The 57671-nt window shown below is 48.6% G+C and carries 47 protein-coding genes and 1 pseudogene (2 of these 48 running past the window's edge); 9 read left to right on the forward strand and 39 right to left on the reverse strand.

Annotation, left to right across the window (positions count from 1 at the left end):
* The 3 genes in view from C2M34_RS16040 to C2M34_RS05640 are tightly spaced (at most 38 nt apart) and all read left to right on the forward strand, a layout consistent with a single transcriptional unit that may run on beyond the window.
* Window positions 1–376, forward strand: partial view of a S8 family peptidase gene (locus C2M34_RS16040; protein ID WP_105258286.1) — the final stretch only. It extends 3359 nt beyond the left edge of the window; only the last 376 of its 3735 coding nucleotides appear in the window; the start codon falls outside the window, past its left edge; it ends in the stop codon at window positions 374–376.
* 38 nt (window positions 377–414) lie between these two features.
* Complete coding sequence (locus C2M34_RS05635) at window positions 415–3900, forward strand: hybrid sensor histidine kinase/response regulator (protein ID WP_105258287.1); 3486 nt, start codon at window positions 415–417, stop codon at window positions 3898–3900.
* The gene (locus C2M34_RS05640; RefSeq protein WP_158681397.1) at window positions 3893–4525 is read left to right on the forward strand and encodes a response regulator transcription factor; all 633 of its coding nucleotides are present in this window, start codon (window positions 3893–3895) and stop codon (window positions 4523–4525) included. The genes C2M34_RS05635 and C2M34_RS05640 overlap by 8 nt, the downstream gene beginning before the upstream one ends.
* A gap of 62 nt (window positions 4526–4587) precedes the next feature.
* On the opposite strand, the gene C2M34_RS05645 is transcribed toward C2M34_RS05640, so the two are convergent.
* Complete coding sequence (locus tag C2M34_RS05645; RefSeq protein ID WP_105258289.1) at window positions 4588–4959, reverse strand: DUF3703 domain-containing protein; 372 nt, start codon at window positions 4957–4959, stop codon at window positions 4588–4590.
* 177 nt (window positions 4960–5136) lie between these two features.
* Window positions 5137–5370, reverse strand: a complete 234-nt coding sequence (locus C2M34_RS05650) for a TIGR02647 family protein (protein WP_105258290.1) — start codon at window positions 5368–5370, stop codon at window positions 5137–5139.
* Between the two features lie 221 nt (window positions 5371–5591).
* Here C2M34_RS05650 and C2M34_RS05655 point away from each other — a divergent pair, with 221 nt between their 5' ends.
* Window positions 5592–7034, forward strand: a complete 1443-nt coding sequence (locus tag C2M34_RS05655) for an amidohydrolase family protein (protein ID WP_105258291.1) — start codon at window positions 5592–5594, stop codon at window positions 7032–7034.
* Window positions 7035–7175: 141 nt separating this feature from the next.
* On the opposite strand, the gene C2M34_RS05660 is transcribed toward C2M34_RS05655, so the two are convergent.
* The 8 genes from C2M34_RS05660 to C2M34_RS05690 all read right to left on the reverse strand — a co-directional run bounded on the left by C2M34_RS05660 (window position 7176) and on the right by C2M34_RS05690 (window position 18311).
* A complete protein-coding gene (locus tag C2M34_RS05660) occupies window positions 7176–8003 on the reverse strand; it encodes a hypothetical protein (protein WP_105258292.1) in 828 nt (275 codons plus the stop codon).
* A 548-nt stretch (window positions 8004–8551) separates the two neighbouring features.
* Window positions 8552–10768 carry a polysaccharide biosynthesis tyrosine autokinase gene (locus C2M34_RS05665; protein ID WP_234398771.1) on the reverse strand — a complete coding sequence of 739 codons (2217 nt, stop codon included), beginning with the start codon at window positions 10766–10768 and terminating at the stop codon, window positions 8552–8554.
* 16 nt (window positions 10769–10784) lie between these two features.
* Window positions 10785–11225, reverse strand: coding sequence for a low molecular weight protein-tyrosine-phosphatase (locus C2M34_RS05670; protein ID WP_105258294.1), 441 nt, complete (start codon window positions 11223–11225; stop codon window positions 10785–10787).
* Between the two features lie 4 nt (window positions 11226–11229).
* Complete coding sequence (locus C2M34_RS05675; RefSeq protein WP_105258295.1) at window positions 11230–12348, reverse strand: polysaccharide export protein; 1119 nt, start codon at window positions 12346–12348, stop codon at window positions 11230–11232.
* Window positions 12349–12970: 622 nt separating this feature from the next.
* Entirely contained in the window at window positions 12971–14578 is a 1608-nt protein-coding gene (locus C2M34_RS05680) for a cation-translocating P-type ATPase (protein WP_199878776.1), read from the reverse strand.
* Window positions 14578–15438, reverse strand: coding sequence for a P-type ATPase (locus C2M34_RS15755; RefSeq protein ID WP_199878777.1), 861 nt, complete (start codon window positions 15436–15438; stop codon window positions 14578–14580). The genes C2M34_RS05680 and C2M34_RS15755 overlap by 1 nt, the downstream gene beginning before the upstream one ends.
* 226 nt (window positions 15439–15664) lie before the next feature.
* Window positions 15665–17485, reverse strand: a complete 1821-nt coding sequence (gene glmS, locus C2M34_RS05685; RefSeq protein WP_105201163.1) for a glutamine--fructose-6-phosphate transaminase (isomerizing) — start codon at window positions 17483–17485, stop codon at window positions 15665–15667.
* A 55-nt stretch (window positions 17486–17540) separates the two neighbouring features.
* Entirely contained in the window at window positions 17541–18311 is a 771-nt protein-coding gene (locus C2M34_RS05690; protein WP_105201164.1) for a DeoR/GlpR family DNA-binding transcription regulator, read from the reverse strand.
* Window positions 18312–18475: 164 nt separating this feature from the next.
* Between C2M34_RS05690 and C2M34_RS05695 the strand changes: the two genes are divergently transcribed.
* Window positions 18476–19378, forward strand: a complete 903-nt coding sequence (locus C2M34_RS05695) for a retroviral-like aspartic protease family protein (protein ID WP_105215157.1) — start codon at window positions 18476–18478, stop codon at window positions 19376–19378.
* Between the two features lie 5 nt (window positions 19379–19383).
* On the opposite strand, the gene C2M34_RS05700 is transcribed toward C2M34_RS05695, so the two are convergent.
* Complete coding sequence (locus C2M34_RS05700) at window positions 19384–19686, reverse strand: DUF6482 family protein (RefSeq protein WP_105201166.1); 303 nt, start codon at window positions 19684–19686, stop codon at window positions 19384–19386.
* 428 nt (window positions 19687–20114) lie between these two features.
* Between C2M34_RS05700 and C2M34_RS05705 the strand changes: the two genes are divergently transcribed.
* A complete protein-coding gene (locus C2M34_RS05705; RefSeq protein ID WP_105215159.1) occupies window positions 20115–21413 on the forward strand; it encodes a LysM peptidoglycan-binding domain-containing protein in 1299 nt (432 codons plus the stop codon).
* A gap of 72 nt (window positions 21414–21485) precedes the next feature.
* Here C2M34_RS05705 and creD read toward each other — a convergent pair whose 3' ends face one another.
* From creD to mioC, 23 genes and pseudogenes are all read right to left on the reverse strand, one after another.
* Complete coding sequence (gene creD, locus C2M34_RS05710; protein ID WP_105201168.1) at window positions 21486–22781, reverse strand: cell envelope integrity protein CreD; 1296 nt, start codon at window positions 22779–22781, stop codon at window positions 21486–21488.
* Between the two features lie 76 nt (window positions 22782–22857).
* Window positions 22858–24336 carry a two-component system sensor histidine kinase CreC gene (gene creC, locus C2M34_RS05715; protein WP_199774424.1) on the reverse strand — a complete coding sequence of 493 codons (1479 nt, stop codon included), beginning with the start codon at window positions 24334–24336 and terminating at the stop codon, window positions 22858–22860.
* Complete coding sequence (locus tag C2M34_RS05720) at window positions 24323–24997, reverse strand: response regulator (protein WP_105258296.1); 675 nt, start codon at window positions 24995–24997, stop codon at window positions 24323–24325. The genes creC and C2M34_RS05720 overlap by 14 nt, the downstream gene beginning before the upstream one ends.
* 106 nt (window positions 24998–25103) lie before the next feature.
* Complete coding sequence (locus tag C2M34_RS05725; RefSeq protein WP_105258297.1) at window positions 25104–26303, reverse strand: ATP-binding protein; 1200 nt, start codon at window positions 26301–26303, stop codon at window positions 25104–25106.
* A 5-nt stretch (window positions 26304–26308) separates the two neighbouring features.
* A complete protein-coding gene (locus tag C2M34_RS05730) occupies window positions 26309–27025 on the reverse strand; it encodes a response regulator transcription factor (protein ID WP_105201171.1) in 717 nt (238 codons plus the stop codon).
* Window positions 27025–27417 (reverse strand): DUF3019 domain-containing protein, encoded by a 393-nt coding sequence (locus C2M34_RS05735; protein ID WP_105201172.1) that lies wholly within the window; start codon window positions 27415–27417, stop codon window positions 27025–27027. Before C2M34_RS05735 ends, C2M34_RS05730 begins: the two co-directional genes overlap by 1 nt.
* Window positions 27417–28241, reverse strand: a complete 825-nt coding sequence (locus C2M34_RS05740) for a MipA/OmpV family protein (protein ID WP_158677978.1) — start codon at window positions 28239–28241, stop codon at window positions 27417–27419. The genes C2M34_RS05735 and C2M34_RS05740 overlap by 1 nt, the downstream gene beginning before the upstream one ends.
* Before the next feature lie 249 nt (window positions 28242–28490).
* A complete protein-coding gene (locus tag C2M34_RS05745) occupies window positions 28491–33512 on the reverse strand; it encodes a S8 family serine peptidase (RefSeq protein ID WP_105258298.1) in 5022 nt (1673 codons plus the stop codon).
* Between the two features lie 199 nt (window positions 33513–33711).
* Window positions 33712–35073 (reverse strand): bifunctional UDP-N-acetylglucosamine diphosphorylase/glucosamine-1-phosphate N-acetyltransferase GlmU, encoded by a 1362-nt coding sequence (gene glmU / locus C2M34_RS05750; RefSeq protein WP_105258299.1) that lies wholly within the window; start codon window positions 35071–35073, stop codon window positions 33712–33714.
* A 234-nt stretch (window positions 35074–35307) separates the two neighbouring features.
* Window positions 35308–35730 carry a F0F1 ATP synthase subunit epsilon gene (locus C2M34_RS05755; protein ID WP_105201175.1) on the reverse strand — a complete coding sequence of 141 codons (423 nt, stop codon included), beginning with the start codon at window positions 35728–35730 and terminating at the stop codon, window positions 35308–35310.
* A 13-nt stretch (window positions 35731–35743) separates the two neighbouring features.
* Window positions 35744–37129 carry a F0F1 ATP synthase subunit beta gene (gene atpD / locus C2M34_RS05760; RefSeq protein ID WP_105201176.1) on the reverse strand — a complete coding sequence of 462 codons (1386 nt, stop codon included), beginning with the start codon at window positions 37127–37129 and terminating at the stop codon, window positions 35744–35746.
* 33 nt (window positions 37130–37162) lie between these two features.
* Complete coding sequence (atpG, locus tag C2M34_RS05765; RefSeq protein WP_105201177.1) at window positions 37163–38023, reverse strand: F0F1 ATP synthase subunit gamma; 861 nt, start codon at window positions 38021–38023, stop codon at window positions 37163–37165.
* A gap of 57 nt (window positions 38024–38080) precedes the next feature.
* Window positions 38081–39622: a F0F1 ATP synthase subunit alpha gene (atpA, locus tag C2M34_RS05770; RefSeq protein WP_105201178.1), complete on the reverse strand. Its 1542-nt coding sequence runs from the start codon at window positions 39620–39622 to the stop codon at window positions 38081–38083.
* A gap of 14 nt (window positions 39623–39636) precedes the next feature.
* Window positions 39637–40170 carry a F0F1 ATP synthase subunit delta gene (gene atpH, locus C2M34_RS05775; protein WP_105201227.1) on the reverse strand — a complete coding sequence of 178 codons (534 nt, stop codon included), beginning with the start codon at window positions 40168–40170 and terminating at the stop codon, window positions 39637–39639.
* Between the two features lie 15 nt (window positions 40171–40185).
* Window positions 40186–40656, reverse strand: a complete 471-nt coding sequence (gene atpF, locus C2M34_RS05780) for a F0F1 ATP synthase subunit B (protein ID WP_105188738.1) — start codon at window positions 40654–40656, stop codon at window positions 40186–40188.
* A 40-nt stretch (window positions 40657–40696) separates the two neighbouring features.
* A complete protein-coding gene (gene atpE, locus C2M34_RS05785) occupies window positions 40697–40945 on the reverse strand; it encodes a F0F1 ATP synthase subunit C (protein WP_105188739.1) in 249 nt (82 codons plus the stop codon).
* Between the two features lie 72 nt (window positions 40946–41017).
* On the reverse strand, window positions 41018–41848 hold the full coding sequence (atpB, locus tag C2M34_RS05790; RefSeq protein ID WP_105188740.1) for a F0F1 ATP synthase subunit A: 831 nt from the start codon (window positions 41846–41848) through the stop codon (window positions 41018–41020).
* Window positions 41849–41863: 15 nt separating this feature from the next.
* Window positions 41864–42244 carry an ATP synthase subunit I gene (locus C2M34_RS05795; protein WP_105258300.1) on the reverse strand — a complete coding sequence of 127 codons (381 nt, stop codon included), beginning with the start codon at window positions 42242–42244 and terminating at the stop codon, window positions 41864–41866.
* Between the two features lie 143 nt (window positions 42245–42387).
* The gene (locus C2M34_RS05800; protein WP_105201183.1) at window positions 42388–43296 is read right to left on the reverse strand and encodes a ParB/RepB/Spo0J family partition protein; all 909 of its coding nucleotides are present in this window, start codon (window positions 43294–43296) and stop codon (window positions 42388–42390) included.
* 20 nt (window positions 43297–43316) lie between these two features.
* Complete coding sequence (locus tag C2M34_RS05805; protein WP_105215167.1) at window positions 43317–44102, reverse strand: ParA family protein; 786 nt, start codon at window positions 44100–44102, stop codon at window positions 43317–43319.
* 15 nt (window positions 44103–44117) lie between these two features.
* Window positions 44118–44738, reverse strand: coding sequence for a 16S rRNA (guanine(527)-N(7))-methyltransferase RsmG (rsmG, locus tag C2M34_RS05810; protein ID WP_105201185.1), 621 nt, complete (start codon window positions 44736–44738; stop codon window positions 44118–44120).
* Between the two features lie 12 nt (window positions 44739–44750).
* Window positions 44751–46640 (reverse strand): tRNA uridine-5-carboxymethylaminomethyl(34) synthesis enzyme MnmG, encoded by a 1890-nt coding sequence (gene mnmG / locus C2M34_RS05815; protein ID WP_105201186.1) that lies wholly within the window; start codon window positions 46638–46640, stop codon window positions 44751–44753.
* 405 nt (window positions 46641–47045) lie between these two features.
* A pseudogene (gene mioC / locus C2M34_RS05820) lies at window positions 47046–47491 on the reverse strand (FMN-binding protein MioC).
* A 573-nt stretch (window positions 47492–48064) separates the two neighbouring features.
* On the opposite strand from mioC, the gene C2M34_RS05825 reads away from it, so the two are divergent.
* Entirely contained in the window at window positions 48065–51226 is a 3162-nt protein-coding gene (locus C2M34_RS05825; protein ID WP_158681398.1) for a hypothetical protein, read from the forward strand.
* Window positions 51227–51259: 33 nt separating this feature from the next.
* On the opposite strand, the gene mnmE is transcribed toward C2M34_RS05825, so the two are convergent.
* The 5 genes from mnmE to rpmH form a co-directional block, all read right to left on the reverse strand.
* The gene (gene mnmE / locus C2M34_RS05830) at window positions 51260–52624 is read right to left on the reverse strand and encodes a tRNA uridine-5-carboxymethylaminomethyl(34) synthesis GTPase MnmE (RefSeq protein WP_105201189.1); all 1365 of its coding nucleotides are present in this window, start codon (window positions 52622–52624) and stop codon (window positions 51260–51262) included.
* A 127-nt stretch (window positions 52625–52751) separates the two neighbouring features.
* Complete coding sequence (yidC, locus tag C2M34_RS05835; RefSeq protein WP_105258302.1) at window positions 52752–54380, reverse strand: membrane protein insertase YidC; 1629 nt, start codon at window positions 54378–54380, stop codon at window positions 52752–52754.
* A 27-nt stretch (window positions 54381–54407) separates the two neighbouring features.
* The gene (gene yidD, locus C2M34_RS05840; protein WP_105201191.1) at window positions 54408–54659 is read right to left on the reverse strand and encodes a membrane protein insertion efficiency factor YidD; all 252 of its coding nucleotides are present in this window, start codon (window positions 54657–54659) and stop codon (window positions 54408–54410) included.
* An 89-nt stretch (window positions 54660–54748) separates the two neighbouring features.
* Window positions 54749–55174 (reverse strand): ribonuclease P protein component, encoded by a 426-nt coding sequence (rnpA, locus tag C2M34_RS05845; RefSeq protein ID WP_105201192.1) that lies wholly within the window; start codon window positions 55172–55174, stop codon window positions 54749–54751.
* Window positions 55175–55180: 6 nt separating this feature from the next.
* The gene (gene rpmH, locus C2M34_RS05850; protein WP_008488847.1) at window positions 55181–55315 is read right to left on the reverse strand and encodes a 50S ribosomal protein L34; all 135 of its coding nucleotides are present in this window, start codon (window positions 55313–55315) and stop codon (window positions 55181–55183) included.
* Window positions 55316–55976: 661 nt separating this feature from the next.
* Between rpmH and dnaA the strand changes: the two genes are divergently transcribed.
* The gene (gene dnaA / locus C2M34_RS05855; RefSeq protein ID WP_442792513.1) at window positions 55977–57311 is read left to right on the forward strand and encodes a chromosomal replication initiator protein DnaA; all 1335 of its coding nucleotides are present in this window, start codon (window positions 55977–55979) and stop codon (window positions 57309–57311) included.
* A 10-nt stretch (window positions 57312–57321) separates the two neighbouring features.
* Window positions 57322–57671, forward strand: the 5' portion of a protein-coding gene (gene dnaN / locus C2M34_RS05860) for a DNA polymerase III subunit beta (protein WP_105258303.1). The gene runs 754 nt beyond the window's last position; the window shows 350 of its 1104 coding nt (coding positions 1–350); the start codon lies at window positions 57322–57324; its stop codon lies off the right edge, out of view.

Below are 57671 nucleotides of genomic sequence, written 5' to 3' on the forward strand. Positions count from 1 at the left end.
CTTGGTGCAGCAAAACCCTAACCATGCGCCGGTAGCGACCGTATCTAACTCGACGCTAAGCGTTAAAGAAGGACAAAGCTTTACCCTGGATGCGACCGCCAGCAGCGACCCAGATGGGGACCAAATTGAAATTGTTTGGCAACAATTACAAGGACCTGCAGCGATGGCAGCGAATACTTCGGGTGCCCAACTTACGCTTGAAACTCCGGACGTAGAGCGGGATACCACTTTGGTGTTTGGAGTCACCGTCAGCGATGGCGAATTCGCGACGACGGCCAGGGTTAATGTTGAGGTAGAGAACAGCTCCTCATCCGGTAGTCTCTTTTGGTTGCTAATTCTCTTGGCGCCAGCCATAGTTAGACGAAAGTTGCTATAAACACATTCGGAGCTCCCCAATGGGGAGCTCATTTGCTTATGTTGTCTCGCTTACTCATCCTACAATGCCTGTTTTGGCTGTGCAGTGTTCAGGCTATCGAACACCTGGCTCCATATGCCACTCGTTGGGATACCACCAAGGGGCTGACGCATAACAGTGTTTACGACATCGAAAGAGATGCATTTGGCCGACTTTGGCTGGCCACCCCCGGCGGGGTGAGCATAGTCGACGGGCTCGGTGTAATCCAACTCAAAAAAAGCGCCCAAAAAGACAAGGGCATACGCTTTAATCCCATTACCCAAATTCATGCCCGCGATGACTTCATCTGGGTGCTGGGCCTGGGGGGGATCGAGTTAATTGACCCCAAAAGCCTCCGGGCACACCCCTTTCCGGACCCCAACAAACTACTGCAGCGTGTCACTAACATGATTTTTGTTAGCGAGACCAAGGCCTATGCCGTGGCCAATCGGCAACTACTCGAAATAGACCTACGCACTTATGAGCTGACGATTATTTCCAGCGCGCTTTACCAAGGCGCGCAGGTAAACTCATTTGCGCACTATGACCAAGCCCATATTTTGCTTATGACATCGAGCGGTCTGGTGCTTTATAACTGGCAAACGGGCAAACACCGACTTTTCAATTTAGAGAACCTGGCCCGTGGCAAAGAAGATATTCGCGCCATTTGGGTCGACTTCAGCAATCAACATGTGTGGCTCAGTATTTTCAACAAGGGCCTGTTTGTCTACGACCAGCAAAACCGCCTTAAAAAGCATCTGCGCGTACAAAATAATACCCTGCCCTCGAATATGATTTCGAATCTGCAGGTCAGGGAGGAAAAAGTGTATGCGGTCACTAAACGTGGCGTGGTCATTATCGACCGATACCGGGCCATTCCCAAGCAGGTGGTCTTACCCACCAGCCTTAATAACAGCTACCGCAACTCGGAAATGGCACTGGCTGCCGGCATCGGCGACAACAACGAACTGTTTATCGGCACCAACAACGGCTTTTATCATGTCTCTCCTACGGCCTATGAATTTCATGCACTGAGCGAGCAAGCACCTGATTTTAAAGGGCCCATCCTCACGCAATTTATCGATCAGGATGAATTAGTCATCCTAACCCAAAGCCAACAACACAGATTTTCTCCAGCGCGTGGCTGGCAGGCTTTGCCGCATAGGCTCGACACCGCAAATCTGCGTTTTATCAGTGATCACACCACCGCGGTGAAAAACTTCCATGATCTTGCCCTGTTTAATGGCTTAGACTATACCTCGCACCCCATTCATGGGCGCCCGGATCCACAAGCGCCCATCACCTATCTAGCCTATCTTAAAGACGCCGATATCTATGTGGTGGTCGATGATAAATACCTGCATCTGGCCCAATTTGATAATGCGGCGCTGCAAGTAATGCGCAGCTTCCCCCTGGAGCTCGCCTCGGTAATCGATACGGCCTATGCCGATGGCAAGCTCTATATCTCCAGTCAGCGTCATGGTGTTATGGAACTGGCGCTTGAGCAACTGGCCCAAAACCAGCCCGCCCGGTTGCACACCATCGACGGTGCTCAGGCCGTGACCAGTCTGTTTTTAGACTCCTCAGCTCGGCTGTGGATCACCACCTTAGACGAAGGAGTCTTTACCCTGGATACGAGGGCAGGGACAAGCAGTATGACGCGCTTGCCACTTCCCAGTGATGGGTTCATTCCCTCTGCCAGTTGCGTGGTTGAGGACAGCCAGCAGCGGATATGGATAAGCTCTCGCCATGGTGTGAGCGTCTATCACAGTCAAGATAAAACGCTGCACAGCTATACTGGCGCGCAAGGGTTAGGGGCTATTCCCATCACCGACTTTTGTGGCCGCCTGAATCGGTTTATCTATTTCGCCAATAACTCAGAGTTGCTGCTGGTCGACCCAGAGCGCTTAGGTAGCCACAGCAAGCCAACCTCAATCACCTTTACCGATTTGTCCATTGACGGCCAATCGACACCGCTTAGCGAGGGGATCCGCATTACCGACCCGAGTGTAATCGAGTTTTCCATGAGTGCCAGCTTGCCCCATGATGAGAGCGGCCAATTACTTTATCGATTAATTGGCCAAAACTCGCACGCATCGCAATGGCTGCCCAGTCGCTCTCGCTATATCACCTTGATCAAACCCAAGCCCGGCCAGTATCGCATCCAGGCCAAGGTGCTCGGCTATGACTCGGTAGAAAAAGCCTTTATCCAATCAAGCTTTGAGGTTAAACCGCCTTTTTACCTGCTGCCCTCCATGATTGCCCTGTATATCGGCCTCGCCTTCGCCCTGGTTGCGCTGGGCTTTGTGGTTAAATTGCGTTTAAAAAATGCCGAACTGGCGCTTTCTCGCCATAAGCATCAGGAGCAAAAGTCGTATGCCAAGCGGCTGGCGCAAGAAGTAGCAGCGAAAACAGAGCTTTATAAAGAACAACAACAACTTGCGGTGAAAGCCAACCTGGATAAGACCCGTTTTATTGCCTCCGCCAGCCATGATTTGCGTGCCCCTTTGAACGCAATTCGCTTAAAGCTGCTCAATACCTTGCCCGCGGACAGCTCCAATAGTGATGCGATAATCAATGAAATTACACTATTAGATCAATTGGTTGATTCTATCGTCAGCATCTCTAAATTTGACGCTAAGATGGTCAAGCCAACAATAAGCGAAGTAAACCTATGCGCCCTGGTTGCAGAGAGTGTGAGTCGCTTTACCCATCTTGCACAAAAAAAGTCACAGCAACTGACCTTCACCACGGCGCATTCCGAGGCCTGGGTGCAAACCGATCCCTTTTTATTGGCACGGGTGATAAATAATCTCGTGGATAACGCCATCAAAAACACCCCGGAAAAAGGCAACATAGAGCTGCGACTAGCAACGCAGGAGCACACCTATACCTTGGCTATCATAGACTCGGGCAAAGGCATCAATGAGGCGATTAAGGACAAGGTTTTCAACAGCTTTTTCCGAGGCACCGAAAGCTATGCGGGCAGCGGCCTGGGGCTGACCATAGTGCAGCAAATCTGTCAGATACTCGCGCTTAATATAGAGCTGGACTCCAGCGCACAGGGGTGTACCTTCACTCTCACTCTGCCTAAAAGCAATAAGCGAGTAACGACACAACAAGCCCCCTCGGTCACCAGAAACGTTTTGATAATTGATGATGAGCCAACCTACGCCAATGAGGTGGCCGCAATGGTCACAAAGCGTGGCTTTGCACCGAGTGTGTTTTTAAGCGCTGGACAAGCGCTGTGTTACCCTGGGCCCAAGCCGGAAATGATTATTTGCGATTATCATCTTGATAACGGGGCCTTGGGGACAGAGGTCGCAAGCCAGATAGCAGCGCGCTTTGCGCTGCATAAAAGCCGCATCATTATCATGTCGGAAGACATCCGCATAAGAGAGCAAATAAGGCTTAACTTTGGTTATCGCTTTTTAAACAAACCAATTAAATACAGCCGCCTGTCATGGCTTATCCAACAGCTGGGAGATGCACAGAACAATGAATAAGATCCTCATCGCCGATGATCATCCGCTTTTTTTAGCCGGCCTAAAAGGTGCGCTCTTAAACCGATTGGAAAATACCTATATCGAGCACGCCGATAGCTACCTGGCTCTGTTTTCAAAGCTACAAGAAGATGATGGCGAACTGGACTTGCTGATCATGGACTTAAACATGCCAGGAGCGACCGGTGCCAGTGGCATCTATTTCCTGCGGCAAACCTATCCAGAGCTACCCATTGTCGTTCTCAGTGCCCATGATAGTCAGGATACTCGCCAGGAATGCTTGCAAGCCGGCGCGTCAGAGTTTTTATCGAAATCGGTGGATATTAACGAGCTAGTTAGCAGCCTTACGCGCATCTTTGCCGGTGAATATCAATTCCCGACAGCTGTCGGCGTCACTCCCTTACCCAGCGTACAGCAACGGCATTATGAGTTACTGGCAAGCCTGACCCCTTCGCAATTCAAGGTCCTGCACCTCATGGCCAATGGCGATGCCAATAAGCAAATTGCATCCACACTCAACATCTCTGAGAAAACGGTCAAGAATCATATTTCTGCCATTTTCGCTAAACTTGGGGTCAGTAATCGCACGCAAGCCAGTAAGATATTTATCGAGCAGGAAGGCCGCTAACATTAGGACATCTGCATTTAAGATCGCAACCGTCCTATTAACGGCGCGTCCACACCAGCAACCTAGCCCTTAGCGCATCGCGACTTGGCCTGCGCTATGGCCTGAGCACACTCGGATGAAAGTGGCATGGGCTTAAACGGGCTTACATTAGCGCCCCCTGTGTTGCCCGTTGGCAGCAAGCCTATGGCGGTTTTGCTTATAGCACCGACAATACGCAGTATCTGCCCGACAACCTCAGAGTAAGCCTTATTTTTCCAGCCCCACACCAGCATCCGCCAATGGATGTAGGTATGCCAATAGGTGGACTCCTGCCCTAACACATGGGCATTTTCTAAGTGCTTAAACTCTTGTGTTCTCTGAGTCGATAACCTGGCTCTGCGCGCCATAACCAACTCACGCAGGACGGCAGAACGGATCGCTTGAGTAAAGTTCATGCTGTGCTCCCATCACTCAATTTTTCAACAGCATAAACCTTAGTGTTAACTCCAAGGCAAGATTTTTTATGAAGTAATATTTTTCAACGACCTTTCAAGGCGGCCGGCATTTACGTCAAGGAAAGGGAAACGAGGCAAGTAAGGCAGCAAGGGCTTGCCGCCTTGGTCATTCTTGAATTAGCAGCTTAGCGCACTGTGCAGGGTGTCGAGGTGATTAACCAAATCCAGGCCCAGGTCGGTCAGGTAGCCGCCGTCCGGGCTATCGGTAATGCCCTTATCAAACAGGCGTCGAGCCGCTTCGCGCATGGCTTCATCGGCATCGCTATGCACCTTAATGCCCTGCATATGACTGGCCCGAGGAAATTTAGCCAGTAACTCCATCTCGTCAACCATGGCTTGATTTATACGCATATTATTTTCCTTTGTTGCTTTTATTATCACGCTTGTATTAATGCTAGACGATGAAAAAAAATTTGCCCTGCGCTATATCATAATTTCGCACTTTCATCTTAGAAACCGCTCTGTTTGTACATTTCCATCACGCACTCATCCGCCAGCGAGCACGTTTTGTCGCATTCAACTGTTGGCAGCCGGTCGCCACTGTTAGGCTCAAGAAAAATGAGGAGATAACCATGACTAAACTTTTCCCGGCACTGTGTGCCTCCTTGCTGGTAAGCGCCTGCAGCAATATTCCCCCGCCCATGCAGGCCGATGTGCTTATTTCGCAAGTGGATGTTATCGATGTGCGCAGCGGCGATATTAACGCCGATCAACAGGTGGCCATCCGCGGCGATAAAATTATCTGGGTAGGCAAAGATGCCGAGCATATTAATGCCACCACCCAGCTCGATGGCACAGACCAGTATATTATGCCGGGCCTGTGGGATATGCATGTGCACTTTGGTGGCGGCGAAAAGCTGATTGCTGAGAACCAAGATTTATTACCTCTGTACCTGGCTTATGGCGTGACCGCGGTGCGTGATGCCGCCGCCGATATCAGCGATTCAGTGCTCACCTGGCGGGCGGCGATAAATAACAATGAACTACTCGGGCCAACCCTGTTTACCTCGGGCCCCAAGCTAGAAGGGAAGAACTCAATCTGGGCCGGCGACCTGGAGGTAGAAACCGAGGCAGAAATGAATGCAGCCCTGGATCAACTTGAGGCCATGGACGTCGACTTTATTAAGATCACCGACAGCGCCCTGACCCCCGAGCTCTACCTGAAGGCCGTGCAGGAAGTAAAAAAACGCGGCCTGCCGATCAGCGGCCATATCCCCTTTGCGCTCTCGGTCACCCATGTGTCTAACGCCGGCCTTGATGGCATTGAACACATGCCTTACCTGCTAAAAGCCGGTGCCCGCAATGAAGCAGAAATTTCCGCCGAGGTGCGCAGCGGCGAACTGAGTTACTGGAGTGCCCTGCCCATTATTCGCGCCAATTTTGATGAGCAAACTGCGCTAAGCAAATACCGTGTCCTGGCCGAAAACGACACCGCGGTCGTGCCTACCCTGATAGGCAGCCAGATTATCGCCTTTATCGACGAAGACGATCACCTGAATGACCCGGAGATCGATTTACTCGGCCCAGGCCTTAAGGCCACTTACAGTTGGCGGGTTGAGCGTGCGGCACAAAAGGCCGCCGCCGATGCCAATGAGATCACCGAGCGCAAAGCCCGCTTTCGCGCCACTCGGGACCTTCTTCCCCTGCTCGACCAAGCCGGAGTGACCATTATGGCCGGTACGGACACGGGTTATCTCAATTCTTATATTTATCCAGGTAAGGCATTGCATGACGAGCTCGCCATTTATGTCGACGGCGGTCTCAGCCCACTGCGCGCCTTGCAAAGCGCGATACTTGCGGGACCAAAGTGGCTGGGTAAAGAGGCGGAATATGGTGCTGTGGAAGCGGGCAAAAAAGCCGATTTGCTGCTGCTTGGCAGCAACCCGCTTGAAGATATCAGTCATACCCGTGATATCCGCACCCTGATCAGCCGTGGCCAGGTCTATAACAGCGCCGCACTGCAAGCCATGCTCGATGCGGCGAAGGCCAAGGTTGCTAAAGCACAAGCTCAATAAGGACTGCGGCGTTTAAACAACAAGCAATAAAAAAAGCCATCAGCTCGAACAGCTGATGGCTTTAACCAATGCCCAAAACATTGTTTGAGCCCAATGACCGCCTGCTAGGCAGGCAGTCATTATCCTTGGCATCTGTTTGCCTTAGTTGTCCACGATATCCACATCAGCCAGGCTACCTTTAACCGCACGTACTTGTTGTACGGTTACCATGTGTTTGCCAACAAAGGCTTTTGCATAAGAACTTCCGGAAATAGTGCCGCCTTCTGCTACCGATACTTCATCAATATCCACTTCCGCACTGGCACGCGTCATAAAGTGCGCTCTAATTTCATAATTTCCTGCATCCATATTCGGCAGAATAAAATTAAAGTGGTGAGACGCTAAGGTATCTTGCATTAAACCAATTTGTTCATCAGTAGTCGTACACTCAAGAGCCGCGTCGATAGTGCCATCGGGAGTATCCACGTAACCTTCATCGCCAGGCATAAGGCCGTTTTCATCCATGCCACCGGTAGAGTCGGTGCAAGTATCAAGCACGCCGCCTAAGGTAGCATTGAGCTCTTGAATACGCTTCGACAACATCACGGCACCGGGCGCAGCATTAACCGAGTCACCACCGCCCACAGGCGTTGCGGTGAGCAGTACCCAAGCGCTGCCATCGGCAATGGCTTTTGCCGCGCCGCCATCTTTACCTTTTAAAGAAGTATCCGTAGTCAGGCCAATTTCCGCAGACACACCCACCAAGAGTTCTTTATCTTGCGGAACCTTAATGGTGGTGATCAAATAGCCATCATTCGTTGCCACTACTTGAGCATCAGCTATCACATCCGGGATTACGGCGACAGATACAAAGTTGACCGGGTTGTCATTCCAAGCAGCCGCAAATTTGGCCGACGCAGCACCGGCAGCATGAGCGGAAAAAGCAGAACTTGCGATGGATACGGCGAGTAGTAGAGTGTTTAATTTCATGTGAACTCCCTGGTTTTTAAACCATAGTTTTTGATTAATAACTGTGAGCCATAAAACTACTATGGGATCTTCAATACCTTGCTACTGCGGTACTCCACATAACCGTTCTGGTTAAAAATGTGGTCTAAACATTTTAGTCAATTTAAAGGGATTGCAAGTAAAAATTCATTCTTAAGGGTGAGAAAAACAAGGAATATAAAAATTTTTTTTGATTTATCGGAAGTTACTTACTATCTTTTCAGATCTTTTTGAGTTCAGAAGCGCCAAATGAGCTTTCAAGCGCCCTCGACCTAAAAAATTAACGCATTGTTATTTATCCGTTTTATTTTTTCCTTTTCAAGGTCACTTATTCAGTTTGTTCAGGCAGCAGAAAAGGAAAAATAAATTTATCGCTCTGCGTAATTTAATTTTAAAACACCACCAATTTTATTAGGTTTACCGATAAATTTACTGCTATTTCATTAGCTCGCGGATTAGCATCATGCATCTGGCGTGCGTGGCCGTAAGCTGTATATAAGCCAGCACGCGCAGATTTCAGCTCACCAGTATCAGGCTGATTCTGATTGATAGGCATAGTTATAATAGCCATAGGCGCTGCCGGCTTTTTTAACCACACCGTTAAATACCACGCCTTTTACATCTATGCCGTTTTGTGCAAAACGATTGACGGTTAACTCAATTTCACGCACCTGGTTTAAACCAAATCGGGTTACCAACAAGGTAGTTCCTGCATGGGCGCTAACGATAGCGGGATCCGTTACCGCTAAGATAGGCGGAGTATCTATGATAACGAAGTCGTAATGCTCATTTACCTGAGCAACAAAATCATCAAAATTCTTATGCATTAAGAGCTCAGAGGGGTTTGGAGGCACCATACCCCGCGCAATAAAATGCAGGCCTTCCACCTCGGTCGCCTGAATTGCTTTATTAAGCTCAATACGGCCACTGAGTAGATCCGATAAACCATTTTCTGACGCCACATTAAAGTGTTTATGCATAAAGCCCTTACGCATATCGGCATCAACAACCAGTACCTTTTTACCACTTTGTGCCAACACTATAGCCAGGTTACCCGAGATAAATGATTTTCCAGCACCGGGACTCGGGCTCGAAATAGCCAACACCTTATTTTTGGCTTCCATCATGGCGAAGTGCAAGCTGGTACGTAGGCTACGAAGACTTTCAATCGTCAGATCTGCAGGATTGTATAAGGCGAGTAAATTACCGGCTTCCGCCTCTTTTTTACCGCGAGACTTGCTCTCTTTATTTAGATTATTCTGAAGATCCGAGTAGGGCACAGACGCATAAACAGGAATACCTAAAGCTTCAATTTCTCCGGCATCTTCTACGCCACGGTTCATCACCTTTTGAATAAATACAATCACTAGGGCAATAAGGCCGCCAAGGAAGGTTGCCAGCACGACCATCAAGGCTTTTTTCGGTTTAACTGGCTTGGTTGTATCAACTGCCGCCTGATCCACAACACGCACATTACCGACCGTACCCGCGCGAATAATATCCAACTCTTGGGTTTTACCCAGGAGCAGCATGTAAATTTCGTTGCTGACCTCAACATCACGACGCAATCGCAATAGTTCCTGCTGGGTTTGCGGCAGATCGCTCACTTTCGCAACCAACTGGTCACGCTGCTCAGAAACCGCCTCAATTTGCCCCAAAACTCCTTGATAAGTTGGATGGGTCTTTTTAAATTTACGCGAAATATCAACGCGCTTAAGCTCCAGCTCTTGCAACTTGGTTTCCAGTTCAACCACTTGATCGAGAAGACCTTGGGTCTCAAGGGAAATATCAATCGACTGATATCTACGTTGATGTTCGTTGTATTTTCTTTCCGCACGCTCAAGTTGCTTTTTGATTTCGGGTAACTGTACCTCTAAAAACTGCAGCGATTTCGCGGCTTCCGCCGAGTTGCGATCGACATTATTGCGCACATAGATGCTACTGATTTTATTCAATACTTTTTCGGCATAGGCAGGAGAGCTGTGTTCAAAGCTCAATTCAATAATGCCCGAGTCTTTGGCTTTCTCAATGGCTCTAATTTGGCTTTGTAGCCCTAAAATGGCACGGTAGCGGTCATTTTTAACCAAGATAAAAGTACTGCCGGGGCGAGCTGTTAGCTTACGTACGCTAAGCTTATAGTAGCCTTGTGTTATATCTTGTCCTACCTGACCAACCAATATCTTTTCGCCAGCCGGATTGTACAACTCATAGCCATTGTCAGTGGTGACAAGTTCAAACGCTTGACCCAAAAAGCCTTTAGGCACATCGAAGCGGAAAACATCTATTGATTCACCACCCCAGGCATATTGGTCAAAACCCATAAAAGGCTCGGCCAGGTCGGTGTCGCTTTGGGGGTTAAAACCACGAAAAAACTTGTCTCCTATCAGCGGCATCAGCTTAGGTTTGGCAACAAGATTAAGATTTAGGCTGTCGACGGCTTCGCCAATTACAGTGCGTGATTTAAGCAGCTCAATCTCGGTAATTGCGCCACTTATGCCTTCAAACATGCCGGCCATATCTTCCAAACCGGGCACACTAGGCTTACTCTGCTCGACTTGTATTAGAGCTGTCGCCTTGTAAATGGGCTTAGAGAACACGGCTGTAGCCACACCGAACACAGTGAAAATAGCGGTAATGAGAATAATGAAGTACTTGCGATCGAGTAGGATTGCAAAGAGTGCGAGCAGGTCAATCTCCTGCTCTTGTTGTCTATCTTGGCCTATACGCTGGTTTTTTAGATTACTCATTGAGTTGTTCATACTTCTACAGATACTTAAGCCAAGCATTTGTTGCTTGATCAATTAGTTGATATACATGTTCAAAGGCCTCACGGCTTTGCTTATATGGGTCTGGAATAGGTTGGTTATTCATCCATTTACCAAGCAAAAAAGCCTTTCCGCGAGCGTGAGGGTAACGCTGGTGCAGATCTCTCAAATGAGACTCTTCCATCACTAAAATCACACTATGGCTGGCGACCAGTTCACCGCAAATTTGCCGGCCCTTATGCGGGGTCATATCAACCCCTTGCTCTGCGGCTACGCTTTGCGCCGTATGATCGGCATCATGCCCCTTCATTGCCGTAAGGCCTGCTGAAGATATATGGATGGCTTTATTTGCTGCCGCTACCTTACGCTTTAGCAAATACTCTGCTTTGGGTGAGCGGCATATATTGCCAGCACACACCATTAAAACTGAATCAAACATAGGCTTAAAAAACGTTATTTCGTACTTCGACTTCTGAATATTGGTTAATTACAGAAATGGTTGGCACAAGCTGGCGAATCAGACGATTCCAACGAGCAACCGGAGCCGTAGTTACGTAGACAATATCTTTAGGCTGTAACTCAAACTGTTCAGCAAGAACATAAGCCAGTGCATTTTGAGCATTGAGTTGATAGACATCGGCGATAATATCGCTGTTATCGTTACGCGCTCGCAACACAAAGACGCCATTTGCATTCGCCGTCTCTTCATTCAGACCGCGGGCCTCACTGATGGCCTCTGCCAAGCTTAAGCCGTAACGGTCAATGGTGATCGAACCGGGCTGCTTTACGTCCCCTAACACATAGGCTTTACGCTCGTCATTACGAGAAATGTGGACAATGTCGCCATGTTTAAGTAAACGGTTTTGCGAGATATCACCATGGGCATAAAAATCATCCAGGGCAATCACTTCTGCTTCGCCGCCCCTGGTGAAAGTAACTGTTTTCCAATCGGCACGAGCGGTTAGGCCGCCAGCGTTGTTAATGGCATCAATAAGCGTTAACGGTACTTCAGTAATAGGGAATACACCGGGCTTATTAACCTCGCCCGTCACATAAGCGCGCTGACTGCGAAATCCAACAACTTTTACGTCGACCTGTGGCTGTTCAATAATATGACTTAAACGTTTTACCAGTTCGTCGTGGACTTCAAGAATTGTTTTATTTTTTACTGGAATTTTTGGTGCATACGCGTAGGTAATGGTGCCATCCGCTTGTACACGGAAACCATCAAATTCAGCTGTACGCTGCACCACAGCAGGAATGGTTAATTCGGGATGATCCCAGACACCAATAGAAAGCACGTCTCCCACACCTAGGCGATACTCGTAATTAGAGGTATCAACACCCGCTAGGCTGGATGGTTTTTTTGGCAGAAGATCACGAGATTGACTGGCGATAACTTTTGAATCAATAACCTGGATATTAACCTTATCCAGATCTTGCTCTAACTGGTTACTTTCTTGCCTCGTAGCCGCACCTTCCATATAACTGCCAGGAATTAGCGTACAACCACAGCCGAAAAGAACAATGGCCGCTACAAGTGAGTTTTTCATCAACACCATCCTTATGTTTACATCCTTATTTAGCAACTCAACAAAATCCCGAAGAGTCTGGAATAATTTATATGTACTTGGAGTTGCGTGCTGATTTGGGTTGAGTGATTGTTTTTGCTGTCAAAAAAGAAGCAACTTACTACAAACAAAACCATTATTAGCAACTAAATTGTCGGCGGTAAATTAAGGTGTATTCTCTGCACCAGCAAAATTAGATACAGAACATAGGTATGTTACTGCAGAAAATTGAGTGCCTTTTGGATACCGCTAAGCAAACAAATAACGAAAAGAAAGAGGCCCAACATAATTTGATACAGAAGCTTTCATTCGTTGTTGGATAATTGGGTAGGGAAACGTGAAATCTAGAGCCAATAAATGCCTGCTCAACACATGAATCCCTTCCCGCATTTATCGCGCCACATTCTAGCAGAAGAAAACTCCGCGATACTAGCCTAGTTTAGGAAAAAAGTAGGGTTACTTTTCCAACCGAAATGTTTGAATTTTAGGCACATTCAGATGGACATCCACTCTAAATATTGGGTTCTTTCTTTTAGCTCGGTAGCAGAGCTACACTGTAACAAAGACCAAGACCCGAGCTATAAAGAGCAGCCTAATTATTCTTGTTTACTTATCAGGCTCCTGTTCTCGACCGGCTTGTCAGCATAAAGGGAATAGCCGCGGCGATAAATCCGCTGGCCATGGCTAGCAGCCAGTCGTCTAAATGCAGGGGTAACAGGTGTAGCAAGTCGGCCAATGCCGGAACTTGAATCAGCAAAACACTGACAAGCATGGTGAAGACCACCAAAACCCGGGACGCCAGGGTGCGCAGCCTACTCAGTGCAATAGTAATACCGGCACTGACGCTGGTCAGCGCAACCAGGGCCATGGCTCTGGCATGCTCCACGTCTTGCATCGCCCCCAGGCTGCGGATATAGGCAAAGGTGATCAACAAGGTAAAAACAACCCCGCTGAAAACAATGACACCCCAGTGTCGCCGTGAGAAAAACCGGGCCGGGCCATTGGCTTGAGCGGGGGCAAGGTGCGAGGTATCGGCACTGTTTTGAAACACCAGCAAGGCCGTGGGATGAATGATCATCTCCAGCCAAACGATATGTATCGGCAGATAAAGAACGGGATATCCAAGAAAAGGGATGACCGCGGCGGTCAAGACCAAGGGAATGTGGACCAGCAGCAGGTATTCAAAACTCAGGCGTAGATTGTTAAACAGCTGGCGCCCCTCGGCGATCGCCTGCACTATGCTACGAAAGTTATCGTCGAGTAAAATAATCGCCGCGGCCTCATGGGCACTGCGGGTACCGCGCTCGCCCATGGCAATGCCGATATCCGCCGACTGAATGGCCGGCACGTCATTTACCCCGTCTCCCGTAACCGCGACTATATCGCCACCTTGCTTAAGCGCCTGCACCAGCGCCAGCTTTTGCGCGGGCACGGCGCGTGCGATAACATCAACCCCATCCAACACTCGGCTATCCTGGTTGGTTAGACTGGTTGCCAATGCTTCTCCTTCTATCACCCTGGGCTTCCCCTGATTCAGGCCTATTTCGCTGGCAATGGCCGTCGCCGTAGCAGGATGATCCCCTGTCACCATAATGACCCGAATTCCCGCTTGCTGGCAGATCTCCACGGCTTCTTTTACACCGTCGCGCAGTGGGTCTTCAAACGCCAGCAGCCCGGCCAACGTAAAACCCTGCTCGGGCTCCTGATCGCAGCGGGCCTGGTCATCCAACTCTTGCCAGGCGCAGGCGATCACCTTGTGCCCTGTTCCCGCCAGCTTTTCGACCTGCTGTTGCCAGCGCTCTAAATCAGTCCCACCAAGATCGCACAGGGCCAATATGGTTTCCGGCGCACCTTTGACCGCGATGAGCTTCGTTGTTTCTTCCCTAATCACCGCCGTCTCGCGCTTGCGAGCTTCGGTAAAGGGAAAGGTATATAATACAGCATGCTCCAGTGGAGCACCTGATACGAGGATAGCCTGATCCATAGGGTCACCGCTGTCCTCTCGGGATGCATAGGCAGCAATCTGCAGCAGCCGTTTATCGTCGATGTCGCCGACCGCGTAGTGATGCGCGAGTTGCAGACGCCCCTCGGTTAAGGTGCCCGTTTTATCCGTACAGATACAAGAAACCCGGCCTATGTTCTCTACCACAACGGCACGCCTCACCAAGGCCTGACGACGCGCCAGCCGATAGACTCCCACCCCGAGAAAGAAGGTGAGCACTACAGGAAACTCTTCCGGCAGCGCCGCTCGGCCAGGGTCAGCCCGCTCAGCAGCGCATCGATGAGGCCATGCCCCTGGTAAAGGCGGGTTCCGGCCAAGAGCACACAAATAACACTGGCAATAATAAGCAGCACCTTAACCAGCTCGGCCACGGCCAGTTGCAAGGGTGTGCGCTGATGACCGCCGTGGAGCACCGACTGAATAATTTCACCGTACAAGGTGCCTTTCCCGGTATGGGTTACCAGCATGCGGCCCGAGCCGGTCAGTACACGGGTACCGGCATATCCCCAATGCGTCGCCGCAACCCGCTCGGTCGCCTTTAGCTTATCCGGCTCTTGCAGTGCCAGCTTGTGTACCGGAAAGGCTTCCCCGGTCAAGGTTGACTCATCGACCTGAAGCTGCTGCACGCCAACGAATACTCCGTCCGCCGGCAGCGAGTCGCCGGGGTCTAAAAGCACCAGGTCACCGGGCACCAGTTCCACGGACTCAATGGTGAGCTCTTTAGCGTGACGCACAACCCGTGCCTGGGAAGCCAGACGACGCCCCAGGCTTTGGGTTGAGGCTTGAGTGCGCCGATGCAGGTAAGCATCCATGCCAAGAAAGGGTATCAGTGCCAGCAACAAAATGCCGGCTTCGGTCAATTCGCCGGTGACAGCAAACAGTCCGCTGGTGATCAGTAAAAACCACAACATAGGATCTTTAATGGTGTCGATAATCAAAGCCCAAAGGCCACCGCTGACCTGCTCGGCAATACGGTTATCGCCATAGCGCATGCGTCGTTGCATTATTTCCGCATCATCGAGCCCAGAGTCGGCTTTTTTCAAGTCATCCAGTCTCTCGGGAGGAATTGTGCGTTGCATAGCGGCGCTCTTGGCTCTGGTTCATAACCCACTAAATATAGGCCGCTTTATAAGAGGGCGACAGGGCAACATAAGCCCGGGTGGATACTGCGCTAATGCGAAGGGATTGCGTAGAAGCAGGGTTTGAAAACAAATTTACGTAGGAAAAGTGCCACCCGGATTCAGGATGAGTCAATTGCATTAAAAAAGGCGCTTCCGCGCCTTTTTATTATCTACCAACCTGTGATTACTCTACGGTAACCGACTTGGCTAGGTTACGAGGCTGGTCGACGTCCGTGCCCTTGATTACGGCGACGTAGTAAGACAGCAGCTGTAATGGGATGGTGTAGACCACAGGAGCAATCACATTTTCAACATGATTGACGTTGATCACACGCATGGTGTCGTCAGACTCAAAGTGTGAATCCTTATCCGCGAACACATAGATGATGCCGCCACGAGCGCGCACTTCTTCCACGTTTGATTTCAGCTTCTCCAACAACTCGTTGTTTGGCGCCACAACGATTATCGGCATATCCGCATCGATTAACGCCAATGGGCCGTGCTTCAATTCACCCGCCGCATAGGCTTCGGCGTGAATGTAAGAGATCTCTTTGAGTTTCAGCGCCCCTTCCATGGCAATGGGGTACTGAGAGCCACGACCAAGGAACAGCGAGTGATGCTTGTCGGCGAATTCTTCCGCCAGGGCTTCGATGTCGTCGGCAAGCAAGAGTGCTTCTTCCAACTTGTTTGGCAGAGTCTTAATGGCGTTAACGATTTCCGCCTGGTTTAGGCCTTTTTCCTGGGCAATCGACGCGGTTAGCATCAATAAGCCAACAAGTTGTGTGGTGAAGGCCTTGGTTGAAGCCACGCCGATCTCGGCGCCGGCCTTGGTCATAAAGGCCAAGTCAGATTCACGCACCAATGACGAGCCAGGCACGTTACAGATAGTCATAGAGCCCATATAGCCCTGCTCTTTGGCCAGGCGCAAGGCGGCCAGGGTATCGGCAGTTTCACCGGATTGAGAAATGGTTACCAGCAGGCTGTTCGGGTGCACAAACGACTCACGATAACGGAACTCGGAAGCAATCTCGACATTACAGCTGACGCCGGCAAACTGCTCCAGCCAGTAACGGGCCACCATGCCCGAGTGGTAAGAGGTACCACAGGCAATGATCTGTACGTGCTGCACGTCTTTAAAGATCTGCGTGGCGCTGTCGCCAAAGGCATCCACGGCTACGCGGTCATCTTGTAAACGGCCTTCCAGGGTGTTGCGCACCGCCATTGGTTGTTCGTAAATTTCTTTAAGCATATAGTGGCGATATTCGCCCTTGCCCGAGGCGTCCTGAGTGATGTTTGATTCCACCACCTCACGCTCCACCGGCTCGCCGTTCAGGTCGAAAATCTCGACGCTGTCACGGGTAATACGCGCCACATCACCTTCTTCCAGGAAGATAAAGCTACGAGTTACAGGTAATAGTGCCAGCTGATCGGAGGCGATAAAGTTCTCGCCCAGACCCAGACCAATTACCAGCGGGCTGCCTGAGCGGGCAACGATGATTTCATTGTCGTTGGCCTTGTCGAATACTACGGTACCGTAGGCGCCTTCAAGCTGCTTAACCGCGGCCTGTACCGCGCTTAACAGGGTGTCGTGTTGCTGGCGTAACTGGTGGATCAGGTGCACCATGACCTCGGTATCGGTTTCCGATAGGAAAGTATAACCATCTCCCTTCAACGCTTCGCGCAGGCTAGAGTGGTTTTCAATGATGCCGTTGTGTACCAAAGCCAGTTCATTGTTCGACAAATGCGGGTGCGCATTGGCTTCGGTTACACCACCGTGGGTGGCCCAACGGGTATGAGCGATACCGGTAGTGCCGGATACACCGGCATCGTTTAAGGCGCTCTCAAGCATGGCAACCTTGCCCACGGCTTTAACGCTGTTTAGAGTATTGCCCTGTAGCAAGGCCACACCGGCCGAGTCATAGCCACGGTATTCAAGGCGCTTTAGGCCTTCAACTAAAATCTTGTTTACTGGGCGCTCTGCAACGGCACCAACTATTCCACACATAAATTCTCCATTTGCACGTATGTGTTGTCTTTTTGCCCTATGTTGTCGGTCGGGCTTATTCGTTTACCTCGGCACAGATCAGCTGCACGCCATGGGCGCTTATTTCCCGGCGCAACTCGGGCGCCAGGTTGCTGTCGGTGATAAGCGTGCTGACCTGTTGCCAAGGCAGTTCTAAATTCGGGATACGGCGACCGATTTTTTCCGACTCCACCAGCACCACCACGTCGCGAGCGGCCTCAGCCATCACCTGGCTTAAACCGATAAGCTCGTTAAAGGTGGTGGTTCCACGGGAAACATCGATACCATCGGCGCCTATAAACAGGGTATCGAAATCGTAAGAGCGCAGTACCTGCTCGGCAACCTGGCCCTGGAAGGACTCGGAATGCGGGTCCCAGGTGCCACCCGTCATCAGCAGGGTGGGCTCATTCTCCAACGCCAGTAGCCGGCTGGCCACATTGATGGCATTGGTCATCACCACCAGGCCGCGTTTAGAAGCCAGCTCGGGGATCATCGCCGCCGTGGTGCGGCCGCTGTCGATAATGATGCGGTGGTGATCTTTAATCAGCTGCGCCGCCGCCTTAGCAATGGCGCGCTTGCGCGCCGAGTCTTGCGACTCGCTGCCGGCGACTATCTCTTTCGGCAGCGCAATGGCGCCACCATAACGGCGCAATAGCAGACCGCTTTGCTCTAACGAGGCCAAGTCCTTTCGAATCGTAACTTCTGAGGTATGTAACTGCTCCGCCAAGGCTTCAACCGACACTTCACCCAGCTCATTAACCTGGTTAAGTATGGTGTGGCGGCGCTGTTGAGTGTTACGTTTGGTCATTTAGCAATAAATAAGTTTCGATTCGAAAGATGCGCATTATAGTCGAAACTTTAAGCAAAGCTCAACCTGTTATTCCCAGCACATCACTAAGGATTGATTTTACATAGATGTAACATTTCTGTATTCTCAAAGCTGCTTTTTATAGCGCACAAGGACGAAAAGCTATGCGTACACTAATTTATATCACTCTGATTTTATGTAACTTCCCTTCACTAGCGGCTATTTCTAAATGGACCAGTTTTAGCCAAAGTAATGGCCATATCACCATTCCTGTTACCGTTGAAGGCATTGAAACTCACGCCATACTCGACACCGGCGCACAAATACATGCCATCAATAGCTCATTTATCTTAAAAAATAAGCTCGATTTAACCGCCGCGGGCAGGATCAGGGTCAAAGGTGTTTACGGCACTGAAGACAAAAAAACATATAACCAAGTCGAATTAAGCCTGTTCGGGTTCGATACCCAAATAGACGGCTTAGTTGCAGCTCAATTGGGTTTTCACACAAATGGCATTCTGCTCGGTGCTGGCTTCTTCGATAAATTCATAGTGCAAATAGACTATCCGAATAGTCGTATGCGTTTAATAACGCGAGACAGCCTGGATCTAGGTGAACTGGAAAACATCGAAATGCGCGCGCAGCGTGGCACTGGAAGACCCATAGTGAAGGTCGCTTTGGGCGAAGAGCGCAGCGCTTGGTTGTTACTCGATACCGGCAGTAACGGCGGCTTAACCATCAAACGCTCTGTAGCCGATAGTCTCGGCTGGTTAGACAATAAAGAGCTCAGCACCGGGATTAGCATGGGGGTCAATACCTTGGCCACCACCAACTCTTTGCGTATCGATGAATTTAAATTTGGCCCATATACGCTGGAAAATGTACTTGTAAGCGTACCGGGTGAAGGACAAAGCGCAAACCTGGAGGAGCAATTCTCAACGACTGGTACCCGCATTAAATCCGCGAAGGTCGAAGGGATCCTCGGTTACGATATTCTCAAACACTTTGTCGTCACCATAGATTACAAATTTGGCCACGCCCATATCGGCCTGCCCGAGGAGCAATAAGCACCTCAGCTCAAACTTCGTAACTCCATATCACAGGTGTGATCATCCAGGTCATCTTGCGGCCCCAGCTCTTCATAAGCTGACTGCATTTTTAACAACGCCTGGGTGGCACCGAGCGCCGATAACGCCCGCTCTGCTTCACGCAGCGAATTAAAAGACTTGGTAACCTCATGATGATCAGCCAAAATATGATAGTTACCCAGGGTATCTATCACCCCTGCCAGATAGTGATTGGCGTCAGCATAACTGAGGATAATAGCGCGATAGTGACTATCCGCGATGGCCGCTTTTAGTAGATTGGCTTGCATGGTGTGGCTCCTAAAATGTGCTCACCTACTTTAAAGGTAGCAGAGGAATAAAAGGAGTTAAAAGCATCTGTTTTAATGCCTGCTCGCTTATGATCAAAAAAGCACCTCTGAGGCTTATAGCGCGGCCTTTTGGCGATATCTGTCGGGGTGCTTACTGGGTGCTCAGAGACGCAGTAAATGTGCGCTCTCAACCCGCCTTTGTGCTATGTTCAAGTACAGAGGGAACCACCTGGAAAATGGGTGGTCTATTTTGAGGGTCTGCTGACTCACAGAACAAAAATAATATTTAGGTGTGGCTCAGTCACTTAAGCCAGCGCTCAGTTTTAGCTCACTTTGTGTTCAGGTTAACAGATTAAGCTCACACCCTTTCGCTCTTACTACCCAAGTGGCGCACATATAACTTTTTATCTTAATAACACTGAATTTTTATGTATCGAATTTTACTTATTTCTTTTTTTCTGGTGTTGGCTGGCTGTCAAACCACGCCGTCAAACGATAACCAGACGCAGCAGGATGTGACTGCTGCGGATAACCAGAACAGTGCCGGCACAAGCACAACCGATAATGCTAGCGCCAAGCAGAGCGAGCAGCAAACCAAAACAGCAAGCACACTGACACCACAGCAGGTTGAGGATGTGTGGCAACGTATTCGCATGCAACTCAGCTTTGCCGACTCAAAGCATCCCGCGGTGCAGCAACGCATCGACTGGTATTTATCGCACCCTAACTATATGGAAGAGATCAGCCGCCGCGCCGAGCCCTATCTGTACCACATAGTTACCGAGGTGGAAAAACGCGAACTGCCCATTGAGCTGGCACTGATGCCGCTGATCGAAAGCGACTTTGATGCCAGTGCTTATTCTCATAAGCATGCCTCGGGTCTGTGGCAGCTCACCCCATCTTTGGCCAAATATTTTGGCGTGAAAATCAGTCCCTGGTATGACGGTCGTCAGGATGTGATCGACAGTACTCAGGCGGCATTGGACTTTATCGAGTATCTGCATAAGCGCTTTGACGGCGACTGGTATCACACCATAGCCGCCTATAACGTCGGCGAAGGCCGTGTGTTAAAGGCCATTGAAAGCAATAAAAAAGCCGGTAAAAGCACCGACTTTTTCGCCCTGAAATTGCCCAAGCAAACTCGCCACTATGTGCCTAAATTGCTGGCGGCGGTGCAACTGCTGAAGCATCAGAAAATGGAGTTTCCGCTGATAGCCAACCAGCCAAGCATTACCACCTTGCCACTGTCAGGTGCCGTGGTGCTGGCCGATAAAACGAAATGGGGCAATCTGGAGCAACTTAACCATGGCGTGATCCGCTTTCCGGCCATCATAGACGCCCCACACATAGTTGTGCCGGTAGAGGACAAGCAGCAATGGCAGACGCTGATCGCCGACCAGCAAAACGGCGATTACAGCCAGTGGCAAAATTACACCATAGCAAAAGGCGATAGCCTGAGCGTTATCGCCAAACGTTATTCGCTCACGGTGCAGCAATTAAAAACCTTTAATAACCTGAAGTCGGATCGCATCCGTATAGGTGACAAGCTGATTTTGCCGGTACTGGCGGATGAGCAAATTGAATACAAGGTGGCCTCCGGCGATAGCCTGTGGAAAATAGCCCGTCGTTATCAGGTGAGCGTGGCCAAGCTCAAGCAGTGGAATAATCTCTCTAAAGACACCCTGCGTATTGGCGAAACCCTAACGCTGTTTTTATCACGCAGCTAATCCCCATATAAATAAGGCCGCTAAAAAGCGGCCTTATTATTTTCTAAACTACATAATGGTCACGACATCACGCTAATCTTCATTATTGCCATACCAGTTAAACTTGCGGGTCAGCATCATGATCAAACTAAGCACCGCAAATACCAGGGTCGCCCCCATCAACAAGGCATAATCCTCCGCCGCCAGCAGGCTAAACAAAACCCCATACAGCAGCGCAATAGCGCCGAAGAATACCGCTCCCTGGCGCGAACTGTGCAGCATACCCGCCACATAAATGCTTAACAGCAAACTCGAGGCCAAGGCCGATACCAGGTAAGCCAGATTAAAGCCAAAATGTTCGCTGAGCGATACCAGCAGCAAATAAAACACGGCTATGGCCAGGCCGACAAAACCGTATTGCACCGGATGAATCGCATCTTTGCGCAGGATCTCCAGTAAAAAGAAACTTGAAAACACCAGCACCAAAACCAAGAGTGCATAGTTAGTGGCGCGATGGCTTTTCAGGTAATGATCGACCCCATCCACCAGGTTTACGCCCAGGCTGCGCTCCCTTAAGTTACTGCAATCGCCCTTGCTGCGCACGCAGTTGCCAAACAGCTCCTGCATATTGGTAGCGAAGAAGTTGGTCTGCCATTTTGCGGTAAATTGTTCACTATCTATGCTGGAAGAGGTTGGTAAGTAGTCACCAACAAAGCTCGGGTGAGGCCAGTCCGCTGTCATGGTGACATGAGTTTCTTCACCCACGGGGGCAATAGCAAAACGCTTCATGCCTTGCAGGTTAAGATTGATCTGCACCGCCACCTTGTCCCGTGCCAGCAGAGTCTGTAAATCCACAGCCGCATGCACGCCATCGGCCAGTTGTTTAATCTGACTGCCGGGCTGAAACACCAGTGACTCACCGGCCATTTGCACAGCGCTGCCAACGCCAATGCCGCGAATATCCTGCACCACCATCACCAGATTCAGCTTGGTAATATTCTTGTCGGCATAGTCCTTGAGTTTGCGCGTGTTAAAGGTGGCGGAAATATCGTTTTGCGAGCGATAAAGGTTGGCTTTATAGATGCCGCGAAACTTCTCATAGGTGCTTAGCTGCGCCTGCCATTTTAACTCGCTCGGCAAGAATACCTGCTTGTGTAGCACGGAATAGCTTTGCCCCTGCTCGTTATGCTTGGTTTCCATATATTCTAAATACAGAAACGGTCCTATTATGCCTTGCTCGCCACTGCTGCTACGGGCGATTTCCTGCTGCACTTCCTGATGGCGCTCGGAGCGCTCCATTATCAGCCCCTTGATCATCATAATTGGCACCAAGATAAGCAGTACAAGGCCGGCGATAATGAGTAATTTGTTACCTAATTTTTGTCTCATTTATTAAACTCCATGTGATGAATAAACCTAGCTTATTCAACAAGGTTGGAGTTTAGGTGCGGCTAATGTGGAGATTTTATGGAGTTGTAAAGATCAAGGTCACGCGCACCCCGTCGGACTCATTGGTAATAAGTAACTTACCTTGGTGCAATTGCATTATCTGCTCAACAAAGGTCAGGCCCAGGCCAGAACTCTTGTGGCCATTATCGCGCGGCAACGAATAAAAGCGCTCACACACCTTGCTAAGAGCATAATCGGGGATAGCCGGGCCCTGATTAAAAACCTGTATCAGGGTGCGATCTGGCTCCGTCTGCACAGACACACTCACCTCACCGCCAACAACAACAAAATCGAGGGCATTTTCCAGTAAATTGTAGAGCGCCTGTTGCACCAAGAAGGCATCACCAAGCAGACTTTGCCCAGGGTCACAATTAACCTGCATCTGCACCCGTTTCTGGGTGATGGTGGCCAGCATGGATTCACATACTCGGTTAATTAAAGGCGCCAATTCAATCGCCCTCTTGCTCTGTAATTGCGGCTGCTTTTCAAGCCGGGCCAGAGCCAGGAGGTTGTCGATCAGCTGCTGCATGCGCTCACTTTCTTTCTCAATATTACTAGCAAAGAGTCGCTGCTTTTGCTCCGTCAGCGGCGTTTGTAACAGCTCGCTGGCTCCTTTTATGGCACTCAGTGGGCTTTTCAGCTCATGTGTCAGGGTTTGCACATATTGTTCCACATAGTTTTTACCATCCAGTTTGGCACGCATGGCCGCCAGCGCCTCACTCAGCTGCCCGTATTCATAGAAGATGCGAAATACCGGTTGCCTGGCCTTTTCGCCACGACCCAGTTTGGCCGCATAATTTGCCAGCTTATCCAGCGCCGTATTGATACGCCAGGCGATCAAGGCACCGAGCAACAAGGCCACCACACTCATCACCACCAGCCAGGTCAGCACCCGATATTTAGCTTTATCGATAAAGGGTTGCACCGAGCGATTGGCCTTGGCCACGGTGACACTGCCAATGATCTCACCATCCCCGCGAATGGGCGCCGCCACATGCATGACGGTAGAGGTCGGATCCTCGCCCTCTTGTATGCTTGAGCGCGCCCCATACTCGCCACGCAGCGTCAGGTAAACATCGTTCCATCGGGAAAAGTCAGCGCCAACATCCCGCTGCCAGGAATCAACCAGGACGATACCGTTAGCATCGGTTATATAAATTCTGTGGTTAATACTGCTTTTATCCACGCCCCAGATCGCCGCGTTCGGGTCACGTTGACCAAAATGGCTTAGAAGCTCGGCAAATTCACTGTTCGATAAGGTGCCCTGCTGCAGGTGGGGAGCCGCCAAGGTTGCCAGCAGGTTGGCCATATCCACCAGAGTTTCTTCACTCACCTGGCGAACCGTGGGTTTAATCTCCCGCATCACGGTCGAGCTGACCACATAGGTAGTCAAGGCCACCACTACAACATACAAGAGAAAAAGCCGCAGACCGAGAGGAATGCGCGGCCATTGAAACAATTTATCGACCCAGGAGCGATCGTTACTTTGGCTCATAAAAGTACCCGAAACCGCGCTTGGTGTGGATCACCTCAGCCAGGTCATGGCTCTTCAACTTGTGTCGAATGGCCTTGATATGGGAGTCGATATTGCGGGCATAATGAGATGCGTTGGCCATATCCGCGGCACACATAAGTTGCTCACGGCTAAATACCTGTCGCGGATGACTATGGAGTTTGTGTAGCAGTTTATACTCCAGCGCTGTTAATTGCAGCGCCTGCGCGCCGACATAAAAGTCATACTGGCGGGCATGCAGATCTGTACTTACCTGCGCCGCTGCGGGTTCTGGAGTGTCGCTCCTGACCATACGTAACTTAATGCGGGCCAGCACCTCGCGGGGACTAAAGGGCTTGGTAACATAGTCATCGGCGCCGATTTCCAGACCCACCACCCTGTCGATTTCATCACTGCGGGCGGTTAAAAAGATAATGGGCACAGTAGAGAAGCTGCGTATCTGTTTACACAGTTCAAAGCCATTACCATCGGGCAGACCCACATCGAGCAACACCAAAGCCACCTGCTCATCTTGTATAACGGCCAACCCCTGCGCGGCGGTAGCACACCAGCTGACCCTCAACCCCGCTTGTTCTATTACATGCACCAAGGTATCGGCTATGGCCGGCTCATCTTCAATCACCACTATCTGTTGGTTCGTCATGCAGGTGTCCATTGGGTCTATTTTTTATTTTCCCCACATATAGTTACAGGACGTTCACCGTTAATCAAGAAAGCAGCGGTGGTAATAAGTGAAAAGATAAACAGGCCTAAAACACTATTCGCACACAGGCTCCATTTAATGCCGTACTTTGCTCCAGTTGCAGATCGGCGTCGTGCCACAGGCACAACTTGCTAACGATAGATAAGCCCAGACCCACGCCGGTTTGCTCGCGCTGGGCAACCTGATGGTTTTTAACAAATGCCTGCAACAGCTTGCCACTGAGTTGCTCATTAAAGCCTGGGCCATCATCGGCCACGCTCAACTCAATACCATGCGGGTGAGCACGCAAACTGATATGAATTTGGGTGTGGGCAAAACGTACGGCGTTGCTCATTAAATTGGTGAGAATACGCAGGAAACTGCGCCTATCCACCTCAATCACATCACAGTGACAATCTATATGTATGTTCAAATCGCTATAGATACGAAATTTATCACAGCCCTGCTCCAACAGCTCCCTGGCATCATGGACGACCGGACGGATCACTGGCTTGCATTGATTCAGTTCGGCATAGGTGAGGAACTCCTCCACCAGCATTTCCAGCTCGGTGATATCTTGCAACACGCTATTGCAGTCAACTGCACCACTGGGCTGGTGGGCGGCCATTTCCAGGGCAAATTTAGCGCGACTAATGGGCGTGAAGAAATCATGAGATACCGCATTGATCAGCTGACGCTGGTAGTCGCTTTGGTTTTGTAACTCTTCGGCCATTTCATCAAAGGCATCGCCGATGCGTTTAATCGCACTTAAACGCCCAAGCCTGGCCTGAGCGGCAAAATTACCGACGGAAATCTTATTGCTGGCCTGACGCAGCCGGGTGAGATCGCGAAACAAGGGCCAACACACCAGCAGCACAGCCACCGCGACACTGGTATAAAACAGCAGGCTGATCAGCGCTTGTTGCTGTTCCCTCTGCGCCCGCGGCAAGGGGCCAAGCACTAAGATGCGCTGCCGGCTGCCGTCCAGGTAATAAAATAGCAACTGATTGTCTTGATCCAGCATAGGCACCACGGCACCGCTGCGCAGTTGCTCGTCTATATGGGGATCAAAGTGAATATCGGTGAGGGTGATTGCGCTGATAAGGTGACTGGCCTGTGGGTTAGGCGCTTGCAGCATGCCCCGAGCCAGGGCAAGCTCGGCGTCACTGGCAATGGCGGTGTCGCCGAGATGGCTGTTAATCAGCCAGGCGCTTATGCCTAAGCACAGCACCAGGGTTGAAAAAAGGTAGCCATAAACCTTGAGCACTTAACTCACTTCCACGCATCCGGAGAAAGAATATAACCCTTACCCCATACCGTGATAATACGACTGGGGTGCTCATCGGCATCCCCTAATTTTTTACGTAATCGGCTCACACGTCCATCTATGGTGCGATTCTGACCATCGTATTGGCGGCCAATGGCGGCCTCGAATAAATGCTCCCGACTCACCACCTGACCGACATTAAAGGCCAACTTCTCCAATAAATCGAATTCGCCGGTGGTGAGCTCGAGGCGGTCGCCATTTAAACTCGCCTGACGTTGATAACGATTGATCACCAGATTACCTATGGTCAGTGTCTGCGACTGGGCGGCATTCTTAGCACAGTATTTAAGTTCATTGCGACGCAGGCAGTGGTTAATACGCGCCAGTAAAATAGAAGGTGAAATAGGCTTAGTCAGGTAGTCCTCGGCACCCAGTTCCAGGGCATGAATATGATCCACATGACTTTGCCGTGCGGTGAGAAAAATAACCGGCACCGAATACTGGCGCTGCAGCTCTTCAAAAACCTTGAAGCCGTCGCTTTCCGGTAAGCCGATATCGAGTAACACTAGATCATAGCGCCGCTTCACCATTTCAAATGCCGCTATATGCGGTGAGCTAATATGGGTCACAGAAAAACCATGAGATATTAGGAAGGTAGAGATAAGCTCGGCCAATTTCAGGTCGTCTTCGACATAAAGAATAGATTTTTGTTGTTCACTCATTAAAAAATACTCCAAGCTACCTTGCGACGCTTTTGATTTAGAAAGTGACGTTGCACGTCGATCATCACCTGTGCAACTCGCTGCTTATCTTGCTTACGCACTAGGTAAATCATCACATCGGACGCTGCTTCCAATGACAATTTATAGTGCTGAGCACGATTGGGGACGTCGCAAATTAGTTTTGGCTCACCGGCTTCCACCTGCAAGCAATAGGTCGTGGTAGGCTCTCCTTGCCAACTTAATAATAGGTTTATCTGGCAACTGGTTTGAGTGGTCACGCAGGTTCCCGGCTTCGCCTTGATATAGTGCTTTTCAAGCGCGCTGGCGTTGCCGCTGTGCATCAGCAAGGTGACCAGGGTTATGAAAAGCTGCATCGCCACACGTTGACTCATCAGAAACTCCAAGCCACCCCGGCGTAGTAAGAAAGCAAATGTTGCTTCGATACTAGCGGACTGTCGGCAATTTCACTGTCTAGCACCTGCCATTTAAGATCGGAAATAAATCGCCAATCTTCGTTAATTTGATATTGGTAGGTTAGCTGCAGGCCTTTATTGAACGCATGCTGTGGCTGATACAACGAAAAACCAGCGGCAATTTCCTGGCGGTGACTGCCATAATAGTATTTGGTTATTTCATTACTCTGGTATTGAAGCTCAGCCGCGGCAACGAGTAAATGCTTATGCCACCGCTGATAACGAGAAAGCACCAGCGCGCCTTCTTGACCATGGTGATAATTGGTCACTTCAGTAAAATAGCTCGCACTAAGACGCCATTGCTGCCAATCAAAGAGGTACTGGGCGCCAGCCAAAAAGGATAACTCCCGATCGGGTATTTTGGTGATATCCCCCACTCTTTTCGATACTTTGGGTTGTTGTGGCTCTTGCTGGGTGCTGGGCGGGCGCGGCGCCCCTGGCCTCACGGTGGACGTCAAAGAAGCAACAACCGAGCTCGCTGCCAGGCTATCAATAAAATACAAACCATCACGATTCATTTTACTGATGAAGGACAGCTGGTGGTTGTCGTTACTCAGGGGTGTCCAAGATAGTTCAAAATTGCTAAAGGCAAAGTCGCCATAAAACACTTCGACTTTAGGGATCACATACAAGGGAATATCATCGGCATCATGAATCGGGTTCTCGATCTCACCATAACCGGCGCTAAGACCAAACTGCCATCCTGATTGAGCGGTGTAGATAGTTTCTTCACTCGCACTCACAGCGCCACTCAATAGCGCAATTATCAGAAATAGCCCCGCCTTATTCACCTTGCTACCGACTCTCATTAATGAAAAACACCGCTTTAATTGAGGTAGCAGCATCGCCCGAGGGGGGGTGTCAGTCAACGCAATTAATGTACACTTTTGTAACAATTTAGAAACTCTATTAATAAGAAAAAAATGTGCTGGTGGGTAAGAAAAAAAGCCAATTGTTTCCAATTGGCTTTTACTTACTAGGGTCTATGAAAGTTAACCGTTACGAGCTCTGCGAAGCAGTGCTAACGGCATGAATAGCAATAACATCCAGGCCATAGAACCACCTGATGATTTTGCTTTCACTGGCTCTTCAGGCGTTACTTGTACTGGATATGTACAGCTACCATCATCAGTGTCAGCCGATGCATCGTAGTTAGTTGCGGCTGGGTCAGTACAACCTAACACTTCAACTGGCTCTGGATATGTACAGCTACCGTCATCAGTATTGGCTAACACATCAAAGTTAGTTGCTGTAGGGTCGGTACAACCTAGCTCTTCGCCATCGGAAACCACCATTAGCATAAAGGTTTGCGAGGCCATATCGGTGCCGTTAACACTGTCTTTAACCGTCACGGTAATTTCGGTTTCACCGTGGAAGTTAGCAGTCGGTGTTAAGGTCACGGCTGAACCAGAGTCATGGCCACTCACTTGCGCGGCTACGTTGTCACCGGTTACCAGGATTTCATTACTCACACCGTTTTTATCTGCGTAGATAACATCGAAGCTGACAGACTCGTTCTCAGCAACAGAAAGGTCTTTTAAGTCTACCAAGGTGATGTTACCCATTACCTCTAGATCTACGCTCAAGCGCTCGGTGTCTGAACCTTCAAGGCCATTGTTCACGTACAATGTATGTACCTGATTAGCTGCTTTTTCAGAAACATAGGCATCAAAGCTCACGCTGAACTTAGAGATTTCTGGACCTGTGTAGTCCATACAAACTACTAAGCCGTCATGTACAAGGTCGTTGATGTTGTCATAAGCGAAACCATCACCAATATTTACATCCATTGGGATGTCACCATTGACTAAGATGCGACCATCGGCAGCTTTAAAGCCGATAGAGCCCTGATTATCAACCAGATTAACGTTGTCGTAGGCAAACATCAGCTCGTACTCACCCGGCTCATAGTTGATGCCCATACGCATAAACATTTCAAAGTCGACACTTTGACCGTCGGTGTAAGTACGCTCAACGTTATCCCACTCCAGTACTAACCACTCACGTGAGTAAGTAAAGGTTGGCGTGATACCCGCATTAGGATCGCCTTCAACACGAGAGCTTGCGTCAATGCGCTCAGGAATAGTGTTATCACCTACCCAGAAAGGCGCGATGATGTAAGGTGGCGGAGGCGGCATGCTCGCTGCACGTGGGAATTCAACGTGGAACGGCGTTGTACGGCCCGTATCACCAAAGGTTACCAGACCTGCTGGGTTTAGCTTGATTGAGTCGAAGTGATACTTGTTAAAGAATGGGAACTTCACATCCATATCGGTTTGCATCAATTCTTTAAATGAGTACTTATATTCGTTTCTGTAATTACCTTCTACACCTTCAAGCGTGCGCCAACCTAGGTCACGCAAGTTCAGATAATCCGGGTACGGTGAGTTACCCGCTAACAGTGAACAGCTCTGATCCGTGATATTAGTTGTAATGATGTAGTTACGGACAACGTCTTTAGTTGTGTCCTGTACACCAACCAATGACAACATGTTATCTGTTACTTCAGGTGTCACAGGTGTAGAAGCCGTAGAAACAATACTGTCGGCAATGATCTGAATGCCTTCAGGGAATTCAGTGGTCAACGCAAAGTTGCGCGCCTGCGTTTCATTGTTAGCAATCACATCAACGGTGAAGTTAACAACATCGCCCGGGCTCGCCTTGTGCTTGTCTGCAGTGAAGGTAACGTCATCATCAATTTGCGTGACAAGTACTGGTACATAACCTAGGTTACCTGCATCTTCAGGGTTTGAACCAAGGTCGAAACCACCAAAGTAGATATCACCGATTTCCATTTCTGGTAGGTTGTACGCAAGATTGACATTGTATTGTTCGTAGCCAGAAATTTGCTGCTCGGCACTAACAACCAAGCCACCCATATCCTGACCTACAACACCGGTTGCTATGGTCACATCACGGCCTTCATCTACTTCACCGTAAGGAACATAGGCTGTGCTCATAAACACAGTGAAATAATCACCCGCATTCGGCTCAACGATGTTACAGAAGTTGTTGATGTTGTAGTTGGTAGACATACAAAGCACTTCGTCCATGCTGGCCATACCATCACCATTGGCGTCCTGACCTGTAAAGAGGATCATACGCTCAGTGATACCAGCGCCAACCACGCTCGCGCTGTACATCTTGCTGCCTTCAGGCACTTGTGTCCACTCGACGTGGTTAATGTTAACCATTTCACCTTCTTCTTCATGAAGATCAAATGGGTCGCCAGCGGTTGGATCTGAGAAGAATTTAAGGGTCTTCGCATCACCTTTAACCATGCCGTAGCTACGTGCTGTGAAGTCTGTTACTTCTGCGGTATTGAATGGACCTACTTCGATAGCAGCAGAAGTACGGTGTGCCTCAACTTTAACGTAGTCAGGAAGACCGCGGTCACCAGTGAAAGTCCATACTGGCAATTCAAGTACAGGTGAAGCACTGTTGTTGGAAACCAGCGTCACTTGGCCTTGGTTACCACTTAGATCTATGTAGCTAGCTGCACTTGAGTGCGGCTTACTGGTGGCGGTAATAACGATTTGCTGCGTTTCACCGGCTTTAATATCAAATTGTGCCGGCTCAGCAGTTAATTCGAAGGCACCAATCCACTCTTCAGTGTGTACCGTCCAACTTGCGTCTTCTGTCGCAGTGAACTCACGCACGAATGTACAGCTTGTTGGACATGTATTATCCACAACATAGGCTGTGTTCAGGTCTTCTGCGTGACCACCCGTTGACGGGTTGGCATCGGCCATATCGGCGATATCTTGATGCAGGGTTAGGCCTGCTTTGTCGGCCAACTCAACACGCATGCGGCCCGCACCCATGTCTTGTAAGCTCGACTTGATACCATCATCTTTATAGTTGCTTAGGAAACGAGCATTGGTTAGATCGTTACCAGCAGTTAGCATCAATGCCGATTGCACCTGAGATACAGACCACTCCGGGTGAGATTGTTGTAGCAAGGCAGCGGCACCGGCAACGTGCGGACTCGCCATTGAGGTACCCGACATGGTTTGCCAATCAGCGGTGCGTGGGTTGTTGGTGAATGGCTGATCATCCGAGCTCGGCGCATAGATATCTACACCCGGTGCTGCGATATCCACCAGCATGGTATCGATACCAAAATAAGATGGGCCACGGCCTGAGAAGTAGGCTACGCGCTCTTTGTCTACCGGCACAATCTCACTCTGGGCACCGGTGACTGTACCCATATGACCTGAGCCTGAGTCCAGCCAATTGAGAAGCTCAGTACTATCGGCATTGGTAATATGAATTGCCGGTAATGGGTGCGGAAGCACTGGAATAGATGCGCTATCCTGGAAGCTAAAGCGGTTGTAAATGATGACACCTTCAGCACCACCCGCTGCAACGTTATTTGCTTTTTCGTACAGCGGACGCGAGCTACGACGACAGGTAACAATCACGTCTTGTGTGCTTTCATCGATATCTACCGTGGCCGGGTCATCCGCTAAATCAAATGTACCAGCAGGGAATGGGATATCACAATCCGCGATGTTGAATGAGTTTGTACCCGGGTTCTCAAAGTTTTCCGCCTTAACAATAAGGCCTGTCACTTCTTCAAATGTTGAAGAGTAACCCTTGATAGCGGCCGGCGCAGCAGTGTCACCGCCGGACATGTTTGCCAACGACTTTGCACCGAAGTCAACAATTGAAGACGGTGAATGAGCAGCAACCGTAGTTACCCAAGGTGATGAGTGGTCGGCTGTGCTTAATTCAGGGCCTGAGTTACCCGCAGCTACGGCAACGAATACACCGGCATTGGCAGCATTGAAGAATGCTTGTTCAATTGGGTCTAGCCAAGGATCTTCTTCAAGACCACCCAGTGACGCATTCAGTACATCAACATTGTCGATGATCGATTGCTCAATAGCCGCCAGAATAGTGGTTGTAGGACAGCCCGCATAGGGGTCGCCCGAACCGCCTGGCCAACATACCTGGTAAGAGATGATATTAGCGTGTGGTGCCATACCAGATACTTCTTCAAAGACCAGATCCGTTGCCACACCCGTTGATTGCGCCGCAGCGTCCGCTAGCTTGAATGGTACATCATAAAGAATATTACCCGCTGCAGTACCCGCTACGTGTGAACCGTGGCTGTTATAGTCTTCACCATAGGCCGGGCGCGACTCTGCAAACACAGGATCACTGTAGGTATTGGTGATTTCAGGGTAAGAATAAATACCAATTAGCTTGTTATTACACTTGTCTGAGAATGCAGCGCTCGCACAGTCACCCAAGAATGTTTCACCTAGTGGATTTTCGTGAACATAGCCATCACCACCCACTTCAGCAAAAGATGGGTGGTCTGAATTGATACCAGTATCAATTACACCCACAACCATGCCTTCACCTTTATTAGAGCCGCCACCAAAAGCATTAGCCCATAGTTGCTTGGCACCTGTTTGTTCAATGGTGTTAAAGGTTGAAAGTTCATACACTTTTGAGCGGGTAATGCGTTTTACACCCGGTACTTTAGCCAAACGCATCGCTTCGTCTTGCGTCATGCTGGTGGTGAAGGCATTAATTGCCACCGAGTAGGAGCGCTCAACATTCACGCTTAAGCCTTGCAAAGCGCTGGCTTGGGTAATGAAGTTTTGACGCTGAGAGCTCAGGTATTTGTTATAACTAGAAAGTTCCTGTGTATTTAGGTTCAGGGGCTGGCCTTGTTGAGTGCGAGCACTGGTTACGACTGATTTTGTTTCAGCCAGACCTTTAATTTGACCATCGTACGCCGACAGTGGCGCATCCTCTAGCTCGACAATATATGTATGCTCACCATGCACACCCTCTTCCGCGCGGAAGATCTTTCCCTGTTTTTTTACAGTTTGAGCAACGTCGCCCGACCAATGCATTTCTTCAATCATAGGTTTTGGCGCGTAGTCTGATGATGGTGCAACCCATTGCTCGGCAGAAGCATTCACGGCACTGGCCGCTGAACTGCCGATATACAAGGCTGAAGCCACCATAAAGGAGACTTTTTTCAAGTTAAACATACTTAACCTTCGGTGTTGTTTATTTTTTGTAATGAAGTTGTAATAACTTCCCCACGCCGATGGTTATGTTTTATTCATATACCTGCAATTTACTGGTAATAAAAAAGACACTTTGATGCACTTTGTGACATTTGTTGCTGGGTGAGATATGAAAAAGCCGCTAACAAAAGCGGCTCTTTTTTATATGATGGAAGGGCTTTTAGCTCTTCTTAACCGGGCGTTGCCAGCCATCCAGGTTGCGCTGTTTTGCGCGAGCTACGGCCAACTGGTTATCACCCACCTTAGCGGTTACTACCGAGCCAGCACCCACGGTGGCGGTGTTGCCGATCTCAACCGGGGCCACTAGCGATGAGTTAGAACCGATAAAGGCGTTGTCGCCGATAATGGTTTGCGACTTGTTCACGCCATCATAGTTACAGGTAATGGTACCGGCGCCGATATTTACCTTCTCGCCGATTTGCGCATCGCCAAGGTAGGTCAAATGGTTTGCCTTTGAACCCTTGCCAAGTCGTGATTTCTTCATCTCCACAAAGTTACCTATGTGCGAGTCTTCCTCCATCACCGCACCCGGGCGCAGGCGTGCAAATGGGCCCAGGGTACATTTGGCGGCCACTGTGGCATCTTCAATCAGGGTATTGGCCTTGATCACCACACCATCACCAATTTTACAGTTTTTCAGCACACAGTTAGGGCCAATGATCACATCGTCGCCCAGCTCTACGTTGCCTTCGAAAATAACGTTTACGTCAATTTGTACGTCCTGGCCCGTGGTGACTGTGCCGCGCACATCGATACGGGCAGGATCGGCCAGGCTGGCGCCGTTAATCATCAGCTCTTCGGCTTGCCATGCTTGATACGCACGTTCTAACTGAGCGAGCTGTACGCGATTATTAGCACCTTCCACTTCCATGGCATGCTCCGGCTGGCTTGAACTGATCTCTACGCCCTCAGCGTGCGCCATGGCGACGATATCCGTAAGATAGTACTCGCCTTGGGCATTGTTATTGGAAAGATTGCCTAACCACTTTTTCAACAGACCGCCGTTACAGGCCATAATACCTGTATTGATTTCTGTGATGGCCAGTTGTTCAGGGGTCGCGTCTTTTTGCTCAACGATACCAACCAGTTTGCCATTTTCACGCAGCATGCGACCATAGCCGGTCGGGTTTTCAAGATCTACGGTTAATACGGCCAAACCACGTTCAGGTGTGGCTGCCAAGAGTTTTTCCAAGGTCGATTTCTTCGTAAGCGGCACATCACCATAAAGAATAAGCACGGTATCATTGTCCGCAATGTGCTCTTTGGCCACCGCGACTGCGTGGCCTGTACCAAGCTGCTCGGCCTGAAGAACCCAGTTCAACTCATTACCGGTCAATTGCTGTTGCAGCATCTCGCCGCCATGGCCATAAACCAGATTCGTGGCTTTAGCGCCAAGGGCTTTGGCATTATCGATAACGTGCTGCACCATAGGCTTACCGGCGATTGGGTGCAATACCTTGGGAAGCTTCGAGCGCATGCGAGTTCCCTTACCCGCGGCCAAAATAACTGTGGTCAAATTCATTCTAATATCCTTTTTTCGCATCCACTGTCACATGATTCAGTGTGGCGCTTTAAATCAGCACGTCCTGTGTCTGGATAGAGCAAAGCTCATACAAGCCTTCACCAACGCCAAAACTGTACCATTGTGTACAAATTGGCAATATTGTAACTGCTTCACTATGAACATTGAACGAACAGGCATAAAAAAACCCACGCTGTTAGCGTGGGTTTTTGCAAACCTTTTCGGTCGATAGCATTAGCTATTGCGCAATTGGCGGATAACACGAAGTTGCGCAAGCGCTTCTTCTAGTTGCACTGCCGCTTTTTGGTAATCCAATTCGCCGCTTTGTGCTTTATCCATTTGCTCTTGCGCTTCGCGTTGAGCTTGCTCAGCTGCTTGCTCGTCCAGCTCTTCAGCTCGAACGGCAATATCAGCCAGCACGGTTACGCTATGAGGTTGAACCTCAAGTGTACCGCCAGCAACATAGATGATTTCTTCACCACCTAGTTGCTTAACCAAACGCACCATACCAGGTTTCAGGGCAGTTAGTAGCGGCGCGTGACCTGGGTAAATACCCAATTCACCTTCACTACCTGTCACTTGAAGTGTCTCTACACGACCGGAAAACAAGTTTCCTTCTGCGCTAACTACATCAAGATGTACGGTCATAGCTGCCATACTCCCCTCCTAATTACATGCTTTTCGCTTTTTCTTGCGCTTCTTCGATTGAGCCAACCATGTAGAACGCTTGCTCTGGCATGTCGTCGAACTCACCGTTTAGAATGCCTTTAAAGCCAGCAATGGTGTCTTTTAGTGAAACGTATTTACCAGGTGAACCTGTGAATACCTCAGCAACGAAGAACGGCTGAGATAGGAAACGCTGGATTTTACGAGCACGTGATACCACTTGCTTATCTTCATCAGACAGCTCGTCCATACCTAGGATGGCGATGATGTCTTTCAGCTCTTTATAACGCTGTAGTACGGTTTGAACGCCACGAGCTGTATCGTAGTGCTCTTGACCGATTACTAGCGGATCAAGCTGACGTGAAGTTGAATCAAGTGGGTCAACAGCAGGGTAGATACCTAGTGCTGCGATATCACGAGAAAGTACAACTGTCGCATCTAAGTGGGCGAAAGTAGTCGCCGGAGATGGGTCAGTCAAGTCATCCGCAGGTACGTATACCGCTTGGATTGAAGTGATTGAACCAGTCTTAGTAGACGCGATACGCTCCTGTAGTACACCCATCTCTTCTGCAAGAGTTGGCTGGTAACCTACCGCTGAAGGCATACGACCTAGTAGTGCTGATACCTCAGTACCGGCAAGCGTGTAACGGTAGATGTTATCTACGAAGAAAAGAACGTCACGACCTTCGTCACGGAACTTCTCTGCCATAGTTAGACCAGTCAAAGCAACACGTAGACGGTTACCCGGTGGCTCGTTCATCTGACCGTATACAAGCGATACTTTATCAAGTACGTTTGAATCGTTCATTTCGTGATAGAAGTCGTTACCCTCACGAGTACGCTCACCAACACCGGCGAATACAGAGTAACCGCTGTGCTCGATCGCGATGTTACGGATAAGTTCCATCATGTTTACGGTTTTACCTACACCAGCACCACCGAATAGACCTACTTTACCACCCTTAGCGAATGGACATACTAGGTCGATTACTTTGATACCAGTCTCAAGTAGTTCTACCGAGCTTGATTGATCTTCGTACGAAGGTGCTTCGCGGTGAATTGACATACGCTCTTCTTCGCCGATTGGGCCAGCTTCGTCAATTGCTTCACCTAGTACGTTCATGATACGACCAAGAGTAGCTTTACCTACTGGAACCTTGATCGCTTCACCTGTGTTTTCTACTGCTGTACCACGACGTAGACCGTCAGTAGTACCAAGTGCGATACCACGTACCACACCGCCACCTAGCTGCTGCTGAACTTCTAGTGTCAGACCTGCTAGGTCGCCGTCTGTAACTTTTAGTGCGTCATATACGGCAGGCACGCTGTCTTGTGGGAACTCGATGTCCACAACGGCGCCGATAATTTGGACGACCTTACCTAAACTCATGTCTATTCCTCTCGTTAATCTTTGCCCGAAGCATTAAACTGCTGCTGATCCGCCAACAATCTCACTGATTTCTTGTGTGATTGCGGCCTGACGAGCCTTGTTATAAACAAGCTGTAACTCATCCATCAGGTCGCCTGCGTTATCTGTTGCGGCTTTCATCGCAACCATACGGGCGGCCTGCTCAGAGGCAGCATTTTCAACCACACCTTGATATACCTGAGATTCTACAAAGCGAACCATTAGTGTTTCCAAAAGTGCTTTTGGATCTGGCTCGTAGATGTAGTCCCAGCGGTGTGCTAGTTCTTCGCTTTCTGTTTTCGGCAAAGGCAACAATTGATCGATTGTTGGTTCTTGCTTCATGGTGTTTACAAACTTGTTGTAAACAACAAACAAGCGGTCTAATTTGCCTTCGTTGTATGCATCAAGCATAACCTTTACAGGACCAATTACGTCCTGCACTGAAGGCGCATCGCCTAGACCTGATTTTTTGGCGAGCAATGAGCCACCAAAACGCTGGAAGAAACCGGCAGCCTTGCTACCTAGTACGGCGAAATCCGCAGATACGCCCTTTTCTTTCCACGCTTTGACTTCTAAAGCTACTTTCTTGAACTCGTTAGAGTTCAAGCCACCACATAAACCACGGTCGGTAGAGATGACGATATAACCAACGCGCTTGACCTCACGCTCTTCCAAATAGGCATGGCGATATTCGAGGCTAGCATTAGCAACATGACCGATCACTTTGCGTAAGTTTTCAGCGTATGGACGGCTTGAAGCCACACGGTCTTGCGCCTTCTTCATTTTAGAAGCGGCAACCATTTCCATAGCGCTAGTGATCTTCTGAGTATTCTTGATACTCCCGATCTTGCTTTTTATCTCTTTTCCGCTGGCCATGACTCTTTCTCCGAATCTGGGTGAGTTTTAAAATTAAAACTCACCGTTCATAACTAATTACCAAGTTTGCGTAGACTTGAACTTCTCTAGAAGTTCTTTCAGCTGCGCTTCGATCTCGGCGTTGTAGTTACCAGTTTCATTGATTTCAGCCATTAGCTCTGCGTATGTGCTGTTTGCATATGAGATAAGAGCTGCTTCGAAATCCATGATTTTCGCGATTTCGATGTCTTTCAGATAGCCCTTTTCAGCAGCAAATAGCGACAGAGACATTTCCGCAACAGACATAGGTGCGTACTGTTTCTGCTTCATTAGCTCTGTTACGCGCTCACCGTGCTCAAGCTGGGCACGAGTTGCATCGTCAAGGTCAGAAGCGAACTGAGAGAACGCCGCTAGTTCACGGTACTGAGCTAGCGCTAGACGGATACCACCACCTAGTTTCTTAACGATTTTAGTTTGCGCTGCACCACCTACACGAGATACCGAGATACCAGCGTTAACGGCCGGACGGATACCTGCGTTGAACAAGTCAGTTTCTAGGAAGATCTGACCGTCGGTGATTGAGATAACGTTTGTAGGTACGAACGCAGAAACGTCACCACCTTGAGTTTCAATGATAGGCAGAGCCGTCAGTGAACCTGTTTTACCTTTCACTTCACCATTGGTGAACTTCTCAACGTAATCAGCGTTTACACGTGATGCACGCTCTAGAAGACGTGAGTGAAGATAGAATACGTCACCTGGGTAAGCTTCACGGCCTGGTGGACGCTTAAGTAGTAGTGAGATCTGACGGTAAGCAACAGCTTGCTTAGAAAGATCATCATATACGATTAGTGCGTCTTCACCGCGGTCGCGGAAGTATTCACCCATAGTACAACCAGCGAATGGCGCTAGGAATTGTAGCGCTGCTGATTCAGAAGCAGATGCAACAACAACAATAGTGTTCTCAAGTGCACCGTGCTCTTCAAGTTTACGTACTACGTTAGCGATAGTAGATGCTTTTTGACCAACCGCTACGTACACACACTTAACGCCTGTGCCTTTTTGGTTGATGATAGCATCGATAGCTAGTGCAGTTTTACCAGTCTGACGGTCGCCGATTACAAGCTCACGCTGACCACGACCAACTGGAATCATCGCATCGATAGACTTATAACCAGTTTGTACTGGCTCATCTACTGATTGACGCTCGATTACGCCTGGTGCGATTTTTTCAACTGGTTCGAAACCGTCGTTATCTAGAGCACCTTTACCATCGATAGGAGCACCTAGTGTGTTAACAACACGACCAAGTAGACCACGACCAACAGGTACTTCAAGGATACGACCAGTAGATTGTACTTTTACGCCTTCTTTAAGGTCTGCGTATGGACCCATTACTACTGCACCTACTGAGTCGCGCTCAAGGTTTAGTGCGATAGCATAACGGTTGCCTGGAAGCTCAATCATCTCACCTTGCATACAGTCAGCTAGACCGTGGATGCGGATGATACCGTCAGTAACAGATACGATAGTACCTTCGTTACGAGCTTCACTTACAACTTCGAACTGCTCAATACGTTTTTTGATCAGATCAGAAATTTCAGTGGAATTAAGTTGCATGCTCTTCTTCCCAATTACGATTGTAGTGTAGTGGCCAAACGGCTAAGTTTGCCGCTGATACTGCCATCGATTACGGTGTCGCCGGCTCTAATTACCAGACCACCAACAACCGAGTTATCAACACTACAATTCAGCTTAACTTTGCGTGCGAAACGTTTTTCAAGTGCCGCGACTAGTTTCTCTTGCTGCGCTGCAGCAAGGTCGGTTGCAGAAACGACGTCAACGTCGATTTCTTTGTCATAATCCGCTTTAAATTCAGCGAATAATTGTGCAACCGCCGGTAGGGCGACTAAACGTCCATTTTCGGCCATTACCTTTACCAGGTTCTGGCCATATTCGTTGAGTTGCTCTGCACAAATCTGAATGATAGTTTCAGCTTGTTTATCAGCAGAGGCGCTGCTCGACAGGAAACGAGCTACTTGTTCATTCTTGGCTACTTCACCAACGAAAAACAACATCTCGTTCCAGGCATCAACCGCGCCTTTATCAACGGCAAATTCAAAAGCCGCTTTAGCGTATGGGCGAGCGATAGTAGTCAGTTCAGACATGCTCATACCCTCCTATTAAAGCTCGGCAACAAGTTTTTCAACTATGTCGCTATGTGCGGCTTCATTGATTTCGCGCTCTAAGATCTTCTCGGCACCGATAACCGCTAGAGAAGCAACCTGCTTACGCAGTTCTTCTTTGGCACGGTTACGCTCGGCTTCGATTTCTGAATGACCTTGAGCAATGATTTTTTCACGCTCTTCGTGACCACGAGATGTCTCTTCGTCAACGATTTGCGTCGCACGCTTTTTAGCTTGCTCGATAATTTCAGCAGCTTCTGCTTTAGCTTCTTTAAGTTGCTCGGTTGCTTTTTTACGAGCAAGTTCAAGATCTTTTTCAGCTTTATCAGAGGCAGCTAAACCATCTTCGATTTTCTTTTGGCGAGCCTCGATTGCACCGTTTAGTGGTGGCCACACGAACTTCATGCAGAACCATACAAAAACGATGAAAGCGATTAATTCACCAATTAGAGTGGCGTTTAAGTTCACGACCGCTCCTCCTTACATTTTGTTCGCAAAATAGTAGAAATTAACCTGCAAATGGAGCTAGAGCGAACAACATGTATAGACCGATACCTACACCGATCATCGCGATAGCATCGATAAGACCAGCTACGATGAACATTTTAACTTGTAGTTGAGGTGCAAGCTCAGGCTGACGAGCAGCTGATTCTAGGAATTTACCACCTAGGTTACCGAAACCGATAGCAGTACCAAGGGCACCAAAACCGATAAGTAGGGCAACAGCGATATATTTAAGGCCGATTACGATTTCCATTATTGTCTCCAATATTTTTGTAAATGATTAAAGTTAAAGTTAAAGTTAAAAAAATCTTTTTTGAGCCGGTTCTTAATGGTTGTCTTCAGACGCCATGCTCAGGTAAACAATTGTCAGCATCATGAAGATGAATGCTTGCAATACGATAACCAGGATGTGGAATACCGCCCATACAAAGTGCAGCGGCAATTGGAACAAACCAAGCGCAGCAATTAGGATGAAGATAAGTTCACCAGCATAAAGGTTACCGAATAGACGTAAGCCCAATGAAACCGGCTTCGCGATTAGAGTTACTGATTCTAAAAGCAAGTTAACCGGAATAAATAGGACTTGAACAACCACGTTTTTAGAACTGAATGGGTGAAGCGTTAGCTCCTTGATAAAGCCCATTAAGCCCTTAACACGAATCGAATAGAAGATGATGAGTGCAAACACCCCGATACCTAGCGCTAGGGTTAGGTTAAGGTCGGTTGTTGGTACCACCTTCATGTATACATCGTGAGAACTTTCTACGGCACCTGAAAGTACGCCGATTTGACCTGCAAGTGCAGGAAGGAAATCAACCGGGATCAAGTCCATTAAGTTCATCAGGAATACCCAGACGAAAATTGTCAGAGCAAGAGGAGCGATTAGTCGACTTCTACCGTGGAAAGTATCTTTCACGTTTTGATCGACGAATTCTACGACCATCTCGATAAAGCACTGAAATTTCCCGGGAACGCCAAGCGTTGCTTTGTTCGCAGCGCGCTTAAAGATCCATAAGAAAATCAGTCCAAGACCGATAGACCATGCGAGGGTATCTACATTCAGCTTCCAAAACCAACCGTCGCCAATGCTGACTTGACCGTTAGTTAAATGGTGCTGGATGTAACCCGTTAAGGTAAGTTCTTCACCTGCAGCCATGTTTTATCCCAAAAGTTAATGATTAAAAAAAATCGGCGCTAACCACTGTGTAAACGTCACCAATATAAAGCAGGAAAAAAATGGCAACGCCATTACCGGATAAAGCTTAAATATCAGTGCGAACAAGAAAATCGTTAGCAAAAATTTTAATCCGTTGCCTCTTTTAAATGAGGCATACACTTGTTTTGCCTTGCTCGCGCCCACATAACGAAACGCATAGATGGCAAATAAAAAGTTAGGAAGTACCGCCACCAGTCCACCAGCCAATGCTGAAACCGCGGCATCTACTTCCCAACCTACTAAAACTATTACTGCAGCTATGATTGCTACGACACCCTGAAGAAGAACGCCTTTTAATGCGGCTCGGCGATATGGGCCAGATAACCTTTGCGTCACTTTCCATTAACCTTAATTACGTTAAGTTTCATTAGGGTGCTAAAACTGGCGAAATTATACTGATTTCTGGCCAATTTGCAACTTGAGCAAGATGAAATTGTGTCAATTTCACCCCCGTGATCACGGGGGCGAGAAGGGGATTATTAAACCTGATTTCGCTGCGGGTCGATACGCTCTAAAATGCCTTCAAGCTCGTCTAAATTAGTGTAAGAAATCACCAACTTACCCTTACCTTTCTGGTTGTAGTTAATTTCAACCTTGGCACCGAGATTATCTTGGAGTTTTTGCTCTAACTGTTTGACGTCTGGGTCTTTTTCTTTTTTAACCGGCTTTTCTGTGGGTTCCAGCAGAGAACGCACCAGTTTTTCCGTTTCGCGCACGGTTAAAGCCTTGGCTACGGCGCTGCGGGCGGCCTCAGATTGCGCTTCACCACTGAGCGCCAACAGGCAACGGGCATGACCCATTTCGATATCGCCATGCTCTAACATGATTTTTACATCATCGTTGAGGTTGTTCAGACGCAGCAGGTTGGTCACCGTGGTACGGGATTTACCCACCGCATCGGCAACCTGTTGATGCGTCAGTGAAAACTCTTCAATTAAACGCTCCAAAGCAATGGCTTCTTCCATGGCATTGAGGTCTTCACGTTGAATGTTTTCAATCAGGGCAATGGCTACAGCGGCTTCGTCGGCAACATCCTTGATTAAACAAGGGACCATGTCGAGCTTAGCCAGTTGTGCAGCACGCCAGCGACGCTCACCGGCAATGATTTCGTACTGCTGTTCGCCTAGTTGGCGCACCACGATTGGTTGAATAATACCTTGGGCACGAATCGAGCTGGCCAGCTCTTCAAGAGCGTCTTCGGCCATATCCTTGCGCGGCTGATACTTGCCGGGACGTAAAAACTCGATCGCCAGCTTTTGCAATTCGCCTTTAACGGCTTGCTCGCTCGGCCCCTCGTTGGCGCTTTGCTCTGAGCCAGGTGCAACGGGTTTTGACGACGTGAGCAGGGCGTCCAGGCCCCTTCCTAATCCACGTTTTTTAGCAGACATTGATTCGCTTACCTCTAGATTTAGGCGACTGCAGATGTTTGTTTTTCTTTGCGGCGCAGCATTTCACCGGCTAAGGCAAGATACGCCTTGGCTCCCGCAGAAGCTCTGTCGTAATACATGGCCGGGGCACCAAAGCTGGGCGCTTCGGCAAGGCGAACATTGCGCGGAACAACGGTCCGATAAACCTTATCGCCAAAATGCTGTTTCAGCTGTTCGGAAACATCGTTGGCAAGGCGGTTGCGCGGATCGTACATGGTTCGCAAAATGCCTTCAATCTGTAATTTGGGGTTAACCAGTTGCGCTAACTGCTCTATGGTGCCCATCAAGGCGGTGATCCCTTCCAAGGCATAATATTCACACTGCATGGGCACCAGCACAGAATCGGCGGCGGCCATGGCGTTGACGGTCAACATGTTCAACGACGGTGGACAGTCGATAAAAATATACTCGTAGTCGGCCAGGATCTTTTCCAGGGCATTGCGCAAGCGCACTTCGCGGGCGAACAATTCCATCAGTTTGACTTCCGCCGCGGTGACATCGCCGTTAGCGGCGATCAGATGATACTCGCCTGAAGTTTGCGTGATCACTACCTCTTCGAAGGGTTTGTCTTCGATCAGCAGATCATAGACGGTAGCAACGTCATCGTATTTATCAACGCCGCTGCCCATGGTGGCATTGCCCTGAGGATCGAGATCGATCAGCAACACCTTGCGTTTGGTCGCAGCCATTGAGGCCGCCAAATTTACGGCCGTGGTGGTTTTACCCACACCACCTTTTTGGTTTGCAATAGCAATGACTTTAGCCACGTTGATCCTCGCCAATTAATCTTTTTTTAGAATTATAAGATGGCGCTCGCCCTCTAATTCAGGAACCCTAAGCTCAATGTTTTGTTCAAAAGAGAAGCCGTCGGGAAGGTGTGCCAATTCCTGCTCAGGGTACTGACCTTTAAGCGCGATAAAGCGTCCGTCCTGATCTATTAAATGCGCGCACCAATGCAGCATATCATCAATAGAGGCAAAGGCGCGAGATAGCACCCCATCTAATTTAACACTTGGCTGATATTCTTCAACTCGACTCTGCACCGGGGTAACATTTTTTAGCCCAAGCTCATGTTTTACCTGCTTTAAGAAGGTAACGCGCTTACCAAGACTGTCAAGTAAGACGAACTCGGTATCGGGCAGGGCGATGGCCAATACCATGCCGGGCAGACCTGGGCCGGTGCCCACATCGATGTAGTGTTGACCTTTCAGATGCTCTGCCACAACCAGGCTATCCATGATGTGCTTGATCAGCATGTCTTTAGGATCGCGAATCGAGGTGAGGTTGTAGGCTTTGTTCCACTTGTCCAGCAAAGCAACATAGGCAAGTAATTGCTGGATTTGTTGCTCACTAAGAGAAATGCTGGCCTTAGCCAGCAATTGTTTAAATTTGTTTTCTAACACGCTTGCCCTTGGTTACGCCGATTTGCGTAACATTCCTTGCTTCTTGAGATAGACCAATAATAACGAAATCGCCGCTGGAGTAATACCAGAAATACGCGATGCCTGGCCGATAGTGTCTGGGCGAGCGTCGGTCAGTTTGGCGACTACTTCGTTCGACAGGCCGGAAACCTGGCTGTAATCGAAGTCTTTTGGCAACAAGGTTTGCTCATGACGCAGCTGCTTGGCTATCTCATCCTGCTGACGGGCGATATAACCGGCGTACTTGGTTTGAATCGCCACCTGCTCAAGAGCAGCTTCGTTGCTTGACGGTGACTCAAGACCGGTAATAGCATAAAGCGCCTTGTGATCAATTTCAGGGCGACGGATCAGCTCTTCCAAACTCGCTTCACGGGTTAAAGGCGCTTTCAGCAGGGCATTAACAGAATCCAACGCCGGGTGATCTTTGTGGATCCAGGTTGAACGAATACGCTGAGTTTCCTGCTCCATCACTTCCAGCTTGTCATTAAACGCCGCCCAGCGCTCATCGCAGATCAGGCCAAGTTCACGGCCCTTGGCGGTAAGACGCAAATCGGCATTGTCTTCACGCAGCAACAAGCGGTATTCGGCACGCGAGGTAAACATGCGATACGGTTCTTTGGTACCTAAGGTCGCAAGATCGTCGATCAACACGCCTGTGTAAGCCTCGTCACGACGCGGTGTCCAGGCATCTTTGCCTTGCACTTGCAATGCTGCATTCATACCGGCGATCAAACCTTGGGCACCGGCTTCTTCATAACCCGTAGTACCGTTGATCTGACCAGCAAAGAACAAGCCATTGATAAACTTGGTCTCCAGTGATGGTTTTAGATCACGTGGGTCGAAGAAATCATACTCGATGGCATAGCCAGGACGACAAATATGGGCATTTTCAAAACCGGTAATGCTGCGCACTATGTCCATTTGCACATCGAACGGCAGGCTGGTTGAAATACCGTTAGGGTAGAGCTCATAAGAGGTTAGGCCCTCAGGCTCAACAAAGATCTGGTGTTTGTCTTTATCGGCAAAACGGACGATCTTATCTTCAATCGAAGGACAATAACGTGGACCTATGCCTTCGATGACACCGGAATACATGGGCGAACGGTGCAGGTTGTTATTGATGATCTCGTGCGTTTTCTCATTGGTATAGGTGATATAACAAGGGATTTGTTGCGGGTGATCACTGGCCTTGCCCATAAATGAGAAAACCGGAGTTGGGGTATCACCAGGCTGAGTTTGCATCTTGCTGAAATCAACCGTACGCGCATCAATACGCGGTGGTGTGCCTGTTTTCAGGCGATCAACGCGAAACGGTAATTCGCGTAATCGACGAGCTAAGGCGATCGACGGTGGATCACCAGCGCGCCCACCTTGGAAATTCTCTAAACCGATATGGATCTGCCCACCGAGGAAGGTACCTACAGTCAATACCACACTTTGGGCGCTGAATTTCAGACCCATCTGGGTCACAACACCAGTTACCTTATCGCCTTCAACGATAAGATCATCACAGGACTGTTGGAAGATCTTGAGGTTTTCCTGACCCTGTAAAATGGCTTGGATTTCGGCTTTGTAAAGAGCGCGATCCGCTTGTGCTCGGGTTGCACGTACCGCTGGGCCCTTCGATGAATTCAGGGTTCTGAATTGGATCCCGCCCTTATCTATGGCTTTTGCCATGGCGCCGCCTAGGGCATCGATCTCTTTAACTAAATGACCCTTACCTATGCCACCGATCGCAGGGTTACAAGACATTTGGCCAAGGGTGTCCATGTTATGTGTCAACAGCAGGGTATTCATACCCATACGTGCCGCAGCTAACGCTGCTTCGGTGCCAGCATGACCGCCGCCTACAACAATGACATCAAAGTGTTCATGGAAAATCATTTAACGTTTCCTACAACCGGAGAAAGAGAAAAGGGTGCGTATTCTACCTAGAAAATGGGGGAAGGGAAATGGTTAAATAGTGTTCAAGATCTCAAAGTGGATCATATATAAAATAAAGGATCTTTAAAGAGATCTTTTATTGATCTTACTATTAGTAACGTCAAGATCTGTTGATAACCATAAAAAACTATATCAATTCAACTGATTAAGTGATCCAAGTAGTTGTAGATATGATCGGATCTAAGGGTAAATAAGCTCTGATCAAACAGCTGTTTTATACACAGGGCAATTCGCGATAGATCTTATCAAGTGCATAATCACCCCTTGGATCTCATGATACTAAGCCTTTATCCACATTCGGATCTAACTTTTCGATATTTTGTGAATAAGTCTTGGGTAAGATCCTTATACACTTTTCCATGCCTGCAGCAAATTGGGCAGCCATTGCTCGGCAGTATCTTCTGGTAGATCCTCACCCAACACATCTATCTCTAATTGCGGCAATAACAAGGTCGCGCCCTTAGTTTGTAATAAGGAAATGATATTTTTAGCGGCAAAATTAAAGGTGTCATAGCTGGAATCGCCGACGCCGATCACCGCAAAATGAACCTGTGTCAGCTGTTCATTTGCGTCTAACTGTTCGATAAATGCCAGTAAATTATCGGGATAGTCGCCTGCGCCATGAGTTGAGGTGCAGATCAGCCAGGGTTTATCCCTATCTATATTTGTAGATCCGGTTGCTCGTGCAACTGACTTTCAATGCCTTGATCCGCCAAGAGTTGGCTTAGGTGTTCGGCCACATATTCGGTGCCGCCCATTTGGCTGCCTATGATAATTTCCAGCTGTTTCATGTCGTCAAACTAGTCGTTTAAGTGGCTCGTATGATACCTGATCTCCAACGCCACTCAATGGATCTATTTAGCAGTGCATAAATAATAATATTAAATAATGTGGAACATGTTTTTATCATCATGAAAAATATAGTTTTTTCATAAATCTAAGCTGTTGATAAAAAGTCGATAAGCTTAGGTTAAATAGCTGTCCCCGGTCATCAAAAAGGGGTTAAATGGGGCTATTGGCTTATTTCTTAGGGGTGTGAATTATTTGCTTGTGGATAATGATCGTTTTGTGCAAATAGATACTTTATTTTAGATCTATATATTTATTTTTTAGATCTAAAACTTCTATAAGCCACCCCGATCTTTGCGTTTTTGGTGGTTTAAATGAGCAGTTTGACGATCCGATCCCGCCATCAACGAGCATTATTTTATTCTGGACATAAAAAAAGCCTAAATGATGAACGCTTGTGATAAGAAATACGTGCCTTGAATCGGTATAAATAGTCTTACTTTTGCTCTGTGATCAATTATTATTAGTTTGCTAATAACCTGAAACTGATGTGTAAATATTCAAAGGGAGTAGAAATGTTGTTGTCTGGACGTATAAGGTTTATGTGTCTGTTTGTTTTATTTTTATTGTTCGGTTGCCACAAGCACAATAGAGATGAACGAATAGTTGATATTGAAGCGCTTTCTACCCCGGTTGTTATGACTGCATCCAAAGGATCTCAGGATGGGGTTCATTTAACCTGGCCACCGCTGCCCGGTGCCGGCAGTTATGCACTTCATCGCTGTGAAGTGCCCGAAGGCATCACCGATGATCTGGTCGAGTCTACACCAACAGATTGTGGTGTGCCGATTATTATCACCTCTGAACTTGGCTATATTGATGTGCCGCCGCAAACCGCTCCTCAAGCCTATGTTTACCGCCTTCGGGCTTGCTCTGCGAGTGATTCGAATATATGCGGAACGACTATAGCCTCAGTGGTCGCGGCGCAGGCGAGTGCGCCGGAAGTCCCTCAACTGACAACTAATATTGGTGATCATGGACGCCAGGTTATCTCCGGTTTGACCACAAGATTACATGCTTTTGCCTATAACGCTTTGGGTAACGTGACTTGGAATTGGAAACAAGAGGGCGGTCCAAAGGTCACCCTGGCAGGTGCCGACACTTCTGAGCTGAGTTTCACTGCCCCCGATGTTATGACCAATACCCTGTTGTCATTTGAGTTGAGGGCATCGGATGACAATGGTAATGGTCGTCCGTCAAAAGTAGCTATCACCGTTGTTCCCGCCAATAACGTGAGTGTAAAAACGGGCTCATCATCGCGATTAACCCAGTCTGGCCATAAGGTAACTTTGCATGCGCGAGGCAGTGATTCGGGTTTAGACTACCAATGGCGCCAGATCGCACCGGATTCACCTATTGTCACCCTCAATGGGGCTGATACGGCAAATCCAGACTTTATCGCGCCTTCCATGCCTCAAGGTGGAATTTTACATTTTGAGGTGAAAGTTACAGATCCCGTTACCGGCAGAAATGCTAGTGCCAGAACCGCGGTTGAAGTGCAATATGCCGTTCCTACAGTAACTCCGATCCTTGAACCATCGCAGACACCGGTTCTGGTACCAACCCCTGTGCCAATGGCTGCTCCTTTACTGAAACCTTTATTAATCGCACAACCATTGCAAGTGCCGCATCCACGTCAGGTAGAGCCTGTGCCTAGCCCCATTTTGGTACCACCCAAAGTGCCGCCACAAGCGTTAATTTTACTTGCATCTCCTGCCGTCGCAGCGACAGCAGGAACTCGCGTTGAACTGAGTATGACAGCCAATGGCGGTCGCCCTCCTTACCAATGGCAATGGTCGCAAATCAGCGGCCCAACAGCAGACTTGGAGGCCAGTACACAAGAAGTATTAACAGTGCAATTGCCTGTTGTAGACACGGCTCAGGTACTTACTTTTGAAGCTAAAGTTACCGATGCAGAGGGAATTGAACGGACCGCCGAAGCGGTCGTGCACGCAATGTTAACACCTGAGGTTGCAACTGGAGTGACGCCCACTCCGATCACGTCTCTTGAACCCCGCCTTGTGGTGGTGGGTGAGTCTGCACCTGTATTGAATTCGCTATTGAGTGATTTGACCGTGGAGCAAATAGCGGGTCCAAAATTGCAAATAGCTCAGCAGCCAGACAGCAGTGGTACGGGAACCCAGATCCTGGTAACCGCGCCTTTAGTTAAACAACATTCGGCACACGCTATGTTATCGGTAACTGGCAAAGATCTGCAGGGTGCAGTCGTGCGTTATATCCTGCCGGTACTCATCATTCGTCCGCAGGCAATTGATCCTCCTGTTGAGAGCCCGCCTCAGGTTCTGCCACCACAAGAGGCCCCAAAACAAGATGATCCCCTTGTTATCATTGCCGGAACTGCCGGGGTTATTTTGCAAGAAGGGTCTTTAAAAGCATTAGGGGTTGTTGCCCAAGGCGGTAAGGGTCGCGAAAATTATCGCTACCTGTGGTCTTATCTTAAAGAAGAGAATGGCCCCGATGTGAGCTTTAGCGGAGCCGATACGGCGAGAATAGTGGTGACAGCTCCCGCGGTACAACAAACAACGCTGTTGCGCTTCAATGTGCAAGTAAGTGATGGCGTTCAGACCACAGACAGAGACGTACTGGTACAGGTAAATGATGTTGCCGCTTCTTTGGTTATTGGTGACTTAGCGCCGCTAACAGTGGATAGCGGCCAGGAAGTGAGTTTAAGCTCACCCACGCCTACCGGAGGCGTACAGTTTCCAACTCATGAGCATTATCGTTATTCCATTACTCAAATAGGCGGTTCACAATCGGTGACTTTAACGCCAATCGGTGACCAAGAGGCTGACCGAATTAGTAATTGGCGCTTTGTAGCCCCCACTTTATTTCCGGGTGATGCCGATCTGGTACTGTTATTTGAGCTGGCCAGCTATGATAGGGTCGGTAATGTTGTGAAGACCACACAGCAGGTAAGGGTGAGCGCGCCACCACCGCCAGAACCTTTGGTTGCCACCATGTCCTCACCGGTAAATATCGCCTTGGGTACATCGCTTACCTTGCAAGCTGATGTGACGGGAGGGGCTGCACCATACAGCTTTGCCTGGCAAATACAGCCACACGTCCAGGCGATACCGGGTAAGCCTGCATTTAATTTGGGGGCCTCAAACGCGACCGGAAAAAACCCCACAGTATCAATAGATAACCTCGGCCTTCGTCGTGATGAAGCAGCAAGTTATCAGTTAGAAGTGTCATTAACCGTGACCGATGCCAATCTTCAAGTGAGTGAAGCCACCAGCGTTACAAGGGTTGTTTTATCTGATGCCTTGAGGTCTGCAACAGAGGCCTTGGTATGTGGTCATCTTGATAATAAGGAACCTTGTACCGATCTCGACTTAGTGCTTGGGATGACGACTAAATGTCCAGTCCATCAGCCATATGCGTTGAATTTAATAAAGCAACAAGATGATTTGGTAGAGGAGTACCGCTGGTGTGCCGATGCCCGCACTGTGTTCAATCTGTCCATTGCCAGTGGCAATATAGATAACCCCTTGTGTCGCAATTTTAATCCAGGTGCCTCCAGAGATTTAACCTGTTATTTAGCGTGTTATGGCGATGGTTGTAATATAGATACAATTCCACCCGATGGTACATTGCTAGGGACGTTAGGCAGTGATGGCTATTTGAAAGTGGGTATGCCGCCATTAAATAATTAACGGAATATGGGCCTAACAGTTAGGCCCATTTTTTTACTTACCGATACAGAATGAGCTGAAGATCTTGCCGAGCAGATCATCTGAGGTGAATTCACCGGTGATCTCATTAAGATACTGCTGCGCTAAGCGCAGTTCTTCGGCAAGAATTTCGCCGGCTATATGGGCTTCAAGCTGCTCCTGGCCAGTTTGCAGATGACTTAAAGCACGTTCTAAGGCATCTAAATGGCGACGGCGGGCCATAAAGCTGCCTTCTTGCGTGCCTTCAAAGCCGACACAGGCTTTTAGGTGCTCGCGTACTAGGTCAATCCCCAGGCCTTCTTTGGCGCTGATCCTCAATACCGGATGGCTATGGCTGTCGTCAAATCCCAGCTCCTCACCGCTTAAATCAACCTTATTACGGATCACGGTAATGCCCATATTTTCCGGAAGCTTGGCAACAAACTCTGGCCAGATTTGCTCTGGCGTATTGGCTTGGGTGTCCTGGGCGTCAACCATAAAGAGCACGCGATCGGCCTGGTTTATTTCTTCCCAGGCGCGCTCTATACCGATCTGTTCCACTTTGTCAGGGCTTTCCCTCAGTCCGGCGGTATCGATTATATGCAGAGGCATACCATCGATATGAATGTGCTCTTTAAGCACGTCTCGGGTGGTCCCGGCGATATCGGTAACTATGGCGGCTTCACGGCCGGCCAGGGCGTTAAGCAGGCTTGATTTACCGGCGTTAGGACGGCCGGCAATCACCACCCGCATACCATCGCGGATAATGCTGCCTTGTTTGGCCTGGGCCCGCACCTGCTCGACCTGATCCAGTATTTGCTGCAGATCGCCGGCAACCTTGCCGTCGCTGAGGAAATCAATTTCTTCATCGGGAAAGTCGATGGCCGCTTCAACATACATGCGCAGGTGAATCACCTGTTCCACCAGCTGAGTGATGTGATTGGAGAATTCACCTTGTAGCGAGTGCAGGGCGCTTTTCGCCGCTTGCTCCGAGGTGGCATTGATTAAATCGGCAATGGCTTCTGCCTGGGTTAAATCAAGCTTATCGTTTAAAAATGCACGCTCGGAGAATTCCCCCGGTTTGGCCAGACGCACACCGTCGATGTCGGCGATTTCGCGCAGCAGCATATCGAGAATAATAGGGCCGCCATGGCCTTGTAGCTCAAGTACATCTTCGCCGGTAAAGGAATTAGGGCCTTGAAAGAATAGGGCGATACCCTGATCCAGCTGTTGCTTATTCAGGTCGTGAAAGGGTACATATTCGGCGTAACGGGTCTTGGGGCAGTGGCCGATGATCTGCTTGGCAACGTCCTTTGCTAGGGCACCTGAGATGCGAATAATACCCACGCCACCGCGTCCGGGGGCCGTGGCTTGGGCAACGATAGTGTCTTGAGAATACATAGAATAACTCGATAAAGCGGCAATGTGTGTATTGTAACCTAATGTGGCAGTAAACAAGAAGAAGCTGAGATTCAGGCAATAAAAAAGCGGCCATAAGCCGCTTTTCTAATCTTGGTTAAGGCTTAATCTAGCCTCGCACCTTCAAGCCCTTTTTCTCCATACCGCGGTAGATGATCAGCATCTGGGCGATAGAGATAAGGTTTGAAACCAACCAGTAAAGTACCAGACCCGATGGGAACCAAAGGAAGAATACCGAGAAGAATACCGGCATCCAGGTCATCATCTTCTGCTGCATAGGATCTGTAACCGTCATCGGCTGTAGCTTTTGCATCAGGAACATACTGGCACCGAATAGTACCGGTAGTACGTAGAAGGGGTCTTTCGACGATAAGTCTGTTAACCACAGGCCAAATTCAGCATGACGTAGCTCAGGTGATTCCAGGAATACGTAGAATAGGGCCAGGAAGATAGGCATTTGTAGCAACAGCGGGAAACAGCCACCCATAGGGTTTACTTTTTCCTTGCGGTACATTTCCATCATGGCCTGACCGAATTTCTGACGGTCATCACCATAGCGCTCTTTTAGTGCCTGCATCTTAGGTTGCAGGGCACGCATCTTCGCCATAGAAGTATATTGTGCTTTAGTTAGCGGATACAGTGCGGTTTTCATCAGCACTGTGATAGCAATAATAGCCAGACCCCAGTTGCCTAGGAAGCTGTATAAAAACTTCAGCAGTGATAACAGTGGTTGTGAGATAAACCATAACCAACCATAGTCCACGGCCAAATCCAGGTTCGAGTGCAGTGCTTCCAAAGCATCCGTATCTTTCGGGCCCATATAATAGGTAGATGCGAAAGTAGCAGAGCTGGCCGGAGCAATATTCACTGGCTCAGATTTAATACCAATTTGCGCTACCTTGGCAGTCGGCAGGCGCATATATACTGTGTTCGTTTGATCTTGAGCTGGTACCCAGGCACTTACGAAATAGTGCTGTAGGAAGGCCACGTAACCACCCTGAGTCGACTCTTTCAATTCTTTGTCTTGAATATCGTCGAACGAGTACTTTTCGTAGTTAACTTCGTCGGTACCGTAAGCACCACCTAGGTAGCTTTGATCAATCAAGCTGCCCTTGTCCTGGACGGTACGCTTAACCTGAGTGTAAAGCTGTACCTGAACCGCGTTCGCCGTGTTGTTTTGGATGTCATAATCCAAGGTTACGTCGTAACGGTTTTTATGGAAGGTGTAGGTCTTGGTGTAGCTTACGCCTTGGGCATCAACAAAGGTAAGGGGTACCGCTAGGGTATCGCCTTCAAGGGTATAGCTTTGTTGTGCGCTTTGATAAACCGGGCGACCTTTTTTGCGAGCGTCGGGACCATTTAAGCCAATTAAACCGCTTTGGGCGAAATATTCATTGCCTTCAAACTGGCCTAACAACAGGTAAGGTTCGTCGCTGCCATGAGTTTCCGCATGCTGAAGCAGTTTGGCTTCGATGATGTCGCCGCCAAGGGTGTCAATTTTCACCGCAAACACATCTGTGGTTACGGTAATAACTTGTTGGCTTGCCGATGTTGAGACTAGCGGCTCGGCAATATCCGAGTTGGGAACGTCACTTTGCCCGGCGTTGGTTTGGGCATTGCTTTGGGTTTGAGCACTTGGATTGTTGGCCGGTTGGTTATAATCACTATTCCATTCTTGGAATAATAAAAATGACACCAACAACAGGCCGATAAATAAAAACGTGCGTTGCGATTCCATAACAGCTCTTATTTCTCGTTGTTAAGATTAATGGTGGTTACGTTTGCCAGGAACGGGATCATCCCCTCCGGCGTGTAAAGGATGGCATTTTACTATTCGTTTTACTGCCAACCAACTGCCTTTTATCGCCCCATGCAGTTTTATTGCCTGCAAGGCGTATGAAGAACAGCTGGGATTAAAGCGACAGTTCGGCCCAAGCATTGGGCTGATCCACTTTTGATAGACCTTAATTACAGTAATGAGGGTATTTTTAGGTATTGCTAATATAAAAGCTAACATAAAGGCCCGCAGCACTGAGTAAGGTAAAGCGAATACTCAGTTAGTCGATTAAAAGGTGAGCTAAAGATACCTGAAAAAGTCGGTAAATTCTATGATTGGCCGCGCTTTTGCTTGGTATTGTGATGCTTTTTATGAGGTCTGCGTGGTGGTGGCTTGTATCCGGGCTTGCAGCGTTCATTTATTTTGCGCCAGAGTTTATCGAGATCTTTGCGTATTTCTTCGTTTGATAGCTCATCAATGCCACGCTTAACCATAAGCACGATATCAATGTTATCCAACTTATGCTGATGCAAACGAAAACTTTCGCGAGCGATACGCTTGATTCGGTTACGCTGATTGGCTTGTTTTACATTTTTTTTAGCTACGGTTAATCCTAGACGTGCATGGTCCAAAGAGTTTGGTTTAGCTAATAAGGTAAAGAGAGAAGTAGCAGCCCGAGCAGGCTCATTAAAAATGCGGGAGTAATGCGAGGGAGTTAACAGACGTAACTCCCTGCCAAAGCGAAAGTCTTCCACTAAATATTAAGCAGAAAGAACTTTACGGCCTTTAGCACGACGACGTGCTAGTACTTTACGGCCGTTAGCAGTAGCCATACGAGCACGGAAACCGTGAGTACGCTTACGCTTTAATACGCTAGGTTGAAAAGTTCTTTTCATAACAATTCCATCCGATCGGTTAAGGTTTAAATTCTCTGTGTGGGTCGCGATCCTCACTCAGACGCTAACACAACTTCGATGCCAAGTTTTTCTCATTCGGTGATGTTCACCGACTGTTTCCAACGGACATTCCGTGGTGCCTTAGCGAGCGCGAGATTTTATAGAGGCTTGATGCTAAAGTCAACGATAATCGTACAACGAAGAGCCTATATATAAGCAGTTATAGCTGGGGATCGTACAAGCGATCCGCATAGGATCATTAAAAAATGAAAGTTTTCCACAGGCTCTGTTTAAAAAGTGCATAAATCCCCTGAATAACCCTGTTTGATCATCCCGGTTGATCAAGATCAAAGTTTTGTAAAGCGTTAAATTAAATTCTTTTTTTAAAATAAATATTCATTAAAAACATAGTGTTGCACTATGTTTTTTGCTGAAGCACATTTTCAGTAAAAATCAATATTGAAGTTGTGGATAAATAGGCGTCATAATGTGCGACCCGGGCACAAAAAAGTCGTGATTCAGGGAAGAATAATAAGCGCTAAACTCGTGATGAACGAGTATCGAAACCTCTATTCTATTTCGGGAGTGAACTGTGTATCTGTCTGTTTGGCAAAGTTGTTTATATGTGTTGCAAGATGAATTGCCATCACAGCAATTTAGTATGTGGGTAAGACCGCTGCAGGCAGAAAGTACAGATGATACTCTGACTATTTATGCGCCAAATCGCTTTGTGCTTGATTGGGTAAGAGAAAAATACCTAAATCGCATAAATGAGCTGTTAGTTGAAATTTGTGGCGATGAAGCGCCAGAATTACGTTTTGACGTGGGCAGCAAGCCCATGCTTAATACCGCTGTAAATACCACGGCACAAACACCTAATCAGGGTGTTAATGGCAACAGTGACAGTGCCAAGGTAAATAAGGCCAGACAGCCTAGCCAACCAGCGGCTGTTGAGCCAGCGCCTAAGTCTCAATACAAATCGAATATTAAAGAAAACTATACCTTTGATAACTTTGTTGAAGGTAAGTCAAACCAGTTGGCTAAGGCTGCGGCAACGCAAGTGGCCGATAATCCTGGCTCAGCATTTAACCCTGTATTTATATACGGTGGCACCGGTTTAGGTAAAACGCACCTGTTACATGCGGTGGGCAATGGCATTTTAGCGAAAAAAGAGAATGCCAAAATTGTTTATATGCATTCCGAACGCTTTGTTCAAGATATGGTAAAAGCCTTACAAAACAATGCGATAGAAGAGTTTAAACGCTATTATCGCAGTGTCGATGCCTTGTTGATCGATGATATTCAATTCTTTGCCAATAAAGAGCGCTCTCAAGAAGAGTTCTTCCATACCTTTAATGCGCTGCTTGAGGGCAACCAACAGATTATTTTAACCTCAGACCGTTACCCCAAAGAAATAGAAGGGGTAGAGGACAGGCTTAAGTCGCGCTTCGGTTGGGGCTTAACCATTGCCATCGAGCCACCGGAGCTTGAAACCCGAGTAGCCATTTTGATGAAGAAGGCGCAGCAGAGTAAGATTAACTTACCTCACGAAGTGGCTTTCTTTATTGCCAAGAAATTGCGCTCCAATGTGCGTGAACTTGAAGGGGCATTAAACCGAGTGATCGCCAATGCTAACTTTACCGGTCGACCTATTTCCATCGACTTTGTAAAAGAAGCGCTGCGCGATTTATTGGCACTGCAAGATAAGCTGGTGACCATAGATAATATTCAACGCACTGTGGCTGAGTATTACCGCATTCGCGTTTCTGATTTATTGTCCAAGCGCCGTAGTCGCTCGGTTGCGCGTCCACGCCAGGTGGCCATGGCGCTATCAAAAGAATTAACAAACCATAGCTTGCCGGAAATCGGCGATGCTTTTGGCGGTCGTGACCATACCACGGTATTGCACGCCTGCCGTAAGGTAAAAGCGCTTCGTGACGAAAGCCATGAAGTGAAAGAAGACTATCAAAATCTAATAAGAACTTTGTCATCTTAAGGTTACCCTTATGCAAATTACTATCGCTAGAGATCAGTTTTTAAAGCCTTTAATGCAGGTATCAGGTGCCATCGAGCGTAAGCACACCTTGCCCGTGCTCTCCAATGTATTACTTGAGGTGCGCGATGGTCAGCTGTCTATGACGGGAACCGATCTGGAAATAGAGCTCGTCGCCTCGGTAGCCTTAGAGCAACCTTGTGCCGATACCAAGATCACCTTGCCGGCGAAAAAGCTTTTAGATATTTGTAAGAGCCTGCCCGATGGCAGCGATATCACCTTGACCTCTCAGGAGCATCAGGTGGTACTGACATCCGGACAAAGCCGCTTCTCCTTGTTGTCTTTAGCTGCGGAAGACTTTCC

The sequence above is a fragment of the Pseudoalteromonas sp. T1lg88 genome, from assembly GCF_002964765.1.
Taxonomy (GTDB): Bacteria; Pseudomonadota; Gammaproteobacteria; order Enterobacterales; family Alteromonadaceae; genus Pseudoalteromonas.

Excerpts from the sequence above, each read along its gene's own strand:
- C2M34_RS05675 (WP_105258295.1), bottom strand. The coding sequence starts at position 12,348 with ATGGTGTTGATGAAAAACTCACTTGTAGCGGCCATTGTTCTTTTCGGC.
- atpH (WP_105201227.1), bottom strand. The coding sequence starts at position 40,170 with ATGTCTGAACTGACTACTATCGCTCGCCCATACGCTAAAGCGGCTTTT.
- dnaA (WP_442792513.1), top strand. The coding sequence starts at position 55,977 with ATGTGGGTAAGACCGCTGCAGGCAGAAAGTACAGATGATACTCTGACT.
- atpD (WP_105201176.1), bottom strand. The coding sequence starts at position 37,129 with ATGAGTTTAGGTAAGGTCGTCCAAATTATCGGCGCCGTTGTGGACATC.
- atpE (WP_105188739.1), bottom strand. The coding sequence starts at position 40,945 with ATGGAAATCGTAATCGGCCTTAAATATATCGCTGTTGCCCTACTTATC.
- C2M34_RS05665 (WP_234398771.1), bottom strand. The coding sequence starts at position 10,768 with ATGAGTAATCTAAAAAACCAGCGTATAGGCCAAGATAGACAACAAGAG.
- mnmE (WP_105201189.1), bottom strand. The coding sequence starts at position 52,624 with ATGTATTCTCAAGACACTATCGTTGCCCAAGCCACGGCCCCCGGACGC.
- C2M34_RS05730 (WP_105201171.1), bottom strand. The coding sequence starts at position 27,025 with ATGAGTGAACAACAAAAATCTATTCTTTATGTCGAAGACGACCTGAAA.
- C2M34_RS05700 (WP_105201166.1), bottom strand. The coding sequence starts at position 19,686 with ATGCAAGCCAATCTACTAAAAGCGGCCATCGCGGATAGTCACTATCGC.
- atpB (WP_105188740.1), bottom strand. The coding sequence starts at position 41,848 with ATGGCTGCAGGTGAAGAACTTACCTTAACGGGTTACATCCAGCACCAT.
- yidC (WP_105258302.1), bottom strand. The coding sequence starts at position 54,380 with ATGGAATCGCAACGCACGTTTTTATTTATCGGCCTGTTGTTGGTGTCA.
- glmS (WP_105201163.1), bottom strand. The coding sequence starts at position 17,485 with ATGTGTGGAATAGTTGGTGCCGTTGCAGAGCGCCCAGTAAACAAGATT.
- C2M34_RS05640 (WP_158681397.1), top strand. The coding sequence starts at position 3,893 with ATGAATAAGATCCTCATCGCCGATGATCATCCGCTTTTTTTAGCCGGC.
- yidD (WP_105201191.1), bottom strand. The coding sequence starts at position 54,659 with ATGTTAGCTTTTATATTAGCAATACCTAAAAATACCCTCATTACTGTA.
- C2M34_RS05655 (WP_105258291.1), top strand. The coding sequence starts at position 5,592 with ATGACTAAACTTTTCCCGGCACTGTGTGCCTCCTTGCTGGTAAGCGCC.
- C2M34_RS05635 (WP_105258287.1), top strand. The coding sequence starts at position 415 with ATGTTGTCTCGCTTACTCATCCTACAATGCCTGTTTTGGCTGTGCAGT.
- C2M34_RS05735 (WP_105201172.1), bottom strand. The coding sequence starts at position 27,417 with ATGAGTCAACGTGTGGCGATGCAGCTTTTCATAACCCTGGTCACCTTG.
- C2M34_RS05660 (WP_105258292.1), bottom strand. The coding sequence starts at position 8,003 with ATGAAATTAAACACTCTACTACTCGCCGTATCCATCGCAAGTTCTGCT.
- C2M34_RS05650 (WP_105258290.1), bottom strand. The coding sequence starts at position 5,370 with ATGCGTATAAATCAAGCCATGGTTGACGAGATGGAGTTACTGGCTAAA.
- creD (WP_105201168.1), bottom strand. The coding sequence starts at position 22,781 with ATGAGACAAAAATTAGGTAACAAATTACTCATTATCGCCGGCCTTGTA.
- glmU (WP_105258299.1), bottom strand. The coding sequence starts at position 35,073 with ATGAATTTGACCACAGTTATTTTGGCCGCGGGTAAGGGAACTCGCATG.
- rpmH (WP_008488847.1), bottom strand. The coding sequence starts at position 55,315 with ATGAAAAGAACTTTTCAACCTAGCGTATTAAAGCGTAAGCGTACTCAC.
- creC (WP_199774424.1), bottom strand. The coding sequence starts at position 24,336 with ATGAGCCAAAGTAACGATCGCTCCTGGGTCGATAAATTGTTTCAATGG.
- atpG (WP_105201177.1), bottom strand. The coding sequence starts at position 38,023 with ATGGCCAGCGGAAAAGAGATAAAAAGCAAGATCGGGAGTATCAAGAAT.
- C2M34_RS05690 (WP_105201164.1), bottom strand. The coding sequence starts at position 18,311 with ATGACCAAACGTAACACTCAACAGCGCCGCCACACCATACTTAACCAG.
- C2M34_RS05720 (WP_105258296.1), bottom strand. The coding sequence starts at position 24,997 with ATGACGAACCAACAGATAGTGGTGATTGAAGATGAGCCGGCCATAGCC.
- C2M34_RS05695 (WP_105215157.1), top strand. The coding sequence starts at position 18,476 with ATGCGTACACTAATTTATATCACTCTGATTTTATGTAACTTCCCTTCA.
- C2M34_RS05705 (WP_105215159.1), top strand. The coding sequence starts at position 20,115 with ATGTATCGAATTTTACTTATTTCTTTTTTTCTGGTGTTGGCTGGCTGT.
- mnmG (WP_105201186.1), bottom strand. The coding sequence starts at position 46,640 with ATGATTTTCCATGAACACTTTGATGTCATTGTTGTAGGCGGCGGTCAT.
- C2M34_RS15755 (WP_199878777.1), bottom strand. The coding sequence starts at position 15,438 with ATGCAACGCACAATTCCTCCCGAGAGACTGGATGACTTGAAAAAAGCC.
- C2M34_RS05645 (WP_105258289.1), bottom strand. The coding sequence starts at position 4,959 with ATGAACTTTACTCAAGCGATCCGTTCTGCCGTCCTGCGTGAGTTGGTT.
- C2M34_RS05745 (WP_105258298.1), bottom strand. The coding sequence starts at position 33,512 with ATGTTTAACTTGAAAAAAGTCTCCTTTATGGTGGCTTCAGCCTTGTAT.
- C2M34_RS05755 (WP_105201175.1), bottom strand. The coding sequence starts at position 35,730 with ATGGCAGCTATGACCGTACATCTTGATGTAGTTAGCGCAGAAGGAAAC.
- C2M34_RS05800 (WP_105201183.1), bottom strand. The coding sequence starts at position 43,296 with ATGTCTGCTAAAAAACGTGGATTAGGAAGGGGCCTGGACGCCCTGCTC.
- C2M34_RS05825 (WP_158681398.1), top strand. The coding sequence starts at position 48,065 with ATGTTGTTGTCTGGACGTATAAGGTTTATGTGTCTGTTTGTTTTATTT.
- C2M34_RS05670 (WP_105258294.1), bottom strand. The coding sequence starts at position 11,225 with ATGTTTGATTCAGTTTTAATGGTGTGTGCTGGCAATATATGCCGCTCA.
- atpA (WP_105201178.1), bottom strand. The coding sequence starts at position 39,622 with ATGCAACTTAATTCCACTGAAATTTCTGATCTGATCAAAAAACGTATT.